The organism is Aciditerrimonas ferrireducens (assembly GCF_023130475.1).
Taxonomy (GTDB): Bacteria; Actinomycetota; Acidimicrobiia; order Acidimicrobiales; family UBA8190; genus Aciditerrimonas; species Aciditerrimonas ferrireducens.
In genome coordinates this window covers 57,041-114,711 of the sequence record NZ_JAKHEX010000001.1, presented here as the reverse complement: position 1 = coordinate 114,711, position 57,671 = coordinate 57,041, and the positions used below count along the sequence as shown (strand labels likewise).

General features: G+C 74.8%; 45 protein-coding genes, 1 tRNA gene and 4 pseudogenes (1 of these 50 cut by a window edge). 12 read left to right on the top strand and 38 right to left on the bottom strand.

All coding sequences use genetic code 11. From position 1 onward, the window contains the following. From Acit_RS00555 to Acit_RS00545, 3 genes are all read right to left on the bottom strand, one after another. Positions 1-1,141, bottom strand: partial view of a site-2 protease family protein gene (locus tag Acit_RS00555; protein WP_248104992.1) — the 5' portion only. It extends 47 nt beyond the left edge of the window; 1,141 of the gene's 1,188 nt are visible here — the first part of the coding sequence; it begins with the start codon at positions 1,139-1,141; its stop codon lies beyond the left edge, outside the window. A gap of 159 nt (positions 1,142-1,300) precedes the next feature. Then, the gene (zwf, locus tag Acit_RS00550) at positions 1,301-2,800 is read right to left on the bottom strand and encodes a glucose-6-phosphate dehydrogenase (RefSeq protein ID WP_248104991.1); all 1,500 of its coding nucleotides are present in this window, start codon (positions 2,798-2,800) and stop codon (positions 1,301-1,303) included. A 13-nt stretch (positions 2,801-2,813) separates the two neighbouring features. Continuing rightward, positions 2,814-3,479 carry a GtrA family protein gene (locus tag Acit_RS00545; RefSeq protein ID WP_248104990.1) on the bottom strand — a complete coding sequence of 222 codons (666 nt, stop codon included), beginning with the start codon at positions 3,477-3,479 and terminating at the stop codon, positions 2,814-2,816. 95 nt (positions 3,480-3,574) lie between these two features. Between Acit_RS00545 and Acit_RS00540 the strand changes: the two genes are divergently transcribed. Further along, positions 3,575-4,195 carry a glycerol-3-phosphate acyltransferase gene (locus Acit_RS00540; protein WP_248104989.1) on the top strand — a complete coding sequence of 207 codons (621 nt, stop codon included), beginning with the start codon at positions 3,575-3,577 and terminating at the stop codon, positions 4,193-4,195. 10 nt (positions 4,196-4,205) lie between these two features. Continuing rightward, complete coding sequence (locus tag Acit_RS00535) at positions 4,206-5,045, top strand: DegV family protein (protein ID WP_248104988.1); 840 nt, start codon at positions 4,206-4,208, stop codon at positions 5,043-5,045. 102 nt (positions 5,046-5,147) lie between these two features. Here the strand turns inward: Acit_RS00535 and Acit_RS00530 are convergent, their stop codons facing one another. The 5 genes and pseudogenes from Acit_RS00530 to Acit_RS00515 all read right to left on the bottom strand — a co-directional run bounded on the left by Acit_RS00530 (position 5,148) and on the right by Acit_RS00515 (position 10,367). After that, on the bottom strand, positions 5,148-6,755 hold the full coding sequence (locus Acit_RS00530; RefSeq protein ID WP_248104987.1) for a hypothetical protein: 1,608 nt from the start codon (positions 6,753-6,755) through the stop codon (positions 5,148-5,150). Then, positions 6,752-7,942 (bottom strand): lysylphosphatidylglycerol synthase transmembrane domain-containing protein, encoded by a 1,191-nt coding sequence (locus tag Acit_RS00525; protein ID WP_248104986.1) that lies wholly within the window; start codon positions 7,940-7,942, stop codon positions 6,752-6,754. Before Acit_RS00525 ends, Acit_RS00530 begins: the two co-directional genes overlap by 4 nt. Positions 7,943-7,994: 52 nt before the next feature. Next, the gene (locus Acit_RS13775) at positions 7,995-8,531 is read right to left on the bottom strand and encodes an isochorismatase family protein (RefSeq protein WP_376745988.1); all 537 of its coding nucleotides are present in this window, start codon (positions 8,529-8,531) and stop codon (positions 7,995-7,997) included. 96 nt (positions 8,532-8,627) lie between these two features. Continuing rightward, positions 8,628-9,918, bottom strand: a pseudogene (locus Acit_RS13770) (nicotinate phosphoribosyltransferase); the annotation flags it as partial. Beyond that, positions 9,915-10,367 carry an SRPBCC family protein gene (locus tag Acit_RS00515; RefSeq protein WP_248104984.1) on the bottom strand — a complete coding sequence of 151 codons (453 nt, stop codon included), beginning with the start codon at positions 10,365-10,367 and terminating at the stop codon, positions 9,915-9,917. The pseudogene Acit_RS13770 and the gene Acit_RS00515, both read right to left, overlap by 4 nt. A gap of 88 nt (positions 10,368-10,455) precedes the next feature. Here Acit_RS00515 and Acit_RS00510 point away from each other — a divergent pair, with 88 nt between their 5' ends. From Acit_RS00510 to Acit_RS00495, 4 genes are read left to right on the top strand one after another with little or no spacing between them, the layout of a single operon-like run. Next, the gene (locus Acit_RS00510; RefSeq protein ID WP_248104983.1) at positions 10,456-11,010 is read left to right on the top strand and encodes a DUF2505 domain-containing protein; all 555 of its coding nucleotides are present in this window, start codon (positions 10,456-10,458) and stop codon (positions 11,008-11,010) included. Between the two features lie 37 nt (positions 11,011-11,047). After that, on the top strand, positions 11,048-12,034 hold the full coding sequence (locus Acit_RS00505; protein WP_312708871.1) for an AAA family ATPase: 987 nt from the start codon (positions 11,048-11,050) through the stop codon (positions 12,032-12,034). Then, positions 12,031-13,020, top strand: a complete 990-nt coding sequence (locus Acit_RS00500; protein ID WP_248104982.1) for a hypothetical protein — start codon at positions 12,031-12,033, stop codon at positions 13,018-13,020. The genes Acit_RS00505 and Acit_RS00500 overlap by 4 nt, the downstream gene beginning before the upstream one ends. Further along, the gene (locus tag Acit_RS00495) at positions 13,017-15,332 is read left to right on the top strand and encodes a transglutaminase domain-containing protein (RefSeq protein ID WP_248104981.1); all 2,316 of its coding nucleotides are present in this window, start codon (positions 13,017-13,019) and stop codon (positions 15,330-15,332) included. The genes Acit_RS00500 and Acit_RS00495 overlap by 4 nt, the downstream gene beginning before the upstream one ends. Here the strand turns inward: Acit_RS00495 and Acit_RS00490 are convergent. The 7 genes from Acit_RS00490 to Acit_RS12630 all read right to left on the bottom strand — a co-directional run bounded on the left by Acit_RS00490 (position 15,290) and on the right by Acit_RS12630 (position 24,625). After that, positions 15,290-16,438, bottom strand: a complete 1,149-nt coding sequence (locus Acit_RS00490; RefSeq protein ID WP_248104980.1) for an XRE family transcriptional regulator — start codon at positions 16,436-16,438, stop codon at positions 15,290-15,292. The genes Acit_RS00495 and Acit_RS00490 overlap by 43 nt on opposite strands. Next, positions 16,425-17,570, bottom strand: a complete 1,146-nt coding sequence (locus tag Acit_RS00485; RefSeq protein WP_248104979.1) for an ABC transporter ATP-binding protein — start codon at positions 17,568-17,570, stop codon at positions 16,425-16,427. The genes Acit_RS00490 and Acit_RS00485 overlap by 14 nt, the downstream gene beginning before the upstream one ends. After that, entirely contained in the window at positions 17,567-18,427 is an 861-nt protein-coding gene (locus Acit_RS00480) for an ABC transporter permease subunit (protein ID WP_248104978.1), read from the bottom strand. Before Acit_RS00480 ends, Acit_RS00485 begins: the two co-directional genes overlap by 4 nt. 6 nt (positions 18,428-18,433) lie before the next feature. Then, entirely contained in the window at positions 18,434-19,627 is a 1,194-nt protein-coding gene (locus Acit_RS00475; RefSeq protein WP_248104977.1) for an extracellular solute-binding protein, read from the bottom strand. 56 nt (positions 19,628-19,683) lie between these two features. Continuing rightward, the gene (locus Acit_RS13335) at positions 19,684-20,814 is read right to left on the bottom strand and encodes a diguanylate cyclase domain-containing protein (RefSeq protein ID WP_312708852.1); all 1,131 of its coding nucleotides are present in this window, start codon (positions 20,812-20,814) and stop codon (positions 19,684-19,686) included. A gap of 29 nt (positions 20,815-20,843) precedes the next feature. Continuing rightward, positions 20,844-21,986 (bottom strand): C40 family peptidase, encoded by a 1,143-nt coding sequence (locus Acit_RS00460; RefSeq protein ID WP_248104976.1) that lies wholly within the window; start codon positions 21,984-21,986, stop codon positions 20,844-20,846. A 137-nt stretch (positions 21,987-22,123) separates the two neighbouring features. After that, on the bottom strand, positions 22,124-24,625 hold the full coding sequence (locus Acit_RS12630; protein ID WP_312708847.1) for an EAL domain-containing protein: 2,502 nt from the start codon (positions 24,623-24,625) through the stop codon (positions 22,124-22,126). A gap of 346 nt (positions 24,626-24,971) precedes the next feature. Between Acit_RS12630 and Acit_RS00445 the strand changes: the two genes are divergently transcribed. Further along, entirely contained in the window at positions 24,972-26,165 is a 1,194-nt protein-coding gene (locus tag Acit_RS00445) for a beta-ketoacyl synthase N-terminal-like domain-containing protein (protein WP_248104975.1), read from the top strand. Positions 26,166-26,192: 27 nt separating this feature from the next. Here Acit_RS00445 and Acit_RS00435 read toward each other — a convergent pair. From Acit_RS00435 to Acit_RS00410, 6 genes and pseudogenes are all read right to left on the bottom strand, one after another. Continuing rightward, a pseudogene (locus Acit_RS00435) lies at positions 26,193-27,115 on the bottom strand (pirin family protein). A 99-nt stretch (positions 27,116-27,214) separates the two neighbouring features. Next, entirely contained in the window at positions 27,215-28,063 is an 849-nt protein-coding gene (locus tag Acit_RS00430) for a VC0807 family protein (RefSeq protein ID WP_248104973.1), read from the bottom strand. Positions 28,064-28,066: 3 nt separating this feature from the next. Then, positions 28,067-28,819, bottom strand: a complete 753-nt coding sequence (locus Acit_RS00425; protein WP_248104972.1) for an acyltransferase — start codon at positions 28,817-28,819, stop codon at positions 28,067-28,069. A 69-nt stretch (positions 28,820-28,888) separates the two neighbouring features. Then, entirely contained in the window at positions 28,889-29,938 is a 1,050-nt protein-coding gene (gene recA / locus Acit_RS00420; protein ID WP_248104971.1) for a recombinase RecA, read from the bottom strand. Between the two features lie 167 nt (positions 29,939-30,105). Further along, the gene (locus tag Acit_RS00415) at positions 30,106-30,663 is read right to left on the bottom strand and encodes a 2'-5' RNA ligase family protein (protein WP_248104970.1); all 558 of its coding nucleotides are present in this window, start codon (positions 30,661-30,663) and stop codon (positions 30,106-30,108) included. 38 nt (positions 30,664-30,701) lie between these two features. After that, positions 30,702-31,880: a hypothetical protein gene (locus Acit_RS00410; protein WP_248104969.1), complete on the bottom strand. Its 1,179-nt coding sequence runs from the start codon at positions 31,878-31,880 to the stop codon at positions 30,702-30,704. 194 nt (positions 31,881-32,074) lie between these two features. Between Acit_RS00410 and Acit_RS00405 the strand changes: the two genes are divergently transcribed. Then, a complete protein-coding gene (locus Acit_RS00405; RefSeq protein WP_376745987.1) occupies positions 32,075-32,620 on the top strand; it encodes an O-acetyl-ADP-ribose deacetylase in 546 nt (181 codons plus the stop codon). 18 nt (positions 32,621-32,638) lie between these two features. Here the strand turns inward: Acit_RS00405 and Acit_RS00400 are convergent. From Acit_RS00400 to Acit_RS00360, 9 genes and pseudogenes are all read right to left on the bottom strand, one after another. Continuing rightward, positions 32,639-33,940, bottom strand: a pseudogene (locus Acit_RS00400) (aldehyde dehydrogenase family protein); the annotation flags it as partial. A 114-nt stretch (positions 33,941-34,054) separates the two neighbouring features. Then, the gene (locus Acit_RS00395; protein WP_248104968.1) at positions 34,055-35,701 is read right to left on the bottom strand and encodes an acetolactate synthase large subunit; all 1,647 of its coding nucleotides are present in this window, start codon (positions 35,699-35,701) and stop codon (positions 34,055-34,057) included. Between the two features lie 42 nt (positions 35,702-35,743). Beyond that, complete coding sequence (locus Acit_RS00390; protein ID WP_248104967.1) at positions 35,744-35,890, bottom strand: hypothetical protein; 147 nt, start codon at positions 35,888-35,890, stop codon at positions 35,744-35,746. Between the two features lie 306 nt (positions 35,891-36,196). Beyond that, positions 36,197-37,786: an IS607 family element RNA-guided endonuclease TnpB gene (tnpB, locus tag Acit_RS00385; RefSeq protein ID WP_248104966.1), complete on the bottom strand. Its 1,590-nt coding sequence runs from the start codon at positions 37,784-37,786 to the stop codon at positions 36,197-36,199. Between the two features lie 8 nt (positions 37,787-37,794). Then, a complete protein-coding gene (locus Acit_RS00380) occupies positions 37,795-38,376 on the bottom strand; it encodes an IS607 family transposase (RefSeq protein WP_248104965.1) in 582 nt (193 codons plus the stop codon). A gap of 115 nt (positions 38,377-38,491) precedes the next feature. Then, positions 38,492-39,757 carry a competence/damage-inducible protein A gene (locus Acit_RS00375; RefSeq protein WP_248104964.1) on the bottom strand — a complete coding sequence of 422 codons (1,266 nt, stop codon included), beginning with the start codon at positions 39,755-39,757 and terminating at the stop codon, positions 38,492-38,494. Next, the gene (locus Acit_RS00370; protein ID WP_248104963.1) at positions 39,754-40,371 is read right to left on the bottom strand and encodes a CDP-alcohol phosphatidyltransferase family protein; all 618 of its coding nucleotides are present in this window, start codon (positions 40,369-40,371) and stop codon (positions 39,754-39,756) included. Before Acit_RS00370 ends, Acit_RS00375 begins: the two co-directional genes overlap by 4 nt. Continuing rightward, positions 40,368-41,702 (bottom strand): 30S ribosomal protein S12 methylthiotransferase RimO, encoded by a 1,335-nt coding sequence (rimO, locus tag Acit_RS00365; RefSeq protein WP_248104962.1) that lies wholly within the window; start codon positions 41,700-41,702, stop codon positions 40,368-40,370. Before rimO ends, Acit_RS00370 begins: the two co-directional genes overlap by 4 nt. 9 nt (positions 41,703-41,711) lie before the next feature. Beyond that, positions 41,712-42,506: a mycothiol-dependent nitroreductase Rv2466c family protein gene (locus Acit_RS00360; protein WP_248104961.1), complete on the bottom strand. Its 795-nt coding sequence runs from the start codon at positions 42,504-42,506 to the stop codon at positions 41,712-41,714. 44 nt (positions 42,507-42,550) lie between these two features. On the opposite strand from Acit_RS00360, the pseudogene Acit_RS12625 reads away from it, so the two are divergent. After that, positions 42,551-44,227, top strand: a pseudogene (locus Acit_RS12625) (cellulase family glycosylhydrolase); the annotation flags it as partial. A gap of 176 nt (positions 44,228-44,403) precedes the next feature. On the opposite strand, the gene Acit_RS13330 reads toward Acit_RS12625, so the two are convergent. Together Acit_RS13330 and Acit_RS00345 are read right to left on the bottom strand one after the other, a co-directional pair. Further along, complete coding sequence (locus Acit_RS13330; RefSeq protein WP_248104960.1) at positions 44,404-46,377, bottom strand: MFS transporter; 1,974 nt, start codon at positions 46,375-46,377, stop codon at positions 44,404-44,406. Further along, on the bottom strand, positions 46,374-46,973 hold the full coding sequence (locus Acit_RS00345) for a MarR family winged helix-turn-helix transcriptional regulator (protein WP_248104959.1): 600 nt from the start codon (positions 46,971-46,973) through the stop codon (positions 46,374-46,376). The genes Acit_RS13330 and Acit_RS00345 overlap by 4 nt, the downstream gene beginning before the upstream one ends. Positions 46,974-47,180: 207 nt before the next feature. Here Acit_RS00345 and fdhF point away from each other — a divergent pair, with 207 nt between their 5' ends. Both fdhF and Acit_RS00335 read left to right on the top strand, forming a co-directional pair. Then, complete coding sequence (fdhF, locus tag Acit_RS00340; RefSeq protein WP_248104958.1) at positions 47,181-50,213, top strand: formate dehydrogenase subunit alpha; 3,033 nt, start codon at positions 47,181-47,183, stop codon at positions 50,211-50,213. Next, positions 50,213-50,734, top strand: a complete 522-nt coding sequence (locus Acit_RS00335) for a helical membrane plugin domain-containing protein (protein WP_248104957.1) — start codon at positions 50,213-50,215, stop codon at positions 50,732-50,734. Before fdhF ends, Acit_RS00335 begins: the two co-directional genes overlap by 1 nt. A 64-nt stretch (positions 50,735-50,798) precedes the next feature. Here the strand turns inward: Acit_RS00335 and Acit_RS00330 are convergent, their stop codons facing one another. Continuing rightward, complete coding sequence (locus Acit_RS00330; protein ID WP_248104956.1) at positions 50,799-52,475, bottom strand: class I adenylate-forming enzyme family protein; 1,677 nt, start codon at positions 52,473-52,475, stop codon at positions 50,799-50,801. Between the two features lie 30 nt (positions 52,476-52,505). Further along, positions 52,506-53,459: a cyclase family protein gene (locus Acit_RS00325; RefSeq protein WP_248104955.1), complete on the bottom strand. Its 954-nt coding sequence runs from the start codon at positions 53,457-53,459 to the stop codon at positions 52,506-52,508. Positions 53,460-53,657: 198 nt separating this feature from the next. Here Acit_RS00325 and Acit_RS00320 point away from each other — a divergent pair, with 198 nt between their 5' ends. Further along, entirely contained in the window at positions 53,658-54,605 is a 948-nt protein-coding gene (locus tag Acit_RS00320) for a TetR-type transcription factor C-terminal domain-containing protein (RefSeq protein WP_248104954.1), read from the top strand. On the opposite strand, the gene ilvA is transcribed toward Acit_RS00320, so the two are convergent. The 4 genes from ilvA to Acit_RS00300 all read right to left on the bottom strand — a co-directional run bounded on the left by ilvA (position 54,589) and on the right by Acit_RS00300 (position 57,403). Continuing rightward, the gene (gene ilvA, locus Acit_RS00315) at positions 54,589-55,797 is read right to left on the bottom strand and encodes a threonine ammonia-lyase (RefSeq protein WP_248104953.1); all 1,209 of its coding nucleotides are present in this window, start codon (positions 55,795-55,797) and stop codon (positions 54,589-54,591) included. The two genes, Acit_RS00320 and ilvA, sit on opposite strands and share 17 nt — an antisense overlap. A gap of 35 nt (positions 55,798-55,832) precedes the next feature. Beyond that, positions 55,833-56,774, bottom strand: a complete 942-nt coding sequence (locus tag Acit_RS00310) for a GGDEF domain-containing protein (RefSeq protein ID WP_248104952.1) — start codon at positions 56,772-56,774, stop codon at positions 55,833-55,835. 115 nt (positions 56,775-56,889) lie between these two features. Beyond that, positions 56,890-57,243 (bottom strand): VOC family protein, encoded by a 354-nt coding sequence (locus Acit_RS00305; RefSeq protein ID WP_248104951.1) that lies wholly within the window; start codon positions 57,241-57,243, stop codon positions 56,890-56,892. A gap of 71 nt (positions 57,244-57,314) precedes the next feature. Beyond that, positions 57,315-57,403, bottom strand: a tRNA-Ser gene (locus Acit_RS00300). Between the last annotated feature and the right edge of the window lie 268 nt (positions 57,404-57,671).

Here is a 57,671-nt window from a genome sequence, read left to right as displayed (position 1 = left end):
CGGCCGGCCCGGCGACCCACGGCGGGGTGGGAAACCGGCCGGCCAAGAGGGCCTCGAGGTCCCCGACCGAGAGCGCCCCGACCGGCCGGCCCTCCGCCAGGGCCACCGCCCAGTGCGTCTCCGGGGTCCAGCGCTGGAGCAGCTCGACGACCGGCTCGTCGGGCCGGGTGGTCACCACCGAGCGGGCCGGCCACGCCAGCTCCCGCAGCCGCACCTGGTCCCGCAGGGAGGGCGGCACGGCCAGCAACTGCCCCCCGGCCACCAGCCCCGACGGGTCGCCCTGCCAGTCGTGCAGCACGGCCACCGGCCAGCCCTCGGCCAAGGGCCCCTCTCGACAGGCGCTCTCCACCGTCCACCAGTCCGGCACCGTCGTCGGGGCCACCGGCGCCATGACCTGCCCGACCGTCCGATCCCCCACGGTGGCCAGCAGCACCCCCTGGCGACGCTCGGCGGTGGCCCCGGCACCGACGAACAGCCCCGTGGCCCCCAGCCAGAGTCCCTCGAGGTTGCCCAGCACGAGCAGCACCATGCCGACCGCCAGCGTGGCGTAGCCGACCACCTGGCCCACGGCGGTCGTCACCACCGTGGCCCGCAGCCGATCCCCGAAGAGCCGCCAGAGCCCGGCGTGCAGGACCCGCCCACCGTCCAGCGGGGAGATCGGCAAGGCGTTCAGCGCGGCCAGCAGCAGGTTCAACCCGCCCAGCCACGCCAGGCTCCCGGCGGCCAACCGGGGTGCCCCAAGCGCCTCCACGCCGGCTCCCAGGCCCAGCAGCACCCCACCGACCACCAGCGACACCAGGGGACCCACCCCCGAGAGGGCCAGCTCGCCCCCCGGCCGCTCCGGCTGGCCGTCGATCGAGGTGAAGCCCCCTAGCGCCCAGATCACCACGCCCTCGACCCGCAACCCTTGCCGACGGGCCACCACCGCATGACCCAGCTCGTGGGCCACGATGCCCGCCAGGAAGGCCAGGGTGACCCCGCAGGCCGCCACCCCGTACCACACCCCGGACAGGCCCGGCTCGATGCTCGGCAGGACCCGTTCCCCCAGGCCCACGCCGACCAGCACGGCGACCACCAGGACGCTCCAGTTGGCCCCCAGCCGAATACCTCGGATCCGCCCCAACCGGATGCTCTCGGTCATGACGCCGCTCTCCTTCCGCCGGCCGGGTCCGCCCAGCCAGCATCCCACGACGCCTTGGTCAACGTCGACCGCTCCCGGCCCCATTCCGGTCCCGCCGAGGTCCACAGGACCTCCACAGGAACCCGGCCGGCTCCCCGGCGTCGAGCGTGCGGTGCCGGCTCAGGCCGTCCCGCTGGTCCGGGGCTGGCGCCAGGGCCGCTCGAAGGGCAACCGCCACGTCCGCGGCGCGACCAGCCGACCGATCGACGAGGGGCCCCAGCTGCCCACCGGGTAGGGCTCGAGCGGTGGGGGCTGCTCCAGCAACGGCGCCGAGAGCTCCCAGAGCCGCTCGATGCCCTCGGCCGAAGCGAACAGCGTCCGGTCCCCCACCATGGCCTCCAGTACCAGCCGCTCGTAGGCCTCCAGCACGTCCCGCTGGTAGCCGGTCTCGTGCAGGGCGAACTGCAGGCTCAGCTTGTCCAGGGCCATGCCCCGGCCCGGCCGCTTCCCGTAGAACGACAGCGAGAGGCGAGCGTCGTCGTCCAGGTCGAAGGTCAAGTGGTCCGGCCCCCGCTCCCCGATCCCCGACCCCGCCGGGAACATGCTCTTCGGCGGCTCCCGGAAGGCGATCGAGATGATCCGGGCCCCCTCGGCCATGGCCTTGCCGGTCCGCAGGAAGAACGGCACCCCGGCCCACCGCCAGTTGTCCACCTCGCAGCGCAGCGCCACGAACGTCTCGGTCTGCGAGTCGGCGTCCACCCCCGCAATCGCTCGATACCCCTCGTACTGCCCCCGCACCACCTGCTTCGGGTCGATGGGCCGCAGCGACCGGAACACCTTCGTCCGCTCCTGGTCGATGCTCGGCGGGTCGAAGGCCACCGGCGGCTCCATGGCCACAAAAGCCAGGATCTGGAACAGGTGGGTCACCACCATGTCCCGGAACGCGCCCGTCTGGTCGTAGAACCCGGCCCGCTCGTCGACCGTCAGCGTCTCGGGCACGTCGATCTGCACATGGTCGATGTGGTGCCGGTTCCAGATCGGCTCGAAGAGCCCGTTGGCGAACCGGAACGCCAAGATGTTCAGCGCCGCTTCCTTGCCCAGGAAGTGGTCGATCCGGAACACCTGGGGCTCCTCGAACACCCGGTGCACCACCTCGTTCAGCGCCCGGGCCGAGGCCAGGTCGGTCCCGAAGGGCTTCTCCATGACGATCCGGGCCCGCTCCACCAGCTTGGCCTTGGCCAGCAGGTCCACCACCGCCGCCATGGCCTGCGGCGGGATGCTCAGGTAGTGCAGCAGCCGGGGCCAGCCCGGCAGCTCCTCTCGGGCCTTCCCCACCGCAGCCGCCAGGGCCTCAGGGCCTGCGCCCGTCGGCACGTAGCGCAGGCACCCCAAGAACGCTTGCCGGGCCTCCAGGGGCACCTCGGGCCGCCCGAACCGTTCGCACGCCGCCTGGGCAAGGGCCCGGAACCCGTCGTCCCCGAGGTCCTCCAGGGCCGTCCCTACCACCCGGCACGGCGGCAGCAGGCCCGCCGCCTGCAGGTGCAACAAGCCTGGCAGCAGCTTCCGTCGGGCCAGGTCCCCGGTGGCCCCGAAGAGCACCACCACGTGCGGCTCGGGCTCGACCGCCTCCACTCCGACCGTCGAGCGGGCCCGATCGGCCGGCCCTCCTGCCCCGGCCATCGCCCCTCGCTCCCTAGCGCCCGCCGACCGCCGCCTCGGCTGGCGGGTCCAGCTCCGAACCGACCCCCGTGTCCTCCAGGGCGCCTGGGAGCCGCAGCAGCCCGATCGGCTCGCCCACCACGGCCGGGCTCGCCGCCTCGAGCCCCGGCTCCATGCGCCCCTCGACCTCGAGCGCCCGCAACGCCGTCGCGACGCCCCGCCCGGCCCGCTGGTCCATCGCCTCGGCCACCCCCCGGAACATCCGGTCGAACAGCAGGTACTTCCCGACGAACACCCCGCTCCAGGCCACCAGGTTCGCCCCGTCCACGAGCGCCGTCGCCGCCAGCGCCGGCAGGTGGTGGCTGGTCGCCAACCGGCCGGCCAGGTCGGCCGTGCCCATCGAGATCGCGATCCCGAGCAGCGACAGCACCCAGTAGGGCACCACTTCTCGCCACGGGTCCGACCGCCCCGTCCGGCCCCACGTCCAGGTCCGGTTCAACCAGTAGCCCGGCACCGTGGCCACGATGTTCGCCAGCAGCGTGTCGGCCACCGCGTCCCACAGGTGCAGCACCCCGTAGCTCACCGACAGCACGGTGAACGAGATGACGGTCGTCACCACCGAACCCAGGCAGTAGCGAATCAGCTTCTGGCCGAGGGGACTCCGGGCGGCGCGCCACCACCAAGCAGGGCCGTAACGCATTTGCAACACCATAGCCCTCGGGGCGGCCGGCTCGCTGGTCGGCCCCGCACCGCGCCCCCGCCGGGTCGGCGCGGGGCCGTGGCACCCTGGGGCCCGTGGACCGCCGCGCCCTGCTCGTCCCCCCCGCCGCCTACCTCGCTGGCTCCCTCCCCATCAGCGGCCTCGCCGCCCGCCTCGCCGCTGGCGTCGACCTGCGCCGGGTCGGCACCGGCACCGTCTCTGGCACCGCCCTCTACCAGGTCGCCGGGTTCCGTCCCCTCGCCGTCGCCGGCTGCCTCGAGCTCGCCAAGGGGGCCCTCGGCCCCGCCCTGGCCGGGCCCCGTCGACCCGGCCTTGCGGCCGCTGCCCTCGCCCTGGCCCTCACCGGCCACAACTGGTCCCCCTGGCTCCGGGGCGCCGGTGGGCGCGGCGTCGCCCCAGCCCTCGGCGGCCTGCTCCTCGCCGCCCCCGAGGGGGCCGCCCTCCTCGCCGCCGGCCTCGGCCTCGGCCGCCTCCTCCGCCAGACCGGTCTCCTCGTCGGCCTCGCCGCCCTCGCCCTGCCCGCCTGGCTCGCCCGCCGCCGCGGTACCCCCGGGGTCCTCCTCGGCCTGGCCGTCGCCGGCCCCATGCTCGCCAAGCGCCTCGCCGGCAATCGGCCGCTCCCCCCTGGCCCCCACCTCCCGGCCCTCCTCCGGCGCCTCCTCCTCGACCAAGACCCCCCAGGACACGACCGCTAGCCTCCCCGCCGTGCCCGTGGCCGTCCTCAGCGACGCCGCCGCGGCCCTCCCCCCGGCCCTGGCGGAGGAGGCCGGCGTCGTCCAGGTGCCCTTCCAGATCGCCCTCGCCGACCGCACCGTCAACGAGGACCAGCTCCCCGACGGCTTCCTCGCCACCCAGCCCCCCGGCAGCATCCAGTCCGCCGCGCCCCCGCCCGGCGCCTACCTCTCGGCCCTCCAGGCCCACGCCGGGCCCGAGGGGGCGGTGGTCGTGACCGTCGCCAGCCGCTACTCGGCCTCCGCTCAGGCGGCCCACGCCGCGGCCACGCTCCTCCGCCCCACCCTCCCCGTGGTCGTCGTCGACTCCGGCACGGCCGCCGGCGCCCAGGCCCTCGTCGTCCTCGCCGCCGCCCGGGCGGCCCGAGCCGGCGCCGACCTCGAAGCCGTGGCCGTGGCCGCCCGCCGCGCCGCCACCCAAGTCCGCCTCGTCGCCCTCGTCGAACAGCTCGACTGGCTCCGGGCCTCGGGCCGCCTCCCCGCCCCGGTCGCCCGCCTCGGGCTGGCGGCCGGTGTGCTCCTCCTCTTCGAGCTCACCCCGGCCGGGCCCCGACCCCTCCGACCCCTCCGCTCCCGACCCCGGGCCCTCCGTGCCCTGGCCCGCCGGGTCCTCGCCGGCCGGCGCCCGGACCACGGACTCGAAGTCGTCGCTCTCCACGCCGAGCGCCCGAAGGACGCCGAAGCCGCCCTCGATCTCGTGGCGTCGGTCGTCCCCCCGACGACCGCGTTCCTGAGCGGCTTCGGGCCGGTCATGGTGGCCCACACCGGCCCCGGGGTCGTCGGCCTCGCCTGGCGTTGGGTGCCCCCCACCTGACCCGGGTGTGGGGATGGCCCGGCGAACCCACTTTCACAACATGTCACACAAACTCCACAACGGCGATGAGGGCATGGCCACCTCCCTGCGCCGGCCGGCTGCTCAACGACCGGGGCGCCCGCAGCTCGGGGCCCCGGGGGTCGGCACCTGCCAGGCGTTCGCCGCCCCCGCCACGACGTGGGCCGCCCACCGCCAGATCCCGAGTCGGGGTAGGGGCCGGCCTGCCACCTCGTCCGCCACCACCCGCTGGACGACGGGCAAGGCCAGCATGCCGCCGTGGAAGGCCGGCACGACCACCGCGGGGATCCCGAGGCGCTCCCCGGGGGGTGCGGCCACGGCGTCGGCCAGGGGGAGGACGGCGAGCTCCCGGAGACCGGGGACCGGGCAGGCGAGGAGGCCGCGAAGCTGGCGAGCTTGCCGGTCCACGGAGGCGAGGAACGGGCTTCGGGGCGAGAGCGCCACGGGGGCAGCGCCCTGGAGGGCCTGGGCGAGGACCGTCATGGCCTGGCGGAGGGGCGCGCCGGGACCGGCCGAACCCCCGAGGGGGTAGGTGAGGCGGTCCGGGTCGAGGAGCGGGCTGAGGAACACGACGGTCCGCAGGTCCCGGGGCGGGTCGTCGCGGACGAGCTCGCCGGCCAGCAGGGCCCCTTCGCTGTCGGCCACCACGGCGACCGGGAGGTGGCTGCGGCGGCCGAGCACGACGACCTGCTGCCGGAGCCGGGCGAGGAGCAGGGGGAGCGGCGCGGCGGTGTCGGGCCCGTCGTAGGGCAGGGGCCGGCCCCGGGGCCCGAGACCGGCGTAGGAGAAGCGAGTCTCGAGGAAGGGGCCCGGCACGGGACGGCTCGGGCGGCCGTTCCAGGCCGAGCCGTAGCCGGAGACGATCAGGACGGCTTCCCGGGCGGGGCCTGCGGGTGCACGGGCCGTCCGCGCGGGGGGAGCCACCCGGAGACGGGCCGTCTCGGCGGCCCGGGCGGCGCGAAAGCCCCCGAGGGTGCCGAGGGCGACGAGCGCGGCGAGCCCCGCGAGGGCCACGGGGACCATGGGCACGACGAGCCGCCGGCGGGGCTGCCCGGCGACCGCTCGGACCAGCCCGGTCCAGGCGAGGGCGTTGGCCGCCCCGAAGAGGCCAGCCACCGGCGCGGCTGCGAACCGAGGCGCGGCGGTCACGGCGAGGCCGGCGAGGCTGAGCCAGAGGAAGCTGGCCAGCACCCAGCCGACCGCCCGGGCCGAGAGCGGCCGGCGCCACCAGCCGGCTTGGACCCAGAGGGGGTGGGCGACGAGGGCGAGGAGGACCGCCAGGGGCACGGCGGCGAGGAAGAGCCAGGAGAGGGGCACGACGGCCAGGCCGTAGAGGACCACGACGCTCGGGGCGAGGAGAAGGTCGCCGAGCCCGCTGGCCAGGGTGCCGCGGGCCACGAGCCGACCGAGGCCGGGGCGGGGAAGGCCCTCGGGCCAGGCGGCCGCCAAGGTGAGCCCGGTGAGGACCCCCCGGGCGAGGAGCACGGCGGGGACCAGGCCGGCGAGGACCGTCCAGGAGGGGTCGAGGGCGACGAGCCAGCGGAGGTCCTGGAAGACCCCGAAGGGGGGGACGGCGTTGGCCTGGGCGGCGAGCCCGGCGGCGCCGAGGGGGGCGAGGCCGGCGCCCACCAGGGCCCCCTCGAGGAGGCTGGGGACCAGGCAGAGCGCCAGGAGCCCAGCTCGCCGGCTCATCCGCAGGCCCCGACTCCCGCCCCGGCTGGGCTTCCGGGCTCCGAGGTGGCGCTGGGCGCGGGACCCTCCCGGTCGACGAGCTCCCGGTCGAGGAGCTCCCGGTCGACGAGCTCCCGGTCGACCGGCCGGGGGTGGTGCTCCTGGCGGGTGGCCCAGGGATGGGGCTGGTGGCGACGGCCCCGGCGCCCCTGGAGGTCGACCAGGAGCCAGGCGCCCCAGCCCACGGGCACCAGGCCCCAGAAGCTGATGAGCCGGTAGAGCATGACGACGGCGAAGGCTTGGCTGGTGGGGACCCCGTAGGCGGTGAGGAGGGCGGCCAGGCTGCCCTCGACGACCCCGAGGCCCCCGGGGGTGAGGGGGAGGACCGCGGCGATCTGGGTGAGGCCGTAGATGACGAAGATCCCGCGCCAGGGGACGGCCACGTGGAGCGCCACCATGGCGAGCACGAGCACGGCGCAGTCGTCGACCCAGTTGGCGAGGCCGAGGCCCAGGGCTTCGAGCCAGCCGAGGGGGCTCAACCGGATGGCCTCGACCCGGGCGACCAGCTGACTGCCCTGGGTCACCAGCCAGGCCCCGGGCCGGGTCCGACGCAGGCTTCGGTCGGCGGTCGACCAGAGGGCCTGGCCGACGCGGCTGCGGCGGAGCCAGAGGACGAGAGCCAGGAGGAGGGGGATGGCGGCCAGGGCAGCCACGAGCCAGCGGAGGCCGGCCACCGGGCCTCGGGTGCCCGCGGCCCAGACCCCGACGGCGACGACGAGGAAGAGGGCGAAGCTGGAGACCGCCCCGGCGACCAGGAAGACCCAGATCCGGAGGAACCGCTCGACCCCCCGGCGGCGCAGCTGGTCGAAGACCCAGGCGGCCGACCAGGCCACCCCGCCGGGCAGGGTCGCGGCCAGGGCGTTGCCGGCCAGGGTCAACTCGACCATGTCGACGAGGGGGACCCGGACCCCGCCGGCTTGGAGGAGCCAGCGCTGGAGGCGGGCGAAGACGACCATGGAGGCAGCCTCGAAGCCCACCGCCCCGACCACCCAGAGCGGCGCGGCGTCGCCAACGCGGTCGACGGCGCTGCCGAGCTCCCGGGCCCGCTCGGAGAGGAACCAGCCCCCGAGGCCCAGGACCGCCAGGGTCAGGACGGGCCGGAGCCAGCGCCGCCAGCTTCCCCGGGCATCAGGGCGCGCCCCTCCCATGACCTGGGCAACAGCCCGCCGAGCGCAGCCATTCCTGCTCGTCAGCTGGTGGTCAGCTGGCCTCGAGGGCCGGCCCGGCGGCCGGGTCGGGGTGGACCTCGGCCCCCGCCGCCTGGAGCTCGGCCAGGGTGGCTGCGGTGGCCTCCTTCCCGCCGACCGCTCGGCAGGCCCCGGCGACCACCGTGACCGCGAAGCCCTCGGCGAGGGCGTCGAGGGCGCTGGCCCGGACGCAGACGTCGAGGGCCAGTCCGCAGACCACCAGGTGGCGGACCCCCGCGGCCCGGAGGCGCTCGGCCAGGCCCGTGGGGACCTGGCGCTGGCTGGCCGGGTCCCGCATGGAGAACGCCGAGTAGCCGTCCTCGCCGCCCGCGCCCTTCTGGAGCACCTCGCCGGCGACCTGCAGGCCGGGGTGGAACGCCGCCCCCCAGGTGCCCTGGACGCAGTGGACCGGCCAGGGACCCCCGGCGGTCTGGAAGTGGGGGGTCACCGGGGGGTGCCAGTCCTGGCTGTAGACCACGCGGGCTCCGGCCTGGTGGGCTCGGTCGACCAGGCTGTTCACGAGCGGCACGATCTCGTCGCCCCCGGGCACGAAGAGGCTGCCCCGGGGGTCGGCGAAGTCGTTCTGGACGTCGACCACCACGAGCGCGCTCTGGGGGTCCAGCTCGAGGCTCGGGTCGAGGCCCACGAGGCGGGCCAGGCCCGGGGCCAGCCGGAGCGGCAGGGTGGCGGGGTCGGCGATGGCCCGGACCTCCTCGGGCAGGCGGGCCCAGGCCGCCTCGAACCGGGCCCGGGCGGCGGCGAGGTCCTCCAGGCCGGCCGGGGTCCGGCGCCCCTCGAGCATGACCGTGACGAGGAGGGCCTCGTAGATCTCCCCGGGGCCGGGCTCCTCGGCCAGGCCCAGCACGTCCGCCGTGCCGTCCCGGCGGCGCCAGAGCTGCTTGGGACCCGGCAGGCTGGCCTTGCCCTGGCTGGTCTTGCCCACCGGCCGGCCGTCGAAGGCCACGAGCTTGTAGACCGCTTCGAGCACCGGGGCGTCCTCGGCGACCCCGAGGGCCGTGCCGACCCCGAAGGCGTCGACGGGGGTGCCGGCGGCCAGCAGCTCGGCGATGCGCTTCTCGTCGAGGCCGCCGCTGAGCACCACCTGGACGCTGCGCAGGCCAGCGGCGTCGAGGGCGTCGCGGGCCCGGCGGGCCAGGGCGCCGAGGTCGCCGGAGTCGATCCGCAGGCCTCGGACCACCTGGCCTTCCTCGGCCAGCCGGCGGGCGGCCGCCACCGCCCGCCGGATGCCCTCGTGCGGGTCGTAGGTGTCCACCAGCAGCACCGCCCCCGACCCGTACTGCCGGCCGTAGGCCACGAAGGCGTCCTGCGCCGCTGGCCGGCAGGCCGTAGCGGCGGGCCCCCCGGACGTTGCTCGTGCCGGCCAGGCCGACCAGGGCGGCAGCCCGGGCGAGGCGGAGGGCCGCCTCGAAGCCCTGGGTGCGCCGCAGCGCGAAGTCCACCACCGGCCGGCCCCCGGCCGCCGCCCGCAGCCGGGCGGCCTTGGTGGCCAAGGTGGTCTGGGTCGTCAGCAGGTTCAGCAGGCCGCTCTCGACGAGCTGGCCCTCGGCCAGGCTGGCGTCCACCTCGAGCAGGGGCTCCTGGGCCACCACCGGGGTGCCCTCGGGCACCGCCCGGACCCGGCCCCGGAACCGCCAGTCAGCCAGCCAGGCGAGGAAGGCGGGCTCGAACCCGCCCAGGGCCTCGAGGTCGGCCAGGTCCTCGTCCTCGAACCGCAGCCCCTCCAGCCAGGCCAGGGCGTCGTCGAGCCCGCAGGCCACCAGGCAGCCCCGCTCGGCCGGCAGGTGCCGGACGAAGAGGCTGAAGGTGGCGGGGCGCTCGGCCAGGCCCTCCCGCCAGTAGGCCTGGACCATGGTCAGCTCGTAGAGGTCCACCAGGAGGGGGTCCGGCCGGGTGGGCCCTGGCCCGGGGCGGTTCATCCTGGCTCGCCTCCTCGGAGGGCGGCGGCCAGCTTGGCCAGGAGGGCCTGGTGGACCTGGGCCAGGGCCCGGGGGGCGAAGCGCCGCTCGAAGAACCCCCCGATGCCCGAGGCCCCCTGCCAGGTGGTCACCACCTGGACCTCGCAGCTCCCGCCGGGGGCCGGCTCGAGGGTGTAGGTGGTCCGCAGGCTCGAGCCGAGGTCCCGTTCGAGCAGTCGGCGTCCCGGCTCGGGTTCCTCGAGCGCCATGCGGTACTGCCGCTCCCGGCCGCCGGCCACGAGGGTGACCCGGAAGACCGTGCCGGCCCCCCGGCCGCCCTGCTCGACCACCAGGTCCCGCCAGGCCTCCGGCAGGAGCGCCCGGCGCTTCGCCAGGTCGGCCAGGAGGTCGTAGGCCGCCTGGGGGGTCCCCGGCACCACCTGACGGGCCTCGGCCCGCACCTCACCCATGCCCCACCTCCTGCTCGTCCTCCAGCCGACCCCAGCCTGCCATGCTGGTCGGGCCCGCCCGCCAGGTCACCGGGTCGAGGAGGTTGCCGTGCCGTCGCTGGAACACGAGGCCGAACTGCCCGCCTCCCCGGCCGCCCTGGCCGGGGCCCTCGCCGACCCGGCGTTCCTGGAGGCCTGGGCGGCGCGGCTGGAGGGCCGGGAGGTGCGGGCCGAGCGCCAGGAGGACCCGGGGGAGCCGCCGGCGACGGTCCTCGAGCTGGACCTGCCGACGAGCGCCGTCCCCCGCCTGTTCCGGCCCCTGGTCGGCCCGGCGGTCCACCTGGAGGACCGCCGGCACTGGGGGCCGCCCGGCCCCGAGGGGGCCCGAGAGGCCGAGCTGCTCGTGGTGGCCACCACCGGGCCCCACCGGGGCGAGCTGCGCGGCCGGCTCGCCCTGGTTCGAAGCGACACCGGCCGCTCGACGCTGCTGCGGGTGCGGGCCGAGCTGACCGTGGCCGTGCCCCTCCTCGGCGGCCGGCTCACCGGGCCGCTCCTCGGGCTGCTCCAGGCCGCCTTGGACCGCCAGGACGCCGCCTTGGCCGACTGGCTCGCGACCCCCCGCGCGACGGCCCCTGGCCCCGCAACCGGACCGTCACCGGACTGACACCTCCCCGCCATCTCCAGCCGCTAGACCCTCTCCCGTGAGCCTCCCGGGCAGCCCGCCCGAGCCAGGGCCGCTGCGACGGGTCCTCGACCAGGTGGCCCAGGTGGTCGTCGGCCACCACGAGGCCGTCGTCCTGGCCCTAGTGGCCCTGGTGGCCGGCGGCCACGTCCTGTTGGAGGACCTCCCGGGGGTCGGCAAGACCACCCTGGCGACCGCCCTGGCCCGGAGCCTCGGCCTGAGCGTCCGCCGCGTCCAGGGCACCGCCGACCTGCTGCCGGCGGACCTGACCGGCGCCCTGGTGCCCGACGGGAGCGGCGAGCTCCGCTTCCGCCCCGGACCCCTCTTCGCGAACATCGTCCTGGCCGACGAGCTGGAGGCCATGGAGGAGGCGGCGGTGACGGTGGACGGCACCACCCACCGCCTGCCCCAGCCTTTCTTGGTGCTCGCTACCCAGAACCCGGCCGACAGCGAGGGGGTCTTCCCCTTGCCCCAGAGCCAGCGGGACCGCTTCTTGCTCAGCCTGGCCCTCGGCTACCCCGAGCCGGCCGACGAGCTGGAGCTGTTGACCCGGGGCGAGCTGCTCGGCCGAGCCGACCAGCTGCCGGCCGCCCTCGGGCCCGACGAGCTCCTGGGCCTGCGGGCCGCCGTCGACCAGGTCCACGTGGCCCCGGCCGTCCGCCAGTACCTCCTGGAGGTCCTGCTCGAGACCCGCCGCCACCCAGCGGTCCTCGTCGGCCCTTCCCCGCGGGCCGGCCTCGGCCTCCAGCGGGCTGCCCGGGCCCTGGCCCTGGTGGAGGGCCGGGAGTTCGTCGTGCCCCGGGACCTCCAGCAGCTCGCCGGGCCGGTGCTGGCCCATCGGGTCCAGCTGGCCCCAGCTGCCGTCCTGGCCGGCCGCCGGCCGGCCGAGGTGCTGGCCGAGGTCCTGGCCCGGCTGCCAGCCCCCGGTCCTGGGCCCCTGCCGGGCGTCGACCAGCCGGTCGCCCCGGCCCGCGCCGGCCCCCGTCCCCGCCGGGCGGCGCCGTGAGCAGCTGGCCCCGTCTGTTGCCCCGGGGTCGGCTGCTCGGCGCGCTCGGGCTGGTCCTCGTCGTGGCGGGGGAGCTCGACGCCGTGGCGGCCCTCGTGGGTCTCGGCGCGGGCCTCCTGGCCCTGCTGGCGACCAGCGCCCTGGCCCGACCTCGGTCCCGGGCTGGCCTGCGCCCCGGTGGCCTGGTGGCGAGCCCCCTGCCGGGGGTCGGCCTGATCGGCCAGCCCCTCCCCCTCGCCTGGCAGGACCCTGGCGGGGTCCCGATGCGCACGGCGGGCCCCGTCGGGTCCCTGGCGGCCGACGACCCCCTGGCCACCCCCCGGCCGGGCCGCCGGCCGCCCCTCGTGCCCCTCCTCGTCGGCCCCGCCGGGCAGCTCGCCCCCGCCCTCCTGGACCCGCCCCGGCCGGCCCACCGGGGAATCCTGGCCCTGCCGGCCGCCAGCGTCTACCTGCTCGACGCGCTCGGGCTCTGGGCCTGGCCGGTCGGCCGCCTCGAACCGGCCCGCGTGCCGGTGCTCCCCCCGCCGAGGCTCACGGACCATCGGCTCCTCACCCCTCCGTCCCCGGGCGGCCCGCCCGAGCCGCCCCCCGAGCCGGGCCTGGTCCGGACCGACCGGGTGGCCTCCCCGGCCCGGGTCCACTGGCCGGCCAGCCTCCGGACCGGGACCCTGCTCCTCCGCTCGGGTCCCCCGGCCCCGGCTCCCCGGCCCACCGCGGTCGTCGACCTGGCCCAGCTGGCCGAAGCGACCCGGGTCGCCCCTGGGTCACCGGGGCCAAGCGACCCGGCCGACCCCGGGGCTGCGGTCGTCGCCGTGGCCGCTGGCCTGGTCCTGCGGTCCCTCCAGGCGGCCCGGTCCGTCGAGCTCCGAGCGCCGGCCGTCTCGCCCCTCGTGGTCGAGTCCACCGACCCGGCGGCGTTCGTCCGTGCCGCCCTCTGGCTGGCCAGCGCGCCGCCCCGTCCTCGGGCCGCCCCCCTCGCCCCATGACCGCTGGTCGCCGCCCCCGCCGTGCCCCGAGCGGGCTCCCGACCCTGGCTGGGCGGGCGGCCCTGGCGGCGGCCCTCGCCTCGGCCGGTGTCGGGGCGTTCTGGCCGCTGTTCCACCAGGCTCCTCGGGTCGAGCTGGCTGCCCTGCCGGCCGCGCTCATCGGCGCCGCGGGGGTGGGGGCGGTCCTGGGACTGGCCCAGGACCGGCGACGGGCCGGGCGATCTGGGCGGCACGGCGCCGGGGTGCTCGTGGGTGCGGCCCTGCTCGGCGGGGCCTTGGGGTGCCTGGCGGCCCTCTGGGTGGTCCGGCCCGGGGCCACCCTGGTCGGGCTGCCGGGCCCCGGCAGCGTCCGAGCCGTGGGGCAGGCGGTCTCGGCGGTTCGCGCCGCCATGGCCCAGGCCCATCCCCCGGTGGAGCCCACCAGGCCCTTGCGACTGGCCCTGGCCGCCCTGGCCGGGCTCGCCGGGGCCCTCGGCACGGTCGGCCTGGCCGGGGCGCTGCCAGGTCCTGCGGGTTCCCTTCGGACGGGAGCGCCGGGGTGTCCGAGGCCGGTCCTGGCCGGTCTGGTCCCCTCGGCGGTCCTCCTCGGGGCCGGCGCCGGGCTGACGAGCGGGAGGGACCTCGGGGCCCTTGTGGCCTGGGTCGTGCTGGCTGCCTTGACCCTCGGGCTCTGCTGCCGGACCCGCACGCTGGCGGCCCTCGGCCCGCTGACCCTGGCCACCCTGGTGACCGCAGCGGTGGCCCTCGCCCCGGTGGCCGGCCACCGCCTGACGAGCAGCGCGCCGGGCCACGGCTCGGGGAGCAGCCTGGTCGTGGGGCAGCCCACCGCCGACCTCCGAGCCGAGAAGCTCCGCCTCACCAACCTGTTGGCCTTCCGGGTCACGGCCCGCTTCCCGACCTACTGGCAGCTCACCACCCTGGCCAGCTTCACCGGCTCGGCCTGGGTGCCAGGCCCGACCATCGCCCCGCCGGCCAAGGCCCGGGGCCGGCGGGCGGCGACGCTCGGGCGGACCCGGCTGGTCCAGGAGGTCCAGCTGGTCCACCTCCAGAGCCCCTGGCTGCCGGCCGCGGCCACCCCGGCGTCGGTCCGGGGCCCCCACGCCACGGTCCAGGGCGCCCAGGGGGACGTCGTGGCCAACGGGCCCGACCCCCGCCGCTACGAGGTGGTCTCGCTGGTCGAGACCGCTCCGGCGAGCGTCCTGGCCCGCCTGGCCGAGCCGAGCCCCTTGCCGGGCTGGCTCCGACCGGCCCTCGGCCTGCCGGCCGTCCCGGCCTCGGTGGTGGCCCTGGCCCACCGCCTGGTGGCCGGCCTCCAGAGCCCCTTCGACGAGGCCGTCGCCCTGGTCGACTACCTGACCTCGGCCCGGTTCCGCTACACCTTGGACCCCCCGCCGGCCCCCCGGGGCGCTAACCCCTTGGCGGCCTTCCTCTTCGACACCCGGGCCGGCTACTGCCAGCAGTTCGCCTCGGCGTTCGGGGTCCTCGCCCGCCTCGACGGCCTCCCGACCGTCCTGGCGGTCGGCTTCACCGCCGGTCGGCAGACCAGCCCCGGGCACTTCGCCGTGACGGCCGCCGACGCCCACGTCTGGCCGGAGGTCTATCTCGGGTCGGCCGGCTGGGTGGCCTTCGAGCCGACACCTCCGGCGGTCGGCGGCTCGGGCGCCGCCGGCAGCGCGGCGCGGGGGGTGGCGGCCCCGACGGGGGTCGGCAGCACCCCTGGCCTCCCGGGTGCCGGCCCGGTGGCGAGCAGCGGCCCGGCGAGCGGCTCGCTCCACGGCACGGTGCCCTCGGCCCTCGGCGTCCAGGGCCCCGGCCAGCTGCCGAGCAGCACCGGCACGGCCCCCCGAGCCGCCCGGCACCTCCAGGGACCCCTGGGCCTGGCCCACGCGGCCGCCCCCTCGACGAGCGCCCTGCCCGCCGCGTCCCCGAGCGGGTCGGGGGTTCTTTGGCCGCTGGTCGTGGCCCTCGTGCTCGTCGTCCTCCTCGGCCTCGGGGCCCTGGGCCTGTCCTCGGGACGGGCCCTGTCCCCGGCCCAGGCCCGTCGGCGGATCGCCCGGGCTCACCGGCGAGCTGCCCGGCGCCTGGCGGCCCGGCCCGCGCTGGCACCCCTGCCCGAGCCGCTGGCCGAGGCCGCCCAGGCCCTGGAGGACCTGGTCGCCGCGGCCTGGTTCGGGCCTCGACCACCGGGCGCCGCCGAGGCCGAGGAGGCCCGGCGCCTGGCCCGCGCCCTGGCCCGGGCCGGCGCCCCCCGGCGCGGCCCGTCGGCGGGTCAGAGGGTCGCCAGGACCTCGCCGAGGTCCCCGGTGCCGTAGCCGGGGACGGCGAGCAGCTGGCGGCGCAGGTCCCCCCCGAGGGCCTGGAGCAGACCCCGCACCTCGGGGTCGGCGAGACGGGCCCGGGGGACCACGAGGTCGAAGCGCTCCTCGACGAGGGGGACGAAGCCGAGGCCGAAGAGGAGCGCCGCCGGCTCCAGGGCCACCCCGGCGTCGGCCAGCCCGCTGGCCACCGCCGAAGCCACCTGCAGGTGGCCGGGCACCTGGCTGTCGGCCCCGGGCAGGGCGGCGAGGGGCACGCCGGCCCGGGCGGCCTCGTCCTCCAGGACCCGCCTGGCCTCGGCCCCCGGCTCCCGGTTCGCCACCCGCAGCCCCTGCTCGGCCAGGGCCGCCACCCCGTCGACCTGCTCGGCCAGCTCGGGGGCGAGGACGAGGCCCTCGACCCAGTGGGTGAACCCCACGACCACCCCCCCGCCCTGGTCGGCCAGCGCCGGGCCGACCTGGCCGACCCCGGGCAGCGCGTCGCGCGGACCGTGGACCCCGGCGGCGTGCACCAGGCCGGCGGCCAGGAGGGCCAGGGCCCGGCGGCTCGAGCAGGGCCACCAGAGCAGGTCCAGGGGCGGGTCCTGGCGGCCCAGCGGTTCGGCGAGCAGCGCCAGGGCCGGGTCGCAGCCGGCCACCACGACCGTGGGACGATTGGGCCGAAGCGGCCGGATCGTCACCTCGGGGTCCTCCTCCGCCAGCAGCCCGACGGTCTCGCTCAGCTGGGCCGAGGCCGGCCGGAGCCCGAACCCGGCGGCCACGTCGCCCACCAGGCCGAAGCCCACGGGCTGGCCACCCACCCCGGCTACTGCCAGCCGGCCTCCGGCCCGCTCCAGCATCGCCCGTTCCCCCGGCTGGGCGGCCGGGGCCAAGCGCGCCCGGCCGCCGGGCACCTCGGCTTCCCCCCCGAAGAGCTCTTCCACGGTGCTGCCCAGCGCCGCGGCCAGCCGCAGGGCCACGGCCAGGGAGGGGTCGTGGCGGCCCCGCTCCATGGCGGCGATGGCCTGCCGGCTCACCCCAACCGCCTCGGCCAGCTGGTCCTGGGACAGCCCGGCCGCCAGCCGGGCCAGCCGGAGCCGCCGGGGTGTCTCAGCCGCGGGCACCGGCAACGCTCCTCGCCCCGAGCCGGCCGACGAGCGCGCCGGCGGCGTCGAAGCAGGGCGCCGGCCGCAGGGGCACGGCCCACGCCGACCCGGCCGGCGGCACCCCGGCGCCCGGGGGCAGGGGCACCCCGAGGGTGACCCTCGGCGCGCCGAGCGGGGACGCCACGCCGAGGCGCAGCTCGACCCAGAAGCCCTGGTCGCTCGCCCCTTCGACCTGCCCGACCAGCCACCAGTCGGCCTCGACTGCCTCGCTGCCCGCCGACCGGACCTCGCTCGGGGGGCCGCCGGGCCCGGCGAGCAGGGCCGGGTGCAGGCCGATCAGGCTCGTCCCCTCCGGCAGGCCCGGTCCGCCGCTCGCCGTCTCCCCCGGGTGGGGGCGGAGCGCCCCTGGGGGCAGGAACCAGCGGTAGCCGACGAGCTCGGCCACCCGCTGGCTGGCCGGGGCCCCGAGGACCCCGGCGAGGGGACCGGCCTGGAGGACCTGGCCCTGGTCCATGACGAGCACCGTGTCGGCCAGGCTGCTCAGGTCGGCCAGGTCGTGGCTGACGAGGACGGTCGGCAGGGCCCGGCGGGCCACCTCGCTCGCCACCAGGGCCCGGACCCGTTCCCGCCAGGCGGCGTCCAGGGCACCGAAGGGCTCGTCGAGCAGCAGCAACCGGGGCCGGCCGGCCAGGGCCCGCCCGAGGGCCACCCGCTGGCGCTGGCCCCCCGAGAGCCGCGGCGGCCGGGCGCCGAGGAGCTCGTCCAGGCCGAGGGCCGCCCCCAGGCGGGCCACCTCGGGGTCCCGGGCCCCCCCGGGCGCCCCGTAGCCGAGGTTCTCAGCCACCGTCAGGTGGGGGAAGAGGCCGAGGCGCTGGGTGACCATGCCGATGCCCCGCTCCCGCAGGGGCAGCCCGTGAGGCCGGCGGCCCGGTCGGGCCTCGGCGAGGAGCCGACCGTCGAGGCGGACGTGGCCCTCGGCCAGGGGAGCGAGGCCGGCCAGGGCGGCCAGGACGCTGGACTTCCCGGCCCCCGAGGGCCCGAGGATCCCGAGGACCCGACCCGGGGGCACGGCCAGGCTGGCCGCCACGGACAGCGCCCGGCGGACCACCAGCACCTGGGCGTCGAGGCCCTGGCGGGCCGGCTCGCTCACCCCGGCACCTCCAGGGGCTCGACCTGGGCGGCCCGCTGGGTCCGGGCCGCCCAGAGCAGGCCCAGGAGGGGCAGGGGGAGGGCCACGACGAGCAGCACGAGGGCGAAGGGCAAGGCGGCCGGCAGGCCCTGCTCCTCGAGGGTCACCCAGATCTGCATGGGCAGGCCGTAGGGGTGGTAGGCGACGATGATGACCGCGCCGAAGGCCCCGATGGCCCGGGCCCAGGCCACGGCCAGGGTGCTGGCCACCCCGGGGGCGGCGAGGGGCAGCGTGACCCGTCGGGCCACCCGCGGCCAGGGGTCCCCCAGGAGGGCCGCCTGGGCCTCCAGCTCCGGGTCCACGCTCCGCACGGCCGCGGCCACACCGAGAACGTAGTAGGGGCCGGCCTCGTAGAGCTCGGCGAGGACCAGGGCGAAGAAGGTGTCCGAGGCGCTCAGGTGGACGAGCCCGAGGGCCCGGCCCACCGGGGTGGCCGGTCCTGCCAGGAAGACCAGCAGCAGGCCGATCACCAGGGGGGGCATCAGCAGCGGGACCAGCACCCCGGCCTCGATGATTCGGGGAGCCGGCAGGCGGTCACGGGCCATGGCCCAGGCCAGGGGGGTGCCGAGGACCACGAGGAGCGCCAGGGCCAGGGCGCTGGCCTCGAGGGAGGTCACAAGCGGCCCGAGGGCCCCCGGGGCGCTCAAGGCTCGGCCGACGACGCTCGGGCGCAGGTGCGCCAGGAGGGCCCCGAGCGGGCCGAGGAGGACCAGCCAGACGAGCAGGCAGCCGCCCAGGCCGACCAGGCCGGCCAGGCGCCAAAGCGCCGGGCCTCCCGGCCGGTGCCCGGCCCTCTCCCCCAGCGCCAGGCCTGCCACCGGCGTCTACCCCGCTGCTCCGCTCGTCGACCCGGCCGATTCCACGGCCCGGCGGATCAGGGCCGGCACGGCGCTGGCCGGCCCGCTGATCGTGGGCGGCACGAGCTGGTAACCGGCCCGCTCGAAGGCCTGGCGGCCGGCCGGAGAGAACAGGTAGGCCACGAAGGCCCAGGCGGCGGCCCGATCGGCCCGAGAGGTCCCGGGCTGGTCCAGCACGGTGGCGTCCACCACCAGCGGCGCCCCGTGGACCGTCTCGGTCGAGCCGGGCTGGCTGCCGGGCACCACGATGCTGGCCTGGGCGTAGGCGCTGGCCTCGGCCGGGTCCCCGAAGTCGATGGCCGCCGGCAGGCGCAGGTAGTGGAGGTGGAGCTGGACCGCCTGGGACAAGAAGGCCGAGGCGGCGTCGAGCTGGCCGGCCTCCAGGTGGGCGTCGAGGGCCGTCTCGGCGAAGATCTGCTGCTGGTTCCCCCCGCCATGGCGGGCCCCGGCACCCAGGATCTGGTCGACGATGCCGGCCGGCAGGCCCAGGTCCCGTTGGGCCAGCTCGATCATCATGACGAAGGCCTGGCCCTGGGGGTCGGTCGCCGGGTTCGTCCGCCCCAGACGGAACCCCGGCTTGGCCATGGCCAAGAAGACGTCCTTGAGCGGCACCTTCCCGGCCGCGGCCCTCTCGAAGAGCGGCCCGTCCGGACCGCTCGGGTTGTAGGCCAGGACCAGGGGGCTCGAGGCCACCTGGACCCACCAGCGGGTGAAGCGGGGTTCGAGCAGCTCGATCGGTCCGCCCCCGATGCTCTCGAAGACCGTCGGCCGGATCTCCCCCGCCTGGATCTCCCGAGCCAGGCCGTAGGAGCCCCCGCCGCGGCCCTGGTAGTGGTCGCCGGTGGCCCGCTCGAAGGCCGGGCCGATGGTCTGTTCGTTCAGCGGCAGCAGCGCCCCGGCGTAGGCCACCTCGGCCAACCCGCCCCGGGGCTGCCCGCTGGCCGCACCGGTCGTCGCCGTGCTCGAGCCGGCTGCGCTCGAGCGCGCCGGGCCCGAGCGCGCCAGGCTGCCACCGGACCCGCAGGCCACCAGGGCCAGCCCGGCCAGGCCGACCCCGAGCACCCCGCCGAGGACCCGCCGCGTCGTGCGCGGCGACGGGCGCCGCGCCCGGGAGCCGTGGGCCGCCCACGCCCCGTGTCGTCGACCGTCGAGGACACCCATGGGCCCACCCTACGGCCCGCCCCCCTCGATCGCAAGCAGGACGAGCGAGTACGTGTCTAGGTTGCGCTCGTGGCGGGGCGCGGACGGGCGAGGCCCGCCGGGTTGTCGGCGGGTTCGGGCGCCACGAAGGTCAAGACGAACTGTCCCCCGCCCTTGGCCTTGGCCCGGTACATGGCGGCGTCGGCAGCCCGCAGGAGCTGGTCGGGGTGGCAGCCCGGCCCGAGGGCGATGGCGACCCCGGCGCTCCCCCCGAGCTGCAGCTCCAGGCCCTCGACCTCGACCGGCTTAGCCAGCTGGCAGAGGATCCGGGCCGCCAGTTGGCAGGGCCAGCCCAGGTGGGGCACCCGCCGGCAGACCACCACGAGCTCGTCGCCGCCGTAGCGGGCCACGACGTCGCCGTGACGCACCGCCCCGCTGACCCGCCGGGTGAGGGCCACCAGCGCAGCGTCCCCCACCCGGTGCCCCTGGGCGTCGTTCACCGCCTTGAAGCCGTCGAGATCCACGAAGACCAGGGCCGGCCCAAGCCCCCGGATCCCCTGGGGGGCCCGCCCCTGGCCCTCGCCGGCCCCGCCGAGGGCGCAGCAGCGAGCCAGCTCCTCGTAGAGGCCCAGGCGGTTCAGCACCCCGGTCAAGGGGTCCTGGCGGGCTTGGCGGGCCAGGTCCTGCTCCTTGGCGGCCAGCTGCTCCTCGCTCTGGCGCAGCTGCTCGTCGAACTGCCGGGCGATGCGGACCAGGCTGGCCCCCATGGACTGCTCGGCGCAGGCCACCAGGCTGTCCACCAGCTCGGCCGGCGCGCCCACCTGGGCCCCCTCCTCCTGGAGCAGCCGCCGGATGCAGGCCAGCCAGGCCAGGTTGGCCCGCACCACCCGGGTGACCGGCCCGGCCACCTTGGCCAGCCGCCGGCCCACCTGCCCCAGCTCCCCCAGGTCCTCCCGGCTCGGCGGTCGGCCCTCGGCGAGCCACCGGCCGAAGAGCACCGCCCCGAGGCGGGCCGAGCGTTCCTGATCCGCCTGGATCGTGGCCCGGACCTCAGGGTCCAGGGGCAGGGGATCCCGGCCGTCGGTGGCCTCGGCCACCGCCCGCACCACCTCGTCCAGCCGGGCCAGCACGGCCGCCCCGATCGGCTCCCGCCACTGGGCCGTGCCCGGCCCGAAGGCCACCTCGACGGGCCCGCTGGCCTCGCTCACCATCCCCCCAGGCGACGGCAAGGACCGGCTCAGCCGGGTTGCCCGAAGGCCACCGGCGGCCCGGCCCACGTGATGGAGGTCACCATCACGTCCATGCCGGTCATCGGGGCCTGGACCACCTGCCCGTTGCCGATGTAGAGGGCCTCGTGGCCCAAGGGCCCGTCGTAGGGCGAGTTGTAGAACACGATGTCCCCAGGCTGGAGGGCCGACTCGGGCACGTGGGTCGTGTCGTCGTACTGGGCCACCGAGTAGTGCGGCAGGTCCACCCCCGCCGCCTCCCACGCGTACATCACCAGGCCCGAGCAGTCGAAGCTGTTCGGGCCGGCCCCGCCCCACTGGTAGGGCTTGCCGACCTGGGCCAGGGCGGTCTGGACCGCCACCTGGGCCTCCTGGGCCCAGTTCCCCGACGGGGCCGGCGCCGGGGCCGGCGCCGACCCCCCACCGCCCCCACCGCCGCTGCTCGGGGCCTGCTGCTGGGCCTGGGCCTGCTGCTGGGCCTGGGCCTGGGCCTGCTGCTGGGCCAGGAGCGCCGCCTGCTGGGCAGCGGCCTGCTCGGCCGCCTGGCGCTCCTTGGCCAGCTCGATGGCGTGCGCCTCCGCCAGGAGCTGCGCGACGTTGCCCTTCACCTGGGCCAGCTGGGCCTGCTCAGCGGCCACTTCGGCCTGGGCCTGCTGCTGAGCCGAGGCCAGCTTGGCCACGGCCTGCTGCTCTTGGTGCTCCTTGGCGTCGAGGCTCTCCCGGGTCCGGGTCACCTGGGCCTCGGCCAGCCGGTACTGCTCGATCGCAGCCTGGAGCCGGGCATCGGAGATCCCCTGGTACTCCTGCTGGGCGGCGGCCTGGTTCGGGTTGTCCTGGAAGAGGGCCAGGACGCCGCCGGTCCCGGCCCCGCCCATGTAGGCCTCCAGGGCGTCCGTCCGGAGCTGGCGCCGAGCGGCACCGGCCGAGGCCTCGGCCTTGGCCAGCTGGGCAGTGGCCGTGGCGATGGCCGCCTGGGTCTGGGCCTCCTCGGTCTGGGCCTGGTCGTAGAGGAACGCCAGGTGGTCGATCTTGGCGCTCTCGGCCGCGATCTGGCTGGCCAGCTGCTGCTCTTGGCTCTGGGCTTGCTGGAGGGTCTCGCCGGCCAGGGCGGGCTGCGCCCCGAGCGTTGCGCCGATGAGCCCGAGCCCCAGCACCGCAGCCGCCACACCCGCCAGTCGTCCCCCGACCCCCCTGGCCCCAGGTGCGGCGGGCCGCCTCGCGGTCCGCATGCGCATAACGGGGCGAGAGCCTAGGCAGGCCCCCTGGGCCCTGGCAAGGATCGTCCGGGGCCTCACCCTCGGGCCGGCCCCCACAGGGCCCCGGCCTGGCGGACCGTCAGGGGCCGGGCCAGGAGGTAGCCCTGGTAGAGGTCGCAGCCCAGGCGCCAGGCGGCGGCCCGCTGGCGCTCCTCCTCGATGCCCTCGGCGATGACCTGGCACCCCAGCCCGTGGCCCAGCTCGGCCACCACCGAGACCACCAGGTCGTCCCGGGGGTTGGCGCCCAGCTCCTCGACGAAGACCCGGTCGATCTTCAAGAAGTCCACCGGCAGGCGCTTGAGCTGGCCGAGGGACGAGTACCCGGCCCCGAAGTCGTCGATGGCCAACCGGACCCCGAGGTCCCGGAGGTCCTCGAGGACCTTGGCCACGTGCGGGTCCTCGGCCACGAACCCCGACTCGGTGATCTCGAGGACGAGGGCCGAGGGGGCCAGGCCGCTGCGCCGCAGGGCCTCCTCGACCGCGGGCAGGAGGTCGGGGCCCTCGAGCTGGCGGGGCGAGACGTTCACCGCCACGAAGGCCTCGGCGGCCTGGGGGTGCCGGGCCCGCCAACGGGCCATCTGGCTGCAGCTTTGGACCAGGACCCAGGCCCCCAGGGTGCTGATGAGCTCGGACTCCTCGGCCAGGCCGATGAAGCGGGCCGGGAGGAGTCGGCCGTGGTTGGGGTGGTCCCAGCGCACCAGGGCCTCGAGACCCACCACTCGGCCGTCGGCCAGGGCCCCCACGGGCTGGTACTCGACCCGCAGTTGCCCCTGGGCCACCGCAGCCCGCAGGTCGTGCTCCAGCTCCATCCGCCCGCCGATCTCCTCCCGCAGGCCGGCGTCGAAGAGGGCGGCGCGGCCCCGACGGCGGTTCTTGGCCTCCAGCATGGCCAGGTCGGCGTCCCGCAGCAGCCGGTCGGGGTCGCTGCCGCCACTGGCCCGGCAGACCCCCACCGAGGCCTGCAGGCCGAGGGTCCGCCCTGCCGCCAGCCGAAGGGGTTCGCCGACCACCGCCCGCAGGTAGTCGCCCCAGGCGAGGGCCTCGTCGCCCGAGTGGACCCCGCCGATCACCACGGCGAAGCCGTCCCCGTGGATCCGGGCCAGGGTGGAACCGGCCGGGACGGCCTCGGCCAGGCGGCCGGCCACCGCCCGGAGGACCTCGTCGCCCACCGCATGCCCCAGGGAGTCGTTCACCAGCTTGAAGCGGTCCAGGTCCAGGACCACCACGCAGCTCGCCTCGGCCACGAGCGGGTCGGCCAGCACCCCCTCGAGGTGGGCCACGAGGCCGGCCCGGTTCAGCACGCCCGTCAGCCCGTCGTGGCGGGCCTCCCAGGCCAGCCGGTCCACGAGCTGCTTGTGCTCGGTGATCTCGGCCACCGAGCACACCGCCACCCCGTCGGCCCCCGGCTCGTCGAGCCGTCGGACCGTGACCCGCAGCCACTGCTCTCGCCCGTCGTCTCCCTGGACCCCCACGGTGGCGCTGGCCACCGGCACCCGACCCGAGAGCACCCGGGCCACCGGCAGCTCCGTCGGCGCCAGCGCCTGGCCCTCGGGGTCCACAGCCCGTCCGGCGCCCGTCAGGACCCCGTCGGCGACGCCCTGCTGCAGCCGGCTGCCCAGGATCCGCCGGGCCGCCCGGTTGGCCGCCTGGACCCCGCCCTGGGCGTCGAACACCACCACGGCCTCCTCCAGGGCGGCCACCGCGGCGGCGTAGCGCCGCTCGGTGGCCCGCCGGGCCGCCTCGGCCTCCTGGGCAGCGGTCCGCTCGGAGACATCGTGGAGGATGACCTGGATGGCTGGCCGGCCACCCCAGCTGGTCATGGCACTGGCCAGCTCGACCTCCAGCTCCGAGCCGTCGGGCCGCACGAGGCTGATGCGGTGCCCCTTCACGACGTCACCCGGGACCCGCAGTCGTCGGATCCGGCTGATGACCCCTCGGACGCAGTCGGCCCGGATGAACGAGAGGACCGGGCGGCCCAGGCACGCCGCGGGGTCTTCGTAGCCGACCATCCGGGCGGCGGTGGCGTTGCAGTAGACCACCAGGCCGTCTTGGTGCACGGCCACCCCGTCCGGGGAGTGCTCGACCAGCAGCTGGAGCCGCTCGGCGATCTCCGGCTCCCCGAAGGCGGCTCCCGGGGCGGGCGGGTCGGCCAGCTCGGTGGCCACCCCGACCCAGTGGCCCTCGCCCCCATCGGGCACCCGCTGCCCGCGGAGCAGGATCCGGCGGGTCAAGCGGTCCACGGTCACGACCTCCCGGATCAGCTCCGCCCGATCCCCGGCCAGCCCGGCCCGGATGGCCCGGACCAGCGGCGCGAGGAGCGCATTGGGCAGTTCACCGGGCCCGACCGGCTGAACGCCGTCCGCCGGAGCGCCCCGCTGGTCCAGCCAGGCACCGGCCGCCACCAGGCCCTGGCCGAGCAGCCGCTCGATGGGCACCGGCCAGCGAGCCTCGGGCTCCCCGGGCCAGAGCTCCCAGACCCCCACCCCGGCGAGCTCGCCCAGGAGGACCGCCGGCAGGCCACTGGCCCGAGGGCCCACCTCCGGCGATCGCCTCGGCAGCCCAACCGTCGAGGTCGAGGTCCCCGCCGGCCGGTCCTGGCGCGCCCGCACCCCCCTGCCCCCCAGGGAGGCGTCGTCCAGTCTGGGGTCTCGGAGCGCCACGGATCCCGGCATCGGCAGTTCCGGGAGCCAACTTGATCCTGTTTCCCGACCAACCAGGGCAAAAACCCATAACGCGGGTTGTCTACCACCCTGTGCAGCCAAACAGGTGGATGGTCACCTCACGCTACGTAATGTCACTTCACAACCACAACTTGTTCCTTTAGGCTGACGGTGGCCGCGTAATCGGCGAGACCGGCAGTGCCGGTAGGAAGGACGACGGGCCATGGCTGCTTCCCCCCGACCCGAGGCCCTAGGGCCGGCCGTCACGATCGCCGGGGCCGGCGCCGTGACCGGCTACGGCTGGGGCATGGACCGACTCCGTCAGGGGCTCTACGCCCAGAAGCCGGCCTGCCGGCTCGAGGGCGGGTTCTCCCCCTGGTTCGAGGAGGACCTGGGCTGGATCGCCCGGGTGGAGGACGGCGGGGACCCCGACGACGGCCCCAGCCGCTTCATGCGGGCCGTCCGGGCCGCGGCCCGGGAGGCGGTGGCCGACGCCCGCCAGCGGGGCTGGCAACCGGGCGAGGTGGTGGGCCTGGTCCACGGGGTGACCCTGGGGGAGGTCGACCTCTGGCGCACCTACCACCACCGCCAGGGCCTCGGCACCACTCGGCGCCAGTGGCTCGAGCTCATGCCCTCGACGGTCCTCATGGAGGTCATGCGGGAGTTCGACGTCCACGGACCGGCCATGGCGGTCACCGCCATGTGCGCCTCGGGGCTCGCCGCCCTCCTCACCGCCCGCCTCTGGATCGCCACCGGCCAGGCCGACGACGTCCTGGTGATCTCGACCGACATCTCCTCGACCCCCGAGAACTGCCGCTCGCTCGCCAACCTGGCCCCGGCCGTCTTGGACCGGCCCTCCTTGGAGTCCTGCCTGGCCTTCCAGGAGGACACCTTGGGCTTCGGCATCGGGGAGGCCTCCGTGGCCATGCTGGTCACCCGCACCCCCCTGCCCGGCCGGGGCCGGCTGCTCGGGGGCGCCATGAGCCACGACGCCTTCCACCCCACGGCCATCCCGCCGGGGGCCCCCGAGGTGGCCCGCTGCGTCCGCCGGGCCCTCCAGGACGCCGGGCTGGCGCCCGAGGAGGTGGCCTACGTGAACGGCTACGGCAACGGCAACCCCCGCTCGGATCAGGTCGAGCTGGCCATCTTGGACGAGCTGTTGCCGGCAGCCGAGGGGATCTTCTCGGTAAAGCCCCTCGTTGGCCACTGCATGAGCGCGTCGGCTGCCGTCGAGGTGCTGGCCAGCCTGCTCAGCTTCGAGACCGGCGTGATCCCCGCACCCCCCCGCCTCGGCCGCCACGGCCATCCCCGGCTCCTCGACGGCCTGACGGCGGCGGTCGAGGCCCCGGTGCTGAAGCCCTCCTTGGGCTTCGGGGGCCACAACGCCGCCGTCGTCCTCGAGGCCTGCCCGAACTAGCCCCCGTCCGAACGAGCCCCGTCCGAACTAGCCCCCGATGTGCTCGACCGGGACCTGGCCGAGCCGACCCCGCTGGTAGTCCTCGAAGGCCTGGGCGATCTCCTCCCGGCTGTTCATCACAAAGGGGCCGTAGGCCACGACCGGCTCCCGGATGGGCTCACCGCCGAGGAGCAGGACCTCGAAGGTGGGCTCAGCGCTCGACTGGGCCTGGGCCGCCTCCAGCTCGAGGGTCCCCCCACCTTCTCGGTCCCCGCCGTGCCCTGGCCGGCCAGCACGTAGGCCAGGGCGTTTTGCCGCTCGGGCCAGGGCACCACCAGCTGGGCCCCAGGGGCCAAGGTGGCATGCACCAGGGTGATGGGCGTGTGGGTCACCCCGGGCCCCGCCAGCGGACCCAGGGATCCGGCGATGACCCGCAGCAGGGCCCCGCCGTCCGGGCTCGCCCCGAGGGCCACCCTCGTGCCCCGGATGTCCTGGTAGCGCGGGGGGCTCATCTTCTTGGCCCGGGGCAGGTTGACCCAGAGCTGGATGCCGTGGAACAGCCCGCCGCTTTGCACCAGGGCCTCGGGGGGCCGCTCGATGTGCAGGATGCCAGCACCAGCCGTCATCCACTGGGTGTCGCCGTTCGTGATGACCCCGCCACCCCCGATGGAGTCCTGGTGCTCGAAGGTCCCGTCGATCATGTAGGTGACCGTCTCGAAGCCCCGATGGGGGTGCCACGGCGTCCCCTTCGGCTCCCCCGGCGCGTACTCCACCGCGCCCATCTGGTCCATGTGCACGAAGGGGTCCAGGTCGGCCAGGGCCACCCCGGCGAAGGCCCGGCGGACCGGGAACCCCTCACCCTCGAGGCCCGCCGGGGCGGTCGTCACCTGCCGGACCCGCCGCGGCCGAGCCCCCGGGACCGGACCCAGCCGCGGGAGACGTCCCATGTCCTCGACGGTCACCGCAGGCATCGGCTACCTCCCATTCCTTGCCGTCCTCTCCCCCAACACTATTTGACTCCGCAACATTTCATGGGAGCAGCGGAGGGGGTCGAGGCCGGTGGCCGGCGGTCAGGCCTCGGGGCCGAGCCGACCATCGGCGGGTTCCGAACCCGCCAGGGCCGGGGCCGGCGCCGGGTGGAGGCTCCGGCCCGAGAACCGCACCGTCATCCCCGCCTTCCGCATGGTTCGGACGAACCAGAGGACCGACAGGGCCACCCCGAGACCCTCCAGGCCGGCGGAGAGGGCCGTGCGCTCCAGCACGAAGGTTCGCAGGGAGCTCTCCAGCAGGAAATAGAGGCCGAAGGCCACGTTGGTCAACAGGACCGCCGCCCACAGCAGGGAGACCCGCTGGAAGAAGCGCCGGACGTGGCTGCGGGCCAGGAGCTCGGGATCCAAGGGGCAGAAGTCCCGGGCCAAGCGTTCCACGATCGGCCGGCCCAGCAGGGCCGTCACCACGAAGACCAGGGCCACCCCGAAGGTGCCAGCCGAGGGCTGCACGAAGTAGAGGAACGCCGAACCCGTGACGAACGAGACAGCGGTCCGCAGGGTCAAGATGACCACCGCCAGCAGCAGCAGCCCCGAGACCCGTTCCCGGCGCAGCAGCCGGCGAGCGAACGAGGCGTAGGCCCAGGCCAAGGCAGCCAGCAGGGCTCCCCGGAAGCCCGAGAAGCTCAGGACCAGGTAGAACAGGGCAGCCGGGCCGATCGTGCTCTCCACCACCGCCGGCAGGGCATGACGGATGAGGGCCCGGAACGACGGCAGGTGAAGGACAGTGCGGTGCTCGGCGCCGGGCGGCTCGGTCGGGTCGTCCGCACCCGACTGGCCGCGGTCAGCAGCAGGCGGCGTCGTGATCTCCGAGACGCTAGCAGGCCCCGTTCCCGCCCAGGGCGCGGGTCCCGGCTCGATCGTCGTGGCCATAGGTCAGCCATCGGCTCCTCCCTCCCCGGCCTGGAGCCACCAGGAACCCACCGCACGTCGCCTGGGTCGCCACCCCTCCCCGTCGTGGTAGGCCCGGACTACTCGGGCCGGCGCCCCGACGGCCACGCAGTTGTCCGGCAGCTCCCCGGTCACCACCGAGCCCGCCCCCACCACCACGTGCCGACCGATCCGGGCACCGGGCAAGACCACGACCCCTGCCCCCAGCCAGCTGCCCGCCCCGATGGAGACCGGGGCCTCGGTCGGTCGCTGCGTCCCGATCGGTTCCCCCAGGTCCTCGTACCCGTGGTTCTGATCGGTCACGTAGCAGTAGGGCCCGGTCTGGACGTCGTCACCGATCTCGATGGCCAGGTGACCGACCACGTGGCTCCCCCGACCCAACACCACCCGGTCACCGATCCGCACCACCGGGTCCGTCAGCATCCGCTGGCCGGGGGCGATCCCAGCCGACAGGGTCACGTAGGGGCCCACCATCGTTCCGCGGCCGATCCGGATGTAGCGCTCGTTGTAGACCGTGCCCGGGGGGAAGCACAGCACGCTGCCCTCCCCGAAGGCCCCGAAGCGCTTCGCCCAAGGGTGGTCGGGTCCCACAGCCCCGTACTGGCCGACCCACGCCCACCCGGCGTGCAGCGCCGCCGCGATGGCCCGACGAGCCCGCTGCTCCAGCCGTGCCCGTCGGGCCACCAGCCACTGCCGCCCGGGCCGACCGGCCCGTTCGGGCCGCTCGTCGACCCTCATCGCTTCTCAACCCGCTTCACGCCGCGCACCGGCCGACGCTAGCGCCGCTCGGGTGCCCGCTCGTCGAGGTCAGGAGGGGATGCCCGTGGGTTCCTCGGCCTCGGGGTCCTCGACCGCCCCAGTCGAGCCCCCGCCCCGCTCGGCGGCCAGCGCCGCCCGCACCCGTTCGTTCAGCTCGATCATCAGCTCAGGGGTCTCCCGGAGGAAAGCCTTGGCGTTCTCCCGACCCTGGCCCAGCTGCTCACCCTCGTAGGTGAACCACGCACCGGACTTCTTCACCAGGCCCAGGTCCACCGCCACGTCCAGGAGCGAGCCCTCCCGACTGATGCCCGTGCCGTACATGATGTCGAACTCCGCCGTCTTGAACGGGGGGCTCACCTTGTTCTTCACGACCTTCACCCGGGTCCGGCTGCCGACCACCTCGGACCCGTCCTTGATGGCCTCCACCCGCCGGATGTCGATCCGCACCGAGGAGTAGAACTTCAACGCCCGTCCCCCTGGCGTGACCTCGGGAGAGCCGTAGAGGACCCCCACCTTCTCCCGCAGCTGGTTGATGAAGATGGCGATGGTCTTGGACTTCGAGAGGCTGGCCGTCAGCTTCCGGAGGGCCTGCGACATCAGGCGGGCCTGCAGCCCGACGTGGGCGTCGCCCATCTCCCCCTCGATCTCGGCCCGGGGGGTCAAGGCGGCGACCGAGTCCACCACCAGCACGTCCAGGGCCCCCGAACGCACCAGCATGTCGGCGATCTCGAGGGCCTGCTCCCCCGTGTCGGGCTGGGAGATCAGCAGGTCGTCGATGTTCACCCCGATGGCTTTCGCGTAGGTCGGGTCCATGGCGTGCTCGGCGTCGATGTACGCGCAGATCCCCCCGTTGCGCTGAGCCTCCGCCACCACGTGCAGCGCCAGGGTCGACTTCCCCGAGGACTCGGGGCCGTAGATCTCGACCACCCGGCCCCGCGGCAGGCCGCCCACACCGAGCGCCCGGTCGAGGGCCATGGCCCCCGTCGGGATGGCTTCCACCTGCATGTGCAGGTTCTCGCCCATCCGCATGATCGAGCCCTTGCCGAACTGCTTCTCGATCTGCCCCAGGGCCATGTCCAGGGCCTTCTCCCGCTCCATGCCTCTGCACTCCTCCTCGTCCGGACCTTCCTGACCGCTCCGACGGGGCCGACCCTAGGCAGCGGCTGTGACACGGGGGTGGATCCTCGGGCTCCCCGGCCCACCCCAGCCTAGACCCGAACATCTGTTCACGCCACTCATGCTGGCCGTCCCAGCCCTGGTCCCGCTCACGCTCGGAGCGCCACCCGGTGCACCACCTCGTGTCGGGGCGGGCCGGCCCCCAGGGTCGAGACGACCAGGAGCAGCTCCTCGACCGCGAGCTCGGCGGTGCACGGCACCTCCCACCACGCGGACCCGCCCGCCCCCTGGGGCGACCGGTCGGGCACTGGCCTCCCCCGGGCCCGGCCCAGGGTCAGGTGGCCTCGGAACGGGAGGTCGCCCCCCTCGGGAACCCGCGCACCGGCCCTGAGCTGGTCCCGGACCCGGGCGGCCACAGGGTCGAGGCCGACCACCGGGACCTGGAGGACCCGACCGCCGGGAAGCCAGCCGCTCGCCGGACCGAGCCGAGCCACGACCGGCCCGCTCCCCGCCAGCCGGTCGAGGGCCGCCGACAGGGGAGCCAGCTCGGCAACCTCCCCGAGGAACTGGAGGGTGACGTGCCACTGCTCGGGTCGCACCCACCGGACCCGGCCCGCCTCGGGCGCCGAGCGCAATCGAGCCAGGGCCTCCTCGAGGGCCGCCCGGACGGCGGGATCGGCGTAGACAGCGACGAATACCCGGGGCACCCGACCATCCTCGCCGCATCGGGTCCTCGCCGGTGGGCTCAGCCGGCGTTCGTGGGGATCAGGAACGGCGGCGGCGAGAAGCCGCTGCCCGGGCTGTGGTACTCCAACATGCTGAACTCGAAGCCCGCACCGGTCAGGACAGGGTCGCTGAGCGTGACCGTCGCTGGGCTGGCGACGAAGGTCCCGTCGGCGCAGTCCGGCTGGCAGGTGTTGTGGAAGAACAGGCCGCTGCCCTGAGCTTCGGTCGCGGTCCAGGTGGACCAGTCCAGGTGGCCCAGGAAGGCGTTCCCGTCGCCGCAGGCCAAGACGATGGTGGCGGGCTCGATCGCTGGGCCCGACTCGGGAAAGTTGCACCGGTCGAGGACCGCGGGCAGCGCCGCCGGCGGCAGGGTGCGCCCGCTCGTGGCCAACCAGTAGCCTGCCCCGCCGGCACTGCTCGCCATGGCCACCACCGGCGTCCGCCGGGAGGGGGGTGCGGCCCCGAGGGACCCGAAGAATCGGGCGTCACCGAAGCTGAACACCCCGCCGTCGGCCCCCGCCAGCCAGTAGCCCTTGCCGTCGGGGGTGGGCACCATCGCCACGATGGGCGCGGCTAGGTGGACCCGGCCGAGGGAACCGAAAAAGGGAGCGTCCCCGAAGCTGTAGACGTCACCAGCGGCGGTGGCCTCCCAGTAGCCCTGGCCGTCGGGGGTCGCCACCAGGGCGACGACCGGCGAGCTCGGTCGGAGGGATCGAGGCAAGCCAGGGACCGAGCCGAAGAAGCGGGCGTCACCGAAGCTGAACACCCCGCCGTCGGCCCCCGCCAGCCAGTAGCCCTTGCCGTCGGGGGTAGGCTCGATGGCCACGACGGGTCCCCGCAGGCCGAAGCCGGGCACCTGCTGCATCGAGCCGTAGAAGCCGGCGTCGCCGAAGGCCCCGACGTCACCGACGCTGTCGACCAACCAGTAGCCCTGGCCGTCCGGGGTGGGGGCCATCGCCGTGAAGGGCGAGGGGCTCATCGGTGGCGGGAGGTTGCCCGCCGCCGGTCCCGAGCCGCCGACCGCCGCCGACCCGAAGAAGCGGGCGTCACCGAAGCTGAACACCCCGCCGTCGGCGCCGAGCAGCCAGTAGCCCTTGCCGTCGGGGGTCCGGGCCATGGCGACCACCGGCCCGACAAGGGTGGTCGGGTTCGGCCACCCGAGTGTCGGGCTCGCCCCGAATGCGACGACCGGGGTCACGCTGCTCGCCTGAGCTCCGCTGTCCCCCGCGCTGGCCAGGCCCACACCCAGGGCGCAGACGGCCAGGAAACCGCCGAGGGCCCGCCGCCAGGGGCGATTCGGCGTCCCGCCTCCCGATCCGCTGCGCATGCCCCACCCCTTGGCCTCGCCCGGGGCCCGTTCCACCTGGCCGTCCCCGAGCCTATCGTCGAAGGGTGGGCCGACCCACGATCGTGGTGGTGGAAGGGGACATCACCGTCCAGGCGGTCGACGCGGTGGTGAACGCGGCCAACGAGCACCTGGCCGGGGGCGGCGGGGTGGACGGCGCCATCCACCGGGCCGCGGGGGCCGCCGAGCTCCACGCGGCGTGCGCTGCGCTGGGGGGCTGCCCGCCGGGGGACGCCAAGGCCACCCCGGGTTTCCGCTTGCCGGCCCGCTGGATCATCCACACCGTCGGTCCCCGCTGGCGAGGCGGGGGCCGGGGGGAACGGGAGGTCCTGGCCTCCTGCTACCGGCGGTCCCTGGCCGTCGCCGAGGAGCTCGGCGCCCGTTCCATCGCCTTCCCGGCCATCGCCACCGGCGCCTACGGCTACCCCCCGGAGGAGGCCGCCGAGGTGGCGGTCGGCACTCTGCTCACCACCCCGAGCCGACTGGAGGAGATCCGCCTGGTGGCCTTCGACCGGGCCACCGCCGACCGGTACCGCCGGCTGCTCACTCGGTGGCCGCGCCCCCCGGAGGCGGCGGGCCAGCCGGGCCGTTGACCACGCGAGTTCCCGGCCGTAACCGGAGGACTTGATCCCGCCGAAGGGCAGCCGGGGGTCCGAGGCGGTCATGCCGTTCACCGCCGTGTGACCCGCCTGGATCCGGCCCGCCAGGGTCCGGGCCCGCTCGAGGTCCGAGGTCCAGAGGTTCGAGCCCAGGCCGTACTCGGTCTCGTTGGCCACGGCCAGGGCCGCCTCCGCGTCGGGCACCCGGACGACCGAGAGAGCCGGGCCGAAGACCTCCTCGACCCGCCCAGGGGACCCCGGGGGCACGTGGTCGAGGACGGTCGGCTCGTAGAACCAGCCCGGCCGGTCCAGGACCCGGCCACCGACGAGCAGCTGCGCACCGGCCGCCCGGGTCCCCTCGACCTGCCGGGCCAGGCCGTCGCGCAGGTCCCGGCGGGCCATGGGACCGACCGTGGTCTTCTCGTCCCGAGGGTCACCGACCACCAGCCGGCCGACCCCCTCCACCACCCGGCCCACCAGCTCGTCGGCCACCGACTCGACCACCACGGCCCGCTTGGCGGCGATGCAGCTCTGGCCGACGTTCTGGAAGCGGCTCCGGACCAGCCAGTCGGCCGCCGCAGCCAGGTCGGCGTCCTCGAGGACCACGAAGGCGTCCGAGCCGCCCAGTTCGAGGACCGACTTCTTCAGCACCGCCCCGGCCTGGGACGCCACGGCCCGGCCAGCCCGGGTGCTGCCGGTCAGGGTCACGGCTGCGACCCGGGGGTCGGCGATGATGCCGGCCACCCGCTCGACCTCGACCACGATCGGGGCCAGGAGCCCCGGGGGCAGGTCGGCGGCGGCCACCAGCTCCCCGAGGGCCAGCGAGCAGCCGGTGACGTTGTCGGCGTGCTTGAGCACCAGGACGTTGCCGGCGGCCATGGCCGAAGCCCCGGCCCGGATGACCTGCCAGTACGGGAAGTTCCAGGGCATGATCGCCAGCACGACCCCCAGGGGGTCGAAGCGCACGTAGCTCTCCAACGCCCCGGTGTCGACCGGCTCGGGGGCCAGGGCCGCCGGGGCCAGCTCGGCGGCGTACTCCAGGCCCCAGGCGCACTTGTCGACCTCCGCCCGAGACTCGGCAATCGGCTTGCCCATCTCGGCCGTGGCCAGCTGGGCCAGCTCCTCCCGCCGCTCCCGCATGGCCCGAGCGAGGCGCCGTAAGCCCTCGGCTCGCTCCTCGACCGGCAGCTGGCCCCAGCGCCGGGCGGTGGCGGCCGCCCGGTCCAAGACGGCGTCGAGCTCCTCCTCGGTGGCCGTCCGGTAGCTGGCCAGTTCCTCCCCGCTCGTGGGGTCGATGGTCCGTACCTCGCCCATGCCTCGGCCTTCCTCTCTTTCTTCTCGTCTCGTCCTCGTCGTGCCCGCCCGTTCGCCTCGAGCGCCCCTCGGGCCCCGCCACCAGCTGGCGGGTGCCGACCGGGGCCGGCGCGCTCAGGTAGCGGTCGTCGCCGCCCCGAGCTCCTCGGCCACCGCCACGTCCACCGAGTAGTCGACCGGCACCACCACCAGGCTCGGCACCGGCGCGGCCAGGGCCTGGCGGAGCCGCTCCCCGAGCTCCTCGGGACGCTCCACCCGCCAGGCGGCCAGACCGAACGCCTCGGCCAGCCGGACGAAGTCGGGGTTGGTGAACTCGGTGCCGAAGTGCCGCCCGAAGCGCCGCTCCTGCTTCCAGGTGATGGAGCCGAACTCCTGGTTCTCCCAGACCACGTTCACGAAGCTCGTGCCCAGGCGCTGGGCGGTCTCGAGCTCCTGGACGTTCATGAGGAACCCCCCGTCTCCGCTGACCGCCACGACGTGCGCGTCGGGCCGGACCAGCTTGGCGGCGATGGCCGCCGGCACGGCGAAGCCCATGCCGGCCAAGCCGTTGGCGATCAAGGTGGTCTGGGGCTCGAAGGCCGGGAAGACCCGCCCGATCCAGAGCTTGTGGAGGCCCACGTCCGAGACCAGCACGTCACTGTGCCGGAGCAGGTCCCGGATCTCCCCGAGAACCCGGGCCGGGTGCATGGGGAAGCGGTGGTCGTGCCGGGCCGAAGCCAGCAGGGCGGTGGTGACGTCCCGCAGCCGGGAGGACCCCCCAGGGCTCACCTGGCCCCGGCACTCCTCGGCCAGCCGCAGCAAGATGTGGTAGATGTCGCCGACCAGCTCGACTGCCGGGTCGTAGAACCGGTCGATCTCGGCCGGCACGCTGTCCACGCAGACGATCGTCTTGTCGGCCCGCGGGTTCCACTGCCGGGGGGCCTGCTCCACCAGGTCGTAGCCGACGGCCACCACCACGTCGGCCTCCTCGAACCCGGCCATGGTGTAGTCGCCGGCCTGCAGACCGGTCGCCCCGAGGGCGTAGACCGAGTCGGCGGGCACCAGGCCCTTGGCCATGAAGGTCTCGGCCACCGGGATGCCGGTCGCCCGGCAGAACTCCCGAAGGGCGGGGGCCGCCCCCGCCCGGACCACCCCGTTGCCGGCCAGGCAGACCACCCGGCGGCCCGAGCGGATGAGCTCGGCCGCCCGGACCAGCTCCCGGTCGGCGGGTTCGGGCCGCACCGGTGGCTTGCGGGCCATGGGGCCGAGGTCGGGGGGCACCTCGGCGGCCATGACGTCCTCGGGCAGCTCCAGGTGGGTCGCGCCGGGCTTTTCCTGCTCGGCCACGGCAAAGGCCTTGCGGACCGCCTCGGGCACGATGGCCGGGTCGGCGACCCGGGCGTTCCACTTCGTGACCGGCCGCATGAGGGAGACCACGTCGACGTACTGGTGGCTCTCCTTGTGCATGCGTTCCAGGTCGGCCTGGCCGGTCAGGACCACCAGGGGGGCCCGGTCCAGGTAGGCGTCGGCCACCGCCGTCACCAGGTTCGTGGCCCCTGGGCCCAAGGTGCCGAGGGCCACCCCGGCCCTGCCGGTCAACCGGCCCAGCACGTCGGCCACGTAGGCCCCGCCCTGCTCGTGACGGACCGGCACGAAGGTCACGCTCGAGCGGTCCAGGGCCTCGGAGAGGTCGAGGGTCTCCTCACCGGGGATGCCAAAGACCATCCGGACCCCTTCGGCCTCCAGGCACTCCACCAGGAGGTCTGCCGCTCGCCTGCCCATGGCGCTCCCTTCCTCGTGCCTCGTCCGCGTCCCCGGCGCCGCTCAGCTCCAGCTGGCCGGCTCGGCCTCGGCCTGCCTCCCCGAGGCCCCGAGCCGCTCCCGGGCCGCGGGTCCCATGGCCTCGGAGATCCGGGCCAGCTGGGCCGCCGCCCGAGCCCGGGCCTCTTGCAGCTCGGCCTCCGTGCGCAACAACCGCACCTTCGGCCGGTCCGACCCACCCGCTGGGCCGGGGACGCCGGCCTCGGCACTCGGCCCCCTCGGTTCGGGCTCCGTGGCCCTCAACTCCTCGGCGTCGCCGGACTCCTGGACCTCATCCGCGGGTCCCCGACGACCTCGACCGATGGCCGGCAGCAGGTCCCCGCTGGGGGTGGGCCGGCGCCAACGAGCGCGGCGGTGACGGGCGAAACGGGGCATGGAGGGGACCGTACCCGCTGCGGCCACCTCCGCGTGCGCTTTCGGCCACCGTTGCAACTGAGTGAACGTGAGTGAGCATCGTCAGTTGCACCTCTTTCGAGGTTCCTCGGCCCGCTTGGCGCGGGCTTTGGTTCTCGCCTCACCGGCCGCGGCCTCGGAAACCGGGGTCTTACGCTGCCTCGTCCGGCGACCGGTCCCCCGGTCGTCGGACCCGCCGCCTGTACCACCACGAGGTGGCCCGGGAACGAACGGGGCGCTGGCCCCAACTGGGCCAGGACTGGCGTGACCCGGCCAGTCGCGGAGGTTCAGCGCAGCGTTGCGGTCGCGATCTACGCTCCTGCCGCAGGCACGGCAGGTGAGGGTCTTTGCCAGCTTGGTAGAGCCGACGAGGACGCCGCCACAGCTGTGGTGGACCCTGGAGGAGGCAAAGAAGCGGTCGGCCACCACGACCCTCGTGCCGCCGTCCTCGGCCTTGTAGGCGAGGACGGGTCGGAACGCCCCGAGGGCGGCATCACCGACCGCCCGCCGGAAGGCTCTCCTGCCCATGCTGCGCCGCATCGCTGCGAGGTCGAGGTCCTCGATGTGGACCTCGTGGTAGTGGTCCACCAAGAAACGCGTGCACTGGTGGACGTGCTCGCGACGCAGGTGAACCGCCCGTCGGTCCAGCCGGGCGAGCTTGGCTCTCGCCGCCCGGTGGCCCCTCGAGCCCGGGATGCGTCGCGACATCTGCCTGGCGACCCTGCGCCGCTCGACGAGCGTTGCCCGAAGGGGCGCAGGGTTCGGGAACTCGGTGACCAAACCGTCGCTGTCCGCGACCGTGGCGTAGGTCCGAAGCCCGAGGTCGACACCGGCCCGATCCCGCTTCCCCACCCCTAGTGGTGGCGTCCTGGCCACGATCCGCGTCCGCACGGCGTAAGAGATGGACACGAACAGCCGTCCCCACCGCTCGGAGAGGGTCATCGAGAGCAGCCAGGCGTTCCCCTTGGCCACGTGGCGTTCCAGGCGGCGGGTGTTCTCCTTCGACCGCAGGCTTCCGATCACCGGAAGCGTGATGTGCCTGCGGTCGGGCTCCAGGCGCAGGGCACCGGTCGTGAAGCGCACACGGTTTCGCGTCCGGTGCTTGGACTCGAAGCGGGGGAACCCCACGCGCCGGCCCTTGCGCCTCCCTTCCTTCGACGCCTTCCAGTTCGAGAGTGCGACGACCAGGTCCGCGATCCCCGAGGCGTAGGCCTCCTTGGAGTTCTCGGCCCACCAAGGGGCGACCTCGTGCTTCACCTGGTTCCAGCGCTTGCGAAGCGCTGCGAGCGTCCAGGGGACCATGACGTGGCCCGGGTCCTTGGCTTTCGCCTCGAGGTTGGCCTTGACGGTCGCGAGCGCCCAGTTCCTGGCGAAGCGCCTCGCTCCGAAGTGGGACCTGATCTTGCGAGCCTGCCCAGGCTCCCTCGGCCACTCGACCTCGAATGTCGCTCCTCGTAGCACCCAGCCGGAGGGAACCGGAGTGCCGTCGTCGGTGGCGAGCTGGAACAGCACCGTCACCGCCTCGACCGCGGCCCGGTGGGACTCGAAGTCCCCGTCCAGCCTCACCCGGTTCGTGGGCTTGCCCTCCTCGGTTGTGAGGAGCTGCCCACCGGTCGCCTGCGCCACCGTCTGTGCCTGGCGCGTCGTGGACATCCGGACGATCACCCTGCCACCTCCCCGCAGGCGAGCTCTACAGCCCGCCTGGCCCGGTTCGCGGCCGACCGTCGTCCATACAGCCGCGCACAGAGCGACGTGAGCAGCTCCGTGGCGTCCCTCACGAGGTCGTCGTCTGTCTCCGAAGGATCCACGACCACGAGTGTTCGTCCCTGAGCTGCCAAGGCAGCCTCCACCTCCTCGGCCCCGAAGCGACAGAACCGGTCCCGGTGCTCGACGAGGATCGTCGTGACCTCCGGGTCTCGGAGAAGACCGAGGAACTTGCGGCGATGCCCATTGAGCGCTGAACCGACCTCCGTCACCACCTGGTCGACCGCATAACCGTGCGCGGTCGCGAAGGCCACGACCCGGGCCACCTGCCGGTCGAGGTCGGCCTTCTGGTCCGACGACGAGACACGCGCGTAGACCGCCGTCTGCTTCGTCGTCGGACGGTTGGCCTCCATGAGGTCCCCGACCAGGATGAGCTTGCCCATCTTCCGAGCAGGCACCGGCAGCTTGCCCTCGCGAAACCACCGGTAGGCCGTCTGCGGGTGGATACCTTGGCGAAGTGCCCACTCACGAAGATTCACTATCACTCAGCATAGCGTGATAACGGGTCAACTGTTGGGACCCCCCGTCCGGGTCGGGCCCCCTCCCGATTGGTCCCCTGGATCGGGCCCTCCGGGTCGGGCCGGGCAGAGCTCGTCAGGCCGAGGAGCCGACCCGGTCCTGACGGAGCCGCCGGCGCAGGTAGTCGAGGGCCGAGATGACGCTGAGCTGCCGCACCCGGTCCCGGTCCCCCGGGAGCCGCAGGCGGGTGGCGCTGGTCTGGCCGTCGGGCAGGGCCAGACCGACGAAGACGGTGCCCGGCGGCTGGTCCTCGGCCCCCTCGGGCCCGGCCACCCCGGTCAGGGCCAGACCGACGTCCGCCCCGAGGGCCCGCCGGGCCCCGACCGCCATGGCCTCGGCCGCCTCGGGGCTCACCACGGGTCCGGGGGGCACCCCAAGGAGGCGGACCTTGGTCTCGGTGGCGTAGGTCACCAGGCTGCCCCGGAACCACTGGCTCGCCCCGGGCACGGCCACCAGTCGGGCAGCCACCAGACCGCCAGTGACCGACTCGGCCAGGCCCAGGCTGAGCCCCCGGCGACGCAGCTCCTCGGCCACGGCCTGCTCCATGGTGCACTCGTCGAGGCCGAAGACCGCGTCGCCGAGCAGGTCCCGGAGGGCCGCCTCCTCCTGGTCCAGGAGGGCCAGGGCCTCCTCGTCGCTCGCCGCTTTTGCCGTCACCCGCACCTTGATGCCCTCGATCCCACTGGCCTGGAAGGCGATCGTCGGGTTGCCGGCAGCGTCGAGGGCCTCGATGCGAGGGGCCACCCGCTCGGCGAGGGCCGACTCGCTGATCCCCCAGGTCCGCAGCACCCGGGACCGGATCACCCCGTGGAACCCCTCGGCCGCCAGGCGCTCCCGCAGGTCCGGGACGACGGCCCGCTCGAACATCTCCTGGAGCTCGTAGGGCACCCCGGGCAGGGCGTAGACCACCTTCAGCCCCACTGGGCAGATCAGGCCCGGGGCGGTCCCCAGACGCTGCTCGATGACCCGGGCCCCCTCGGGCACCATGGCCTGGCGCCGGTTCGACTCGGGCAGGGCACGGCCCCTCGCCGCGAAGATCGCCTCGATCCGGGCCCAGACCTCGGGGTCGAAGCGCAGCTCGGCCCCCATGACCTCGGCGATGGCCTCCCGGGTGATGTCGTCGTGGGTCGGGCCCAGTCCCCCGGTCACCACCACCCCGTCGCCCCGGGCCAAGGCAGTGCGCAGGGCCAGCACGATGCGGCCCTGGTTGTCCCCCACGACCTGCTGGAAGTGGGAGTCGACCCCGACGAGGGCCAGCTGCTCCCCCAACCAGGCCCCGTTCGTGTTGGCGATCTGGCCCAGGAGCAGTTCGGTGCCGACCGCCAGGACCTCGACCCTCACGGTTCGGCCGGCCCCGGCCGGCGCCGCCCGTCGAGGGCGTACTGGACGCCGGTCACCACCGTCAACAGGGCAGCCAGCCAGAGCAAGGCGTCGAGCAGCCCCCGCTGGCCGGCCAGGGGCGGCACCAGGCAGAGCCCCCCGGCTGCGGCCTGGACCAGGGTCTTCACCTTGGCCGAGGGCCGAGCGGGGATGGAGACCCCCTGGCGGGCCCGCCGGAACCGGTAGCCGCTCATCCAGAGCTCCCGGGCGCCGATGACCGCCACCGGAGCCCAGCTCACCTCGCCCCGGGCGGCGCAGGCAGCCAGGACCCCGAGCACCCCGACCTTGTCGGCCAGGGGATCGATGAACGCCCCGGCTCGGGTCGGGCCCTGGCGACGAGCCAGCCAGCCGTCCAGGAGGTCCGAGCCGGCGACCGCCAAGGCCAAGCCGAAGACCGTCCAGCTGGGCCCCGACGCTGCCACGAGACCCACCACCACCGGTGCCAGGACCAGGCGGGCCGCGGTCACGGCGTTCGCCGGGGTGGCCACCGCCGTCGGGCCGAACCCCCCGGGTCGGGGGTCCCTGCCCCCCTCGGCCGCCAACTGCACCCGGCCCCCTGCGGGCGTCGAGCTCACCGCCCTGCCCTCGTGGCGTCCGGGCCGTCGGCCAAAGGCACGGCGAAGAGCTCGGGGCCGGCAGCGCCGGTCACCACCACCGGCACCAGCTGGCCGACGGGCAGCTCAGGGGGGACCCGGATCACCCCGTCGATCTCGGGCGCCTCCCGGTAGCTGCGGGCCTGGCCGGGCTGGTCGACCAGGACCTCGAGGACCCGGCCGACCTGGCGGCGCTGGCGGTCCTCGGTGATCTCGGCCTGCAGGGCCGACAGCTCGCCGAGCCGTTCGGCCACCAGCGCCTCGGGCACCGGGTCGGGCAGCGACGCCGCGTAGGTCCCCTCCTCCTTCGAGAAGGGGAAGAAGCCCGCCCAGTCCAGCTGCGCCTCCTCCAAGAAGGCCAACAAGGCGTCGTGGTCCTCCTCGGTCTCCCCCGGGTACCCGACCACGAAGGAGGACCGCACGGCCGCCTCGGGGGCCAGGGCACGGATCCGGTCCAAGAGGGCCAGGAACTGCCGGGCCCCGCCGGGCCGCCGCATGGTCCGCAGCAGCCGAGCCGAGGCGTGCTGCAGGGAGAGGTCGAAGTAGGGCAGGCCGCTGCCGACCACGGCGTCGATCAGGGCCTGGTCCACTGACGAGGGGTAGAGGTACAGCAGCCGGACCCGGGGCACCAGCGCGGCCAGGGCCTCGACCAGGCCGACCAGGGGCCGGGGCCCCGCGGCCAGCCGGCCCGACCCGGCCGGGCCCCGCCGGTCCAGCCCGTAGGAGGCCAGGTCCTGGGCGACGAGCACGACCTCGCGCACCGCCGGCCCCAGCGACTCGAGCTCCGCCAGGAGCGCCTCGGGCGATCGGGAGCGCTGAGGGCCCCGGAAGCTCGGGATGGCGCAGAAGCCGCAGCGCCGGTCGCACCCCTCGGCGACCTTCAGGTAGGCCCACGGACCCGCAGCCGGTGGCCGGGGCAGCTCCAGGAGGTCCATCCGGGGGGTCGAGGCCACCGCCAGGCGCCGACGGGGCCGCGGACCCTCGAGGACCACCTGGGGCGCCACCCCGAAGCCGCCGACCAGGTCGACCTCGGGCAGGGCCCGGGCTAGTTCTGCCCCGGCCCGCTCGGCAAGGCAGCCGGTCACCACCAGCTTGCCGCCCGGTCGCCGCCGCTCGCACAGGGCCAAGATCGCCTCGATCGACTCGGCCCGGGCCGCCTCGACGAAGGCGCAGGTGTTCACCACCAGGAGGTCGGCGTCCTCCGGCCGCCCAGCCGCCTCCAGGCCGTCGGCCCGCAGGGCGCCCGCCAGCTTCTCCGAGTCGACCTGGTTCTTCGGGCACCCCAGGGTCTCGAGCCAGTAGCGGCGGGCCACCGGCCCAATCTACCGGGCGCCGTCCTGGACCTCGGGGCTCGACGGGCTGGGACCCGACGGGCCGGGACCCGACGGGCTGGGACCCGACGGGCTGGGGAGGGTCACCACGCGGCCACGGTCGATCGACACCCAGTCCCGGGCCCGGAGGTACGGCTGGAGGCGTTCGAGGACCCGGGCCTGGTCGGCGGCCGTCATGGGGCGCTTCAGCTCGAAGACCCCGGGGAACCGCAGCATGGCGAGCACCAGCTCCCAGAGGGCCAGGGCGGCTCGCCCCTCGGGCGGGTCCACGAGCACCGGCCCGAAGAGGCACTGGCCGTCGGGGAACCGGAGGGTCGGCACGCCGAAGCCCCCGGCGGCCTCCAGGGCCCGATGGTCCGCCAGGACCTCCTCGCTGGTCCACTCGGCCCCGAGGGCCTCGTCCACCAGGCCGGGGTCGAGGCCCAGCTCCGCGAGCAACGCCCGGGCCTCGGCCGGCTGGTGGGGCTTGCGGCCCTCCTCGTGGAGGGCCCGTCCCACCCGCTCGTACCACCGGTCCAGCAGCTCGGGGTCACGGCGGCGCAGCAGGGCACCGACCCGGAGCTGGGACCACCCCCAAGCCCAGGGCCGTTCCCAGGGGTGGGGCTGGTCCTCCCGCCGGTTGACCTCCTCGAGGCTGAAGAACCGCCAGGTGACCGCCAAGCCGGTCTCGGCCCGGAGCGCCCGGAGCCAACGGGACGTCTGGTAGGCGAAGGGGCAGAGGACGTCCACGAAGCACTCCACCGCCCCGCTCTCCCCACCGCGGTCCTGGTGGCCGCCAGCTGTCACCACACCGTCACCCTACTGTCACCGGCCGCCGTCATACTGGCTCCGTGGGCTGGCTGCGTCGGCGGGGGGCGCCCTCTCGGGCAGAACGAGGGGCGGGGCGGCGCTTCGGGCGGCGGGCCCTGGCGGTGCTCCTCGGCGGCCTCCTCGTGCTCCTCGGCGGGGAGCTGGCAGGCCGGCCTCGGGCCGGGGCGGCCACCGGGACCGTGACCCCGCCGACCCCTCTGCCCTCCCTGGCCTCCCCGGTCGAGCCGCTCCCACCGGCCGTCGGGGCCGACGGCCTCGCGGGCTGGCTCTCGGCCCCCGGCGGCCCCTACTTGGAGGACGCCTTCGGCCGGGTGGTCTTCCTCCACGGCGTCAACGCCGTCTACAAGCGCCCGCCCTTCGAGCTGGAGGTCACCCCCGGACAGCCCTTCAGCTTCACGGCAGCCGACGCCTCGCTCATCGCGCGCCTGGGCTTCGACGTGGTCCGCCTCGGCATCTCCTGGGCCGGCCTCGAACCCGGGACGGCGCCGGCGAACGACCCGGCCATCTGCCGCCACGGGCCCCCCGGGGACCCCCACCAGCTCAACCAGGCCGTCCTCGACGCCTACCTGGCAAGGGTCGCCCAGGTGGTCCAGCTCCTCGGCCAGTACCACGTCTACACCCTCCTGGACATGCACCAGGACGTCTACAGCCCCCTCTTCCACGGGGACGGCGCGCCGAACTGGGCGGTGTGCACCGACGGGCTGGCCCCTTCCGACCCCCCGGGACGCTGGTCGGAGAACTACGCCACCCCGGCCGCCGATGCCGCCTACGCCAACTTCTGGACCAACGACGTGGTCGGCGACCTCCAGGGCCAGTTCGACGAGGTCTGGGCGGAGGTGGCCCGGTACTTCGCCGACGACCCCTGGGTGGTGGGCTACGACCCCTTCAACGAGCCCTTCTCCCGGAGTCTCGTCCAGGTCGGGCAGCGGACCGTGGCCGACCAGCTGGCCTGCTTCTACCTCGGCCGAGCAGACCTCCGCGCCCTGGGCAGCGAGGCGGCCGTGATCCACTGTCCGCCCCAGGACCCGGCGGTGGGGGTCATCCCCCGGATCCTGGCGGCCGCCCCCCACCAGCTGGTCTTCTACGAGCCCGACATCTTCGGCCTGGCGGGCCAGCCGAACGAGGTGGGCCCCATGGACCTGCCCCGGCTGGTCTACAACGTCCACGTCTACTGCCCGCAGCGCAGCCCGGTGACCGGCAACCCGACGGACCTGGCGGCCTGCGCGGCCACCGAGCGGCGGGTCCTCGCGCTCCGGCTCGACCAGCGGGCCGGGCTCGGCACGGCGACCCAGCCCGGGGGGCCCCCGCTGTTCGTCTCGGAGTTCGGGGCGACCTCCAGCGTGCCCCTCCTGCAGGCCCTGACGGCCGACCTGGACCGGGACCTGGTCGGCTGGGCCTACTGGTCCTGGCGCTACTACCGCGACCCGACCGGCAGCACCGCCGAGGGCCTGCTCCGGCACGACGGCACCCTGAAGCCCACCGCACGGGTCCTGGCCGAGACCTACCCCCAGGCGGTGGCCGGCTGGCCCCTCGAGATCCGCGACGACCCGGCCACCGGGAGCTTCGAGCTCCGCTACGTGCCGAACCCGGCGGTGCACGCCCCCACGGTCCTCTACGTCTCCCCCTACGCCGAGGACGGCGGCCGGGCCTGCCCGGTCGCCGATGGCGGCCGCGTCGCGGCCGCACCCCAACCCGACCACCTGCTGGTCTGGAACGATCCGGGGGCCCGCCTCGTCGAGGTCGAGCTCTCCCCTGCCCTCTGCCCGCCTTCGGCCCCGGACGCTGGCGCCACGACGAACGCCGCCGGCCGGTCCCACGAGGGGAGCGAGCCGGCGGCGTCGGGGATCGGCGCGGGGGCCGCTGAGGTGGCGGCTCAGCCGGGCAGCGGCCCCGAGGTGCCCGGGAAGCCGTGGCTTCGGGGCTGCGGGTCGGTCCCGGGCCGGACCTCGCTGGTCGGCAGGCCGACGCTCGGCGTCCAGGCCCTCCTCTGGTGCCCAGCCGTCGAGCCCGCCTCCGGGCCGGCCAAGCGCACCTCGGCCGCCTGAAGGCTCCCGCCACCGAGCTCGCTTCCCGCCCCGCTGGCTGCGCCGGCCAGGGCAGCTGCGGGCTGGGGCTCGGCCGTCCCCGCCTGGCCCTGGCCGCCGCTGGCGTCCTGGCCGTAGACGTACTTGCCGCCCCGCAGGAGCGAGCTCAGGGCGGCCAGGGCGCAGGCGATGGCCCCGAAGGTGAAGGCGATGGTCAGGCCGTCACCGAAGGGCTTGGCCAGCAGGGTCGGGAAGAACGCCCGCCCGGTCACCACGGCGGCGGAGTGGGCCGGCAGGTGGGCCAGCACCGAGGAGCCCAGGAGCTGCTGCATCGGGTTGTACCCGAGCAAGGAGGCGAAGAGGCTGGTGATGGGGGGCAGGTGGGACACCCCGGCAGCCACCTGGGCCGGGACGTGCTGGGCCACCAACCCGTGTTCCAGGCTGCCGGGCAGGGCGCTCGTGATCCCCGAGATCATGAGGGTGAAGAAGATGCCCATCGAGAGCACCATGGCGGCGTTCTGGAACACCCCTGACATGCCAGCCCCCGCCCCCCGCTGGTCCGGCGGCAGGCTGTTCATGACCGCTGCCCGGTTCGGCGAGGCGAACAGGCCCATGGCCAGGCCGTTGGCCAGCATCAAGACGGCGAAGACCGGGTAGGGGAAGTTGATGGGCAGGAACAGGAAGCCCACGAAGGTCAAGGCGGCGGCCGCCATGCCGGCCGTGGCGAAGGGCCGGGCCCCGTAGCGGTCCGAGAGGATCCCCGAGACCGGGCCGGCCACCAGGAACCCGAAGGTCATCGGCAGCATGTAGATCCCGGCCCACAGTGGGGTCTGGCTGAAGCTGTAGCCGTGGAGGGGCAGCCAGATCCCCTGGAGCCACATGACGAAGAGGAACATCAGGCCGCCCCGGCCGATGGCCGCCAGGAGCGAGGCCACGTTGCCGAAGAGGAAGGCCCGGATCCGAAAGAGGCTCAGCCGGAACATCGGTTGGGCCACCTTCGACTCCACCACGGCGAACACCACCAGGAGGGCGACCCCGGCGGAGAGCTCGGCCAGGACCTTCGGGCTCGTCCAGCCCATGGCGCTGTGGCCCGAGGGCTCGATGCCGTAGGTGATCCCGATGAGCACGAGCGTCAGGCCCACGGCGAAGAGGGCGTTGCCCCACCAGTCGATCTTCGCCGGGGTCCGCACCCCGTTGTCCTCCAGCTTCAGGAAGGCCCAGACCGTCCCGAAGAGACCCACGGGGGCCGAGACGATGAAGACCAGCCGCCAGTCCACCGGGGCCAGCACCCCGCCGACCACCAGGCCGATGAAAGCCCCGGCGATGCCGGCGATGTTGTTGATGCCGAGCGCCAGGCCACGTTCGTTCTCCGGGAAGGCGTCGGTCAAGATGGCCGCCGAGTTGGCGAACAAGAACGACCCGCCGACCCCTTGCCCGATCCGCATGCCCACGATGAACGCGCCCGCCGCCGGGCCGTGCAGCCAGTTCACCGACAACAGGATCGAGAAGAGGGTGAAGACGGCGAAGCCCAGGTTGTACATGCGGACCCGGCCGTAGATGTCCCCGATCCGCCCCAGGGTCACCACCAGCACGGCGGTCACCAACATGAAGCCCAGGAGGATCCACAGCAGGTAGAAGGAGTTCGAGGGCACCAGCGGGTTCAGCTTGATCCCTCGAAAGATGGCCGGGAGGGCGATGATGAGGATCGACTCGTTGATCGCCACCAGCAAGACGCCCAGGGTGGTGTTCGACAGGGCGATCCACTTGTAGGCCGCACTGCGCTCCCGGCGTCTCGGTGCCGCCGCAGTTCCGTTGCCGCTCACGGCTCCTCCTTCCCGTCCACGCCCGGCCTCTCGTTCGCCCGTCCGGCGCCGCCCCGCCCCCGCTGGTGGTCGGCCAGCTCGGATCGGGCCACCAGCCGCCGGAGGATGCCAACCAGCTCCTCGAGGTCGGCCGTCTCGAGCACCGAGAGGGCCCGGGCCATCTGCCGCCGCTTCACCTCGGCGAAGGCCTCGACCATCCCCTTGGCCTGCCCGCTCATCTGCAGCCGGACCACTCGCCGGTCCTGGGGGTCCGAGCAGCGCTCCACCAGGCCCCGGCCCACCAGGCGGTCACACAGGGCCGTCCCGGCGGACTCCGAGATGTCCAGCTCCTCGCAGAGCTCGCCCATGGTCACGCTGCCCCGGGTCAGCACCAGCAGGGCCTCGAGTTGATGGACCGTCAAGGGCCCCCACAGGGCCCGCTGGGCCCGGTCGAGCTTCACCTCGAAGAGCCGCCGGAGGGCGGGGTGCAGCTCGGTCAGCTCGGCCACCAGCTGGTCCCGCCGGGCCGCCTCGGCGGTGCCGCCGGCCGGGACGCCGCTGGTCGCCGCCCGGTCCACCCCCTGCTCCCTCGTTGCCACGCCCTCTCGTTTCGTCACATAAGAAGTATATCTCATGAACTATTTGGCTCGCGCGCCACACTCGGGGTCAGACTGGCCGGGGCCGGACCCCCGGCACCGGCCGGCCCCTGCGATGGCCCTCGCCGGGGAGTACCGTGCGAAACGACAGGTCCTGCGACTGAAGACGCCAGGCCGGCGAGCAGCGCGGGCGTCTTCGGCCAGGCCAGGCGCCAGGGAGGTACAGCCATGGCAGGCGAGAGCGGATCGACGCTGGAAGAGCGCAGCAGTGCGGTCGACGGGTCGCCGGTCCAGCTGGAGCTCGACGGCGAGGCGGTGACGGCGCCCGGCGGTGCCACCCTGCTGGACCTCTTGACCCGCGACGGCCGCTTCTTCCCCCACCTCTGCAAGCACCCCGACCTCGACTCGCCCCAGACCTGCGACACCTGCCTGGTCGAGGTGGACGGCGAGCTGGTCCGGGCCTGCGCCACCCCGGTCCGCCCGGGGACCCGGGTGGCGAGCCGCAGCCTGCGGGCCAAGGCGGCCCGGGAGGAGGCCATGCAGCGGATCCTCGAGCACCACGAGCTCTACTGCACGGTCTGCGACAACTCGAACGGCGACTGCGACCTGCACGAGACCTTCTCGGCCATGGGGATCGACACCCAGCGCTACCCCCACCGGCCGAGCGGCCACGCCGTGGACGACTCCCACCCCTTCTATCGCTACGACCCCGACCAGTGCATCCTCTGCGGCCGCTGCGTCGAGGCCTGCCAGGACCTGGAGGTGAACGAGACCCTCTCCATCGACTGGTCCCTTCCCCGGCCCCGGGTGGTCTGGGACGGCGGGGTGCCCGCGGGCCACTCCAGCTGCGTGGGCTGCGGCCACTGCGTGACGGTCTGCCCGTGCAACGCCTTGATGGAAAAGTCCATGCTGGGCCGGGCCGGCCTGCTCACGGGGCTCGACTCCTCGGTGCTGCGGCCCATGATCGACCTGACCAAGGACCTCGAGCCGGGCCTCGGCCTGCGCTCCATCCTGGCGGTCTCCGAAGCCGAGTCGGCCCTGCGGCCCAGCCTGGTGAAGCGAACCAAGACGGTCTGCACCTACTGCGGGGTGGGCTGCTCCTTCGAGGTCTGGACCCGCGGACGGGAGATCCTTCGGGTCCAGCCCCGACCCGAAGCGCCGGCGAACCAGATCTCGACCTGCGTGAAGGGCAAGTTCGGCTGGGACTTCGTGAACCACCCCGACCGGCTCCGCCGTCCCCTGGTGCGCCGGGGCGACCGCTTCGAGGAGGTCGACTGGCCGCAGGCCCTCGCCGCGGTCGCCGAGGGCCTGCGGCGGGTCCGCGAGCAGCACGGGCCCGACGCCCTCGGCTTCATCGCCTCCTCGAAGTGCACGAACGAGGAGGCCTACCTGGTCCAGAAGCTGGCCCGGGCGGTCATCGGCACGAACAACGTCGACAACTGCTCCCGCTACTGCCAGAGCCCCGCCACCATGGGCCTCTCCCGGACCGTCGGCTACGGGGGCGACGCCGGCTCCATCCGGGACATCGAGCAGGCCGAGGTGGTCCTCATCGTCGGCTCCAACACCGCGGAGAGCCACCCGGTCATCGCCACCCGGGTCAAGCGGGCCCAGAAGCTCCGGGGCCAGAAGGTCATCGTGGCCGACCTGCGCCGCCACGAGATGGCCGAGCGGGCCGACATCTTCCTCCGTCCCCGCCCCTCGACCGACCTGGCCTGGGTGCTGGCCGTCACCCGCCACATCCTCGAGCGCGGCCTGGCCGACGAGCGCTTCGTCGAGGAGCGGGTCGAGGGCCTCGAGGCCCTGCGGGCCTCCCTCGAGCCCTACACCCTGGCCTTCGCCGAGCAGACCACCGGGATCCCGGCGGCCACCTTGGCCGAGGTGGCCGAGACCATCGGCCGGGCGAAGAGCGTCTGCTGCCTGTGGGCCATGGGGGTGACCCAGCACCACAGCGGCTCGGACCTCTCCACGGCCCTCTCCAACCTGCTGCTCCTCACCGGCAACTACGGCCGGCCCGGCACCGGCGCCTACCCCCTGCGGGGCCACAACAACGTCCAGGGGGCCTCGGACTTCGGGGCCATGCCCGACAAGCTGCCCGGCTACCAGCCGGTGCAGGACGACGAGGCCCGGGGCCGCTACGAGGCGGCCTGGGGGGTGCGGATCCCGGCCGAGCCGGGCCTGGACAACCACCAGATGGTGGAGGCCATCCACCAGGGCCGCCTCCGGGCCCTCTACCTGGTCGGCGAGGAGATGGGCCTGGTCGACACCAACGCCCTCGACGTCCAGGCGGCCTTCGAGCAGCTCGAGTTCCTCGTCGTCCAGGACGTCTTCTTCTCCAATACCGCCCGCTTCGCCGACGTGGTCCTCCCCGCCGCTCCCTCCTTGGAGAAGGAGGGGACCTTCACGAACACCGAGCGCCGCATCCAGCGCCTCTACCAGGCCCTTGAGCCCCTCGGGGAGGCCTGGCCGGACTGGCGGATCGTCCAGGGGGTGGCCCAGGCCCTCGGGGCCGACTGGCACTACGAGCACCCCGGGGAGGTCATGGCCGAGGCTGCCGCCCTCACCCCCCTGTTCGCCGGGGTCAGCTACGAGCGCCTCGCCGGCTTCGGCTCCCTGCAGTGGCCCGTGGCCCCCGACGGCCAGGACAGTCCGCTGCTCTACATCGAGCGCTTCCCCTTCGAGGGCGGCAAGGCCCACTTCCACCCCGTCAGCTTCGCCCCGCCCTCCGAGGAGGCCGACGGGGACTTCGAGCTGCACGTGAACAACGGCCGGCTCCTCGAGCACTTCCACGAGGGCAACCTCACCGCCCGTTCGGCCGGCATCGCCGAGCTGACCCCCTCGGTCTTCGTCGAGGTCTCCCCCGAGCTGGCCGCCGAGCGGGGCATCAGCGACGGGGCCCTCCTCCGGCTCCGCTCCCGGCGGGGGGCGGTGGAGGTCCGGGCGATCGTCACCGACCGGGTCCGGGGCAGCGAGGTCTACCTGCCCATGAACGCTCGGCGCACCGACCAGGCGGTCAACGTCCTCACCTCGTCCCACACCGACCCGGCCACCCACACCCCGGCCTACAAGGAGCTGGCCGCCAGCCTGGAGGTCCTCGAGCCGAGCGGCCCCACCCCCCTGCCCCGCCGGAACTTCCGCTACGGCCGCCGCACCCCCCAGCTCGGGGTCCGGGTCGAGGAGAAGTGGCGCCGGGCCGACTACCGCCTGCCCCCCGACCGCCGGCCGGAGCCCGCAGCGCCGGCCCCGAGCAACGGAGCCCGCTGATGGCCGCACCTCTCGAGGCCCCCGAGCGTCCCCGCCAGGACCCCTTGGTGCCAGACCCCGAGGCGGCCCTACGCCGACTCGCCCTGGCCCTCGAGCGCCGCGGCGTCCTCGACGCCCTCGTGGCCCTCGTCGAGGACGGCGACCACGGGGCCGGCCGCCTGCTCGGTCGGGCCGACCGGCCCGAGGTCCACGAGCGCCTCGCCGCCTGGTCCCGGGTCCTCCGGGCGCTGGCCGAACTCGACCCGACCCCCCTGGCCCGGGCGCTTGCGGCCCTCGGCGGGGCGCCGACCGGATCAGCCCGCCCCGGGTCCACCGGGCCCAGTCAGGCCAGGCCGACCAGCAACGGCCACGCCCCCGGGGTCGGACGGGCCCCCGGGGTCGGCCTGGCCCAGCCGCTCCGGCCCGGCCGGGCCCTCCTGCGGCGCCTGACCCAGCCCGAGGTCTGGCGGGGCCTCGGCGTGGCCCTCGACCTCCTCGCCGCCCTCGGCGGCGCCGGCCGCCTCCCCGGCGCCGAGGACTGAACCGCGGGATACCTGGGGATGCCGATCCGGGTCCGAGCCTCGGGCCGGCCCGACCGGCTTTCGCTCAGCCGGCCCCTTCCTTGGCCCGCTCCCGGAGCTCCCGGCGGAGGATCTTGCCGGTCACCGTCTTCGGCAGCTCGTCGAGGAACTCGATGGAGCGGGGGTACTTGTAGGCCGCCATCTGCGCCTTGGCGAACTCGATGAGCTCGGCCTCGGTGACGCTCGCCCCTGGCTTCACGGACACGTAGGCCTTCACCGTCTCGCCCCGGTAGGGGTCGGGGACACCGACCACCGCCACCTCCTTCACCGCCGGGTGGCCGTAGAGCACGTCCTCGACCTCCCGGGGCCAGACCTTGTAGCCGGCGGCGTTGATCATGTCCTTCTTGCGGTCCACGATGTAGAACCAGCCCTGCTCGTCCATGAAGCCCACATCCCCGGTCCGCAGCTCGCCGCCGGGCAGGGACTCGGCGGTCGCCTCGGGCTTGTTCCAGTACCCCGCGACCACCTGGGGACCCGAGGTGGCCAGCTCCCCGACCTCGCCCACCGGGGCCTCCGAGCCGTCCTCGGCCAGGATGCGGACCACCGTGTTGAAGGTCGGCACCCCGACCGAGAGGGCCCCCGAGGTGGGGTCCACCGGGGCCCGGCTGCCCAGGGGCACGGCGTGGGAGGGGCTGTTCGTCTCGGTCAGGCCGTAGATGTTGTGGATGTAGAGGCCGGTCTTCGCCTCGAACTGCTCGGTGACCGCCGGGGCGATCGGCGCACCACCGGAGTACACCGCCCGGAAGCTGCCCCAGTCCTCCCGGGTGCTGCCCTCCACCCCCGAGAGGCTGATGAAGACGGTGATGGACCCCACGGTGAAGGTCGGCCGGTGCTCCCGGATGGCGTCCATGACGACGTTCGGCTCGAAGCGATGCGCCAGGACCAGGGGGCAGCCCACGAGGAGCGCCACCCCGATGTGCCCGATGAGGCCCGTGATGTGGAACAGCGGTGCCACCCCCAAGATGACGTCGTCGGCACGAAGCCCGATCCAGTCGCGGTAGGTCTGGGCGTTGAAGGCCACGTTGCCGTGGCTGCTCATCGCCCCCTTGGGGTTGCCGGTCGTCCCCGAGGTGTAGGTCAACATGGCCAGCTCGTCCGCCCTCGGCAGCGGCCGGCCCGGGTCCGCCCCGGCGTGCTCCTCGACCAGGGCCACCAGGTCCACCGGCCCTTCGAGCCGGCGCCGGATCGGCTCGGGGAAGAGCCGGGGGTCGTTGCGCGCTTGGTCGTCCAGGGCCGAGCACGTCACGACCGTCCGCACCGCGGTCTCCTCCTTGGCCAGGACGTCGGCGGCCACCGCCTCGTAGAGCTCGTCCAGGCAGAGCAGCGCGCTCGCCCCCGAGTCCTGCAGGAGGTAGGTCAGCTCCCGGTGCTTGTTCATCGGGTTGACCATCACGGCGCTCCCCCCGGCCCGCCAGGCGGCCAGCAGCCCGACGACGAACGCCGGGTTGTTCTGCAGGTAGAGGGCCAGGCGGTCCCCGGGGGCGAAACCCCGGGCCACCAGGCCGGCGGCCAGGGCCCGGGAACGGCGGTCGAGCTCCTCGTAGGTCAGGGTCCCGTCGAAGTAGCGGATCGCCGGCGCCGTCGGGTTCCGCTGCACCGAGGCCTCGAACGCGGCCAGCAGCGAGTCGTGCTCCGGGGTGATGTCGCTCGGGGTGCCCGGCCGGTAGCGGGCGAGCCAGGGACGGCTGGCGTAGATCGACATGGGCGGCACCTCCTCACAGGCGACCGGCGGTCACTTGATGGCCACCGGGTTCACCGGGGCGCCCGTCGCCTCGTGGACCTTGAGCGGCGCCGCCACGTACAGGAAGTCGTACTGCCGGTCCGCGGCGCACGACGCCGCCAGCTTCTCCAGGTCGCAGATCTCGGTGAAGGCCACCCCGAGGTTCCGCATCAAGGCGTTGTGCAGCACCAGGGCCACCCCGCTTGCGGGGTCGGTCGTGACCTCGTTGGCGATGGTGTCGGTCACCAGGTTCGGGATCTCCATCTCCTGGAACCAGCGGACCAGCTCCGGGCTGTAGACCAGGCCGGGCTCGCAGAACCCCTCGTAGAACGCCGGGCCCTGCTCGAAGAACAGCCGCAGGAAGTTCGTCCGGATCACGAGGATGTCGTGCCGCTCGATCCGCACCCCCTGGTGCTCGGCGCAGGCCAGCAGGTCCTCGTGGGTGAAGGTCTCGCCCTTGTCCAGGTTCTCCTTGCCCCGGAACCGGGCCATGTCCAACAGGACCCCCCGGCCGACCACTCCCCGCTCGGCGATCGGCTCCACCGAGGCCTTCTTCATGCCTCCCACCGTCGTCCGGGCGTCGTAGCCGTTCCAGATCTTCCCGTTGTACCAGACGTGCCCCAGGGCGTCGTACTGGGTCGAACCCTGCAGGAAGGCCTCGATCTTGTCGTCGGCGTAGTGCAGGCCGCCCGGGAAGCTCGGGGCGTCGGGCTTGTCCCAGGTGGACTCGTCCAGCAGCATGGTCCGCACCGCCGGTGTCCGCCCCGGCCAGACCGGGTCGCCCTTGGGGTCGCCGATGAGCCGCTGGAGGGTGAAGACCTCGCCCTGGCGCACGCTGCGCACCCCTCGGAGGACCTCTTCCTTCGTGAGGTAGTTCAGGGAGCCCAGCTCGTCGTCGGGCCCCCAGCGCCCCCAGTTCGTCGGGGCGTCCTTCAAGAGCTCCGTCAAGGCGGGAGCGTCTGCCATGTCCCCTCCCCTCCTGCCGAGTGACCGATCGCTCGATCGGCTCAGCCGCATGGTACGGCGCGGCCCAGCGGTCGTCAATGCCCCCCAAGAGCCCATTTTTGTCAACGATGGCAGGCTCTGTCACCGGGCTGGCAGCTCGCGACAGCCTCGGGCTCGGCCTCGCCTCGGTCCCCAGGTGTTTTTGTAAACTAAACATCCATGGAGGGGAGCCAGGCCAGCAGTCGGGGCAGTCGGGCCCTGGCGGTCCGCCGGCACCGCCTGGCCCAGGGGCTGAGCCTTCGGGAACTGGCCCGGCGGGTCGGGGTCAGCCCGGCCACCATGAGCGCCATCGAACGGGGCCGAACCGGCTTGAGCGTGGAACGGCTGCTCGCGGTGGCCGAGGCCCTGGGCGTGCCGGCCAGCGCCTTCCTCGCCCCCACCGAGCAGGTCGGGGTGCCCTCGGTCGAACCGGTCCCGGCGCTACCGCCCGACGGGGCGGTCCCGGCAGCGCGCCAGGTCACCGACCTCGGCGGGGCGCCGCCTCACGACTGGCGGTCCTACCCGCCCCTGCCCATGGACGACGTCCTGGCCGCCGCGGCCCGGGCGTTCGTCGCCACCGGCTACCACGGGGCCAGCATGCGGACCGTCGCGCAGCTGGCCGGCATGAGCGTCCCCGGCCTCTACCACCACTACCCGAGCAAGCAGGACCTCTTGGTCCGGATCCTCGAGCTCACCATGGCCGACTTGCACTGGCGGCTCGAGGCGGCGAGCGCCGAGGGGCGGACCCCGGAGGAGCGGCTCCAACTGGTGGTCGAGGCCCTGGCCCTCTTCCACGTGCGGCGTCGGGACCTGGCGTTCATCGGGGCCAGCGAGATGCGCAGCCTCGAGCCCCGGGCGCGCCGGCGGATCGCCGGGCTGCGCCGGGACGTCCAGCACCGCCTGGACGAGCACATCGAGGCGGTCCTCGGGACCCGGGGGCGACCCATGGGGTTGGAAGCCCGGCTGCTCGGCCGGGCCGTCGCGACCATGTGCACCGCCTTGGCCCAGTGGTTCCGGGACGACGGGCCGGCCAGCGCCGAGGTGGTGGCCTCCTGCTACGGCCAGTGGGCCCTGGCCATGCTCGGAGCTCTGCCCGGCACCGGTCGACCCGTCAGGGGGTCGGGCTGACCTCCTGGGGGGAGAAGCCGGCGGCCTGCAGCGAGGCGAGGACCGCCCGGGCGTGCTCGGGGCCCCGGGTCTCGAGGGTCAAGAGGACCTCCACCTGGTCGACCGGCAGGGCCAGGCCGGCCCGGTGGTGCTCGACCGACAAGACGTTGACCCGCAGCTGCGCCAGCTCCGCGGTGAGGGCGGCCAGCCCTCCTGGCCGGTCGGTGACCCGGACCCGCACCACCAGGTAGCGGCCGGCCGCCGAGAGCCCGTGGTCGACCAGCTTGCTGAGCACCAAGGGGTCCACGTTGCCCCCCGAGAGCACCACGCACGCCGGTCCGGCTCCTGGCACCTTGCCGGCCAGCAGGGCAGCCAGGCCGACCGCGCCCGAGGGCTCGACCACCTGCTTGGTCCGTTCCAGCAGGAGCAGGAGCGCCTCGGCGATCTCCTCCTCCTCGACGGTCACCACCTCGGCCACGTAGCGCCGCACCAGCTCCAAGGTGAGGGTGGAGGGACCCTTCACGGCGATGCCGTCGGCCACCGTGGCCACCTGGTCCAGCTGGACCGGCCGACCGGCGGCCAGGGAGGCCACGAGCGAGGGAGCCCCGGCCGCTTGCACCCCGACCACGGTGGTCGTGGGCGACCGGGACGCCAGGGCCGCCGCCGTCCCCCCGAGGAGCCCGCCGCCGCCCGCAGGCACCAGGACCACCTCGGCCTCGGCCGCCTCCTCGGCAAGCTCCAGGCCGACCGTGCCCTGACCGGCCACCACCGCAGGGTGGTCGAACGGCGGGATGAACACCAGGCCCTGCTCCTCGGCCAGGGCCTGGGCCAGGGCGATGGCGTCCTCCAGGGAATCCCCGTGGAGGCGGACCTCGGCCCCGTAGGCCTGGGTTGCCGCCACCTTCGGCAGCGCCGCGCTCTCTGGCATGACGATCAGCGCCGGAAGGCCCACCCGCGCAGCGGCGTACGCCACGCCCTGGGCGTGGTTGCCAGCCGAGGCCGCGGCCACCCCCGTCGTCGTCGGGGGCAGCTGGGCGATCCGGTTGTAGGCCCCCCGGACCTTGAACGACCCTGTCCGCTGCCGGTGCTCGGGCTTCAAGAGGACCGGTCGACCGCAGCGACGCGCCAGGGACTCGCTGGCGAAGACCGGCGTGGGCCGCAGCACCCCGCGCAGTCGGGTCCGGGCCGCGTCGATGTCCTCCACCGGGAGCACTGGCGCAGGCTACCTGGCGGGCCGGGCCGCACCCCTCAGGCGTCGGCCCCCGGGACCTCCACCACCACCCACCCGAGGCCCTGGCGCTTCGCCCGGTACATGGCCCGGTCGGCCTCGACCAGCAGCCGCTCGACGTCCCCCCGGCCCGAGGGGCACCAGACCCCGCCGACGCTCGCGCCGACGCTCGGCCCGACCACCGTCCCCTTGCCTTCCCGCAAGGCGACCCGCACCCTGGCGACCCGACCGGCCAGCCGCTCGACGTCGTCCTTCGAGCCCGCGGCCGCACAGAGCAGGAACTCGTCGCCGCCGTAGCGCCCGACCAGGCCGCCCAGGACCAGCCCCTCGAAGCGCTGGGCCACCTCGACCAGGACCCGGTCCCCGCAGCCGTGCCCCAGGGTGTCGTTCACCTCCTTGAAGCCGTCCAGGTCGCAGAGCAGCACGCCGAAGCCGGCGACGGGATCGGGCGGCTCGACGAGCCAGCCGGCCAGCGCCTCGAGCACCCCCCGCCGGTTCAGCAAGCGGGTCAGGGGGTCGTGCGTGGCCTCCCACTGCAACCGTTCGGCCCGCTTGGCCCGACCGGTCACGTCGCTCCCCACCAGGCAGGCCACCGGCCCGTCGCCCCCGTCGATGAGGGTGCCCCGCACTTCGACCACCACCGTCCCCCCGTCCAGCCGGTTCAGGGCCACCTCGGCTGCGCCCTCGACCCAGCCCTGACGGAAGAGGTCCATCTGGCGTCGCAGGGAGTAGGCCCGGTCCGAGGGGGCCACGAGGTCCACGGTGTCCCGCCCCAGGAGGTCCTCCGGCCGATCGGCCCCGAACAGCTCAGCGGCTGCTCGATTCGCCCAGAGGACGATGCCGGCCCGATGGAACAGCACCGGGCAGGGCAGCGACGTCAGGGCACGCGCCAGAACGTCAGGTGACAGCGTGGTCCTCGAGCCCGCCAGCGGGCTGCCCGGGAGACCGCTGGATCCGCTCATGGGCCGCTCCCTCCGCACCCCGCGTATCGGCACCCCGGGCGGTCACCTTGAGCACGGCCGGCTCGATGCTCGGCCGACCGCCGAGGCGCAGGCACGGTCCGGCGGCCCTGCGGGATCAGCGGGCCAGGGGCGTGTAGAAGACCAGCCCGTTGCCCTTGTTGTCGTACACCACGACCCGCCGCTCGTGGGCGTCGGTGTACGGGCCCTTCACCACCCCCCCGCCGTGGGCCTCCACCCTTTCGGCTGCCTGGTCCACATCGGCGGTCTTGACCCCGACCACCACCTGCCCCGGCATGGGATGGTCGACCGCTGTGGCCAGGGCGATCGTGATCGAGCCGCCGTCGATGGCGGCGAAATGGGAGCCGTCCCGGAACTTCAGAGCCATGCCCAGCCCCTCGGTGTAGAAGCGGATCGACTCCTCCAGGTCGTCCGTCGAGAGGACGACCATCCTCACGTCGTAGTCCCCCATCGGGCCTCCTCCGCCTCAGTCGCCTGCGCCCCCGAGCCGGTGGCCGCCTCACCCTGGCCGGGGTCTTCGAGCGGAGAGGGAGGGATTCGAACCCTCGGACCCGGTTTCCCAGGTCAACTCATTAGCAGTGAGTCCGATTCGGCCGCTCTCGCACCTCTCCAGCCGGGACTCTACCCACCGCCCACAGACGCCGTCGAGAGACGGTTCGTCACCGGTAGGCTGATCCCGTCGGGGCATCATACGCGAACCGCCACCAGCCGTCGGGCAGGGGCGCGTCGGCTCGGGCCGGGACACCCGGATCGGGACGTGACGCCCCCGGCCATCCACGCGCACCACCGGATCGTCGACGAGATCGCTGGGACCCTGGTCGGACGCGCCGCGCCAGGCGGTGCGCTGGGCCCTTATCGACCGGTCACCGGCTATGCAAG

Coding starts and splice junctions, on each gene's coding strand:
- zwf (WP_248104991.1), bottom strand. CDS start 2,800: ATGGCCGGGGCAGGAGGGCCGGCCGATCGGGCCCGCTCGACGGTCGGA.
- Acit_RS00545 (WP_248104990.1), bottom strand. CDS start 3,479: ATGCGTTACGGCCCTGCTTGGTGGTGGCGCGCCGCCCGGAGTCCCCTC.
- Acit_RS00530 (WP_248104987.1), bottom strand. CDS start 6,755: ATGAGCCGGCGAGCTGGGCTCCTGGCGCTCTGCCTGGTCCCCAGCCTC.
- Acit_RS00525 (WP_248104986.1), bottom strand. CDS start 7,942: ATGGGAGGGGCGCGCCCTGATGCCCGGGGAAGCTGGCGGCGCTGGCTC.
- Acit_RS00515 (WP_248104984.1), bottom strand. CDS start 10,367: ATGGGTGAGGTGCGGGCCGAGGCCCGTCAGGTGGTGCCGGGGACCCCC.
- Acit_RS00495 (WP_248104981.1), top strand. CDS start 13,017: ATGACCGCTGGTCGCCGCCCCCGCCGTGCCCCGAGCGGGCTCCCGACC.
- Acit_RS00475 (WP_248104977.1), bottom strand. CDS start 19,627: ATGGGTGTCCTCGACGGTCGACGACACGGGGCGTGGGCGGCCCACGGC.
- Acit_RS00445 (WP_248104975.1), top strand. CDS start 24,972: ATGGCTGCTTCCCCCCGACCCGAGGCCCTAGGGCCGGCCGTCACGATC.
- Acit_RS00430 (WP_248104973.1), bottom strand. CDS start 28,063: ATGGCCACGACGATCGAGCCGGGACCCGCGCCCTGGGCGGGAACGGGG.
- Acit_RS00425 (WP_248104972.1), bottom strand. CDS start 28,819: ATGAGGGTCGACGAGCGGCCCGAACGGGCCGGTCGGCCCGGGCGGCAG.
- recA (WP_248104971.1), bottom strand. CDS start 29,938: ATGGAGCGGGAGAAGGCCCTGGACATGGCCCTGGGGCAGATCGAGAAG.
- Acit_RS00395 (WP_248104968.1), bottom strand. CDS start 35,701: ATGGGCAGGCGAGCGGCAGACCTCCTGGTGGAGTGCCTGGAGGCCGAA.
- tnpB (WP_248104966.1), bottom strand. CDS start 37,786: ATGTCCACGACGCGCCAGGCACAGACGGTGGCGCAGGCGACCGGTGGG.
- fdhF (WP_248104958.1), top strand. CDS start 47,181: ATGGCAGGCGAGAGCGGATCGACGCTGGAAGAGCGCAGCAGTGCGGTC.
- Acit_RS00335 (WP_248104957.1), top strand. CDS start 50,213: ATGGCCGCACCTCTCGAGGCCCCCGAGCGTCCCCGCCAGGACCCCTTG.
- Acit_RS00330 (WP_248104956.1), bottom strand. CDS start 52,475: ATGTCGATCTACGCCAGCCGTCCCTGGCTCGCCCGCTACCGGCCGGGC.
- Acit_RS00325 (WP_248104955.1), bottom strand. CDS start 53,459: ATGGCAGACGCTCCCGCCTTGACGGAGCTCTTGAAGGACGCCCCGACG.
- Acit_RS00320 (WP_248104954.1), top strand. CDS start 53,658: ATGGAGGGGAGCCAGGCCAGCAGTCGGGGCAGTCGGGCCCTGGCGGTC.
- Acit_RS00310 (WP_248104952.1), bottom strand. CDS start 56,774: ATGAGCGGATCCAGCGGTCTCCCGGGCAGCCCGCTGGCGGGCTCGAGG.
- Acit_RS00305 (WP_248104951.1), bottom strand. CDS start 57,243: ATGGGGGACTACGACGTGAGGATGGTCGTCCTCTCGACGGACGACCTG.